This is a genomic window from Vibrio sp. AIC-3, from assembly GCF_013114515.1.
GTDB classification, from domain to species: Bacteria; Pseudomonadota; Gammaproteobacteria; order Enterobacterales; family Vibrionaceae; genus Vibrio; species Vibrio crassostreae_C.
Genome location: NZ_VTXG01000026.1, coordinates 1 through 57,671 on the forward strand (window position 1 = coordinate 1; position 57,671 = coordinate 57,671).

Genomic DNA, 57,671 nt, shown 5'->3' on the forward strand with positions numbered 1-57,671 from the left:
CATTATCGAGCTATTTCAAGTAGATATGACAAGCTAGAAAGGAATTATGCCAGCATGTTATCGCTGGCATTCATGTTAATGTGGCTACCGATGTATTGTTGAACGCGAAATGCACAGCAAAGATCAACACGCCCTAGTGATAATTAATTAACTGTTAATGGTTTGTTGTTTGCTAGTATTAACTAAAGAGAGTGTGCTGATTTCTCCGGCTTTTTATTGAGTAAATTGATGTTCTCAAGGTCAGCGTTTTTGTAAGGAAGAGGTTTAGGATGGATCCTATTTTATATATCGAAGTTGGTGGTGTTGTGTGGCAAGTATTCCCTGATGGGACTTGGCTTCAATTACCTGCTACGCAGCCAAAAGTTGAAGGCGTGCAAGTCGTCAGCATTGAACCTCAGAATTTACAAGAGGCTCAGCCCCTAACCGAACCACAAATCGCCGCAGTTGAACAACAGTTGGAAAAGGTGGTCACCGAACTCGTCAACAACATTGAAAGCGCACCTCAACAGCCTAACTCAGTAAATGATCAACCTAGTTCCAGCGCCTCTTTTATTGCTTATGTTCGTTCCACCTTAGATGAAACGCTCGCTGAGGCGGGTTTTGATACGCGTCCTGCAGAATATGCCGACGAAGATACAACCTCGAATGAGGGTAACCTTGATATTCTGTTACCTAGTGCACTATTAACCGTTGATATTTTGGATGGTGGAGACGGTTACGAAAATCAGTTTGAAGTACCAAGTGTCACGATTACGGGCACGGCAGTGGATGTTCGAGACGGGCGTACCGTTGTTCTGACCATCACTGATGTTAACGGAAACACAGTAACCACCACAGCCATCACAAGCGATGAAACGTATGTCGTCAATGGCGTCGACCTCTCTTCATTGGAGGAGGGGGATCTTCAAGTCGATGCTGTCATTGCTGATGATTTTGGCAATAGCATTGCAGCTAACGATTCCACAATCAAAGACACATTAGCCAACATTGAGGTTGACTTCGATGGCTTTGGTGATGAGTTTTACAATCAATTTGAAATATCGAATGGGGTGCTAGTTGGTACGATTGCCAATGTAGAAGATGGGCAAACCATCAACATTTCAATTACCGATAGCCAAGGAACGATACAAGAATACACAACGGAAGTATCCGGCGGAACTTGGACTCTGACTCTTCAAGACTACTCAAGCTTTGCAGAAGGTGAGCTAACCGTTGTTGCCAATACTATCGATATTGCTGGAAACCCTACAACAGCGACCGACACGATCGTGAAAGATACGCTAGCGGACATCACCGCAGCGGTTGATGATGGTGGCGACGGTGTCCTCAATAGCTTCGAAATTCAGTCGGCTAAATTCTTTGGTACGGTACAGAACGTAGAAGATGGCCAAACGGTCAATATTCGTATTTCTGACAGCACAACGAATGTCATTGTTCTGACGGCAACTGTGATTGATGGTGCTTGGTCAGTTGAAGGCGTGGATCTAACCAGCTTTTCCGATGGTGGCATTCAAATTGAGGCTGACACTGTTGACGTTGCCGGTAACCCTGCTTCTGCAATAAATAGCGCAGGGCAAATTGTTATTGATACTGTTTCGCCTGTTATAGACATTGATACGCTAGACGGTTTTAGTATTTTGGCATTTCGTGGCGGCCAACTTACAACCATGCAAGGCACAACCAATGTTGCCGAAGGTCTTCCTGTTTATATTGAAGTTAATGATGGCTCTCAGACTCTTGTGTTTGAGGGTGTTGTTGATGCATCAGGTAATTGGGTTGTTGAAAATATAGATGTCTCGTCCCTAAACTTGGCGTCAGAATGGACAGTTGATGCCAAAGTTTTCAATACGGTAGGCAATCAAGCTATCGATGATATGCCAAGCATTATACTGCCCGAGTCGGTTGTGTTCTCAGAAACTGTTGTCGGGATTTTTGGAAATCAAACTCAGACCTCTGATATTCGCATCGATTATGCGGACTTCTCTTTTAGCGATGATCAAAGCATCGCAGAGTCACTAACTTCTCAAACCCTATCGATAACCGTTGCTGTATCGGCTGATAAACAAAGCCTAATTGGCACACGAAGCGATGGGCAAAAAGTATTCGATGCGTCAATTTCCGGCAGCAACGTAAATATCAATTTTTATAAGGCGATTGATCAGGAAGCTGGGTTAGATTCAATTCTGACGGCTCTGCTCATCGAAGGTTTGCAAACCGATGCTGATGGTACAACGGAGTTAGTGATAGGACGTTTACCTATTGTCATCAAAGATTCTGAACCTCTGGTTTTTGATGAGTCTTATCAAATGATCGAGGGTGAGATTGCGTCAGGGAACGTGTTGAATAACGACATCGATTTGGATACTCAACTTACGATAAAAAGTGTTGAAGTTGATGGTACGACCAAGACGATTGTTGGTGGCTCTCCGGTTTCATTTGCTACTAGCGAAGGCACCTTGACCGTATTTGCGAATGGCCACTGGACGTTCGTCGCCAACAGGAATTTGGACCACACAGTTGATCAGAACATCACCTTCAACTATGTTGCTGGCGACATCAGTAATGATTTCGGAAACGGCACTGCGGTCATTGATATTTTTGATGGTGATGCAGGGCTAGTTGTTGATGGGACAACGACCAGCTCTGAAGGTGATGTGTCTGATGGAATTCAAACTGTAGTCGGCCAGTTTACCGTTTCCGCTGGATCAGATAATCCAGATCCCGCTTCTATTGTATTTAATGCTAATACTCTGGTGCAGTTAGACGCCTTGGGCTTGACGACCGGAGATGAGAACTTTCCTCTAACCTACACGTTAGCGAATGATGGTAAAACGATTACCGCACAAGCAAATGGTGAAACGATATTCACGCTAACGTTGAGTGCAGTCGCTAGTGGTATCGATGTTCTAGCAGATGTCACATTAGTGTTAGAACAGTCTATTAACCACCTGTTCAGCAACGACTCCATCACCCTGCCACTTATTATTGATGGAACGGATTTAGATGGCACTTCTTTAAAACAAGGGCAATTCGACTGGATCATCCAGGATGGAGCCGACCCAATATTAACTTCAACTAGCAATGCTGCTGTGGACGAATCAGATCTTATTCACGGCAGTGTTTCAGATACTGGCACTTTCAATCTCAACGTCGGAAGTGACTTTGTTGAGTCTGTATTTTTTGATGTTGGAGATCAGCCGCAGTTGTTTAGTGGGGGTGTACAGATCATCTATGTGGTCTCTGCAGACGGAAATGAACTTACTGGTTATGTTGGCTCTGAAAGTGCTGAAAATAAAGCGTTCACCTTGAGCTTTACCTCTCTGTCAGGTGAGACCGATACTGATGTCACTTACACCTTTGAACTATTCAAGGGCCTCGACCAAACGAATGGAACCGACCAAATTCCTTTTGTCATCACAGCAAAAGATGATGACAACGATGAAACTCAATTAACCTTGAACGTCTCGATTACGGATGGTGGGGAGCCTACGATTGGCTCTGGCATGGTCGAGTTGAGTGAAAACCCTGTTGCTGATACAACCCCGTCTGGTGTTGGAACAACCGCGAGTGCAAGCTTAGCCGTGAGTGCGGGCAACGATCCACTCGTGTTCTTGGGGTTAGATGTGATAACTGGCCAAGCCGTTCTTGATAGTGACGGTGAGGCGGTGACACGTAATGGTGAAGCATTGTCTTGGCGAGATAATGGGGATGGAACGTTTGATGCGGTATTGTCGAATGGCGATGCTGTTTTCCAAGTGAGACTTCCTGAAGATTTTAGCTTAGAAGCCAATGGTTCCACGAATGTCACGGTTGAGATTGATTTGTACCAGTCAATAGACCACGGAACCGGTGTGAAGGACACAGAGCTGTCGATTCCAGCCTCAATCGTCACCATCGATTCAGACGGTTCACGAGATACACAAGAATCTGATATTAAGATTTACGATGGTGCAAACCCTAAAATTACTGTTATCGGAAGCATTTCTGTTGATGAAGACGGTCTGCTTGGAGACAGCGAACAGGTTGGTGTTGAAGATTCTAGCCCTTCGTTAGGAATAATCGAAGGTTCCGATGATGTTGTCTCTGTGACGGTCGACACCGCTGCGTTTGATGCACTTTCATATTCGAGTGCAGGGAAAGACATTTCACTGCAAGCTGTCGATTCTGATGGTTGGTATTACGGTCAAGATTCTGATGGAAACAATATATTTAGGATTCGTTTTAATACTGATGGGACAACAGAGTTCGACCTTTATGCACCTCTCGATCACGCCAATGCTGATGGAGAGAATAATCTAGCCCTCAATTTTGAACTGGTGGTCAACGATGCGGACGGCGATAGCTCTGATCCGGCAATTTATTCTGTCAACGTAACAGATGCTGTCCCAGTTGCGCGTTCAGGGGCAATTGAAATGGTTGAGGGTGATGACCTTAATGGACAATTTCTAACAGAAAAATTCGCAGGTGCCGATGGCGCAACCATTGTAAGTTTTGACTATCGCGGTACTACCTATACCTTTGATAACGCAGGAACTCCTATCACGATTAATCTAATTAATGATTATGATGGTGGGTCTACTTACGGTCAGTTTACGCTTTCTTCAGATGGTAGCTACCAGCTGACTACAAATCCCAATGTATCAACAAACCCTGCAGATCCTAAGATCGTCGATGACATCGATTATCTGGTGCGAGATGCGGACGGTGATAAAGTTACCAGTACTGCTGAGCTTATTCTGGATGATAACGAAGGTTTTATTCGTTATGAAGATTCTGAAACCACAGAAGACAATGACGCGATTATCGTTGTAAGTGTGGCAACCGGCGATGTCGACCAAAGCGAAACCGTTACTGCTATCGAGTTCTCAGAAGCATCGCTAAACGGTGGTAGCTTGTACCTTGATGGGGTGTTGCTTCAAGTTGTAGACGGCAAGGTCACCTTGTCTGGAAGTCAATTGGCAGCGATTGATAGTCAGTTCACTGGGCCTAATGGACAGTTGACTTATCGTCCCGCGCTTCATGAATCCAATACCACCTCAACGGTTATCCTAGCGATCAACGCAAGCATTAGCACTGATACGGATCCTAAAGAACTGACGGCTGATGTTGCAGTGTCTGTTTTACCGGTGGCTGATGCACCGGATTGGTCGGCTTCCGTATTCTCCTATCATTCAGTAGAAGATGACTCAGACCCAGTCAGTTTGGACATAACAGCTCAGCTGGTGGATCAAGATACGTCAGAAACATTGAGCTACCAGATTAGTGGGATTCCTGACGGCTTGAATTTGACGTTAAATGGCAACGCAGTCAAAGAAGGGAAATCTTACACACAGGCTCAGATTGATAAAATGGAAATCAGGGCTGACGACAACCTAGCGGGTCGCTTTGAGTTTGAGATTACTGCGGTTGCAACAGAGTCTGGCAATTCATTCGCTGACCCAGATGATAAAACGGCAAGTATTGTACATACCGTTACTGTCGATATTTCACCTGATGCTGATACTCCTCATGTGTCTGTTAAAGACTACAAGGGACTAGAGGATGAAGCTATTTACCTCAAAGACGTTATTGAAGGCGCTTTGGCGGACACCGATGGTTCTGAATCGTTAAGTTATATTATCCAAGTTCAAGATGGCTGGTCTGTTGAAGGTGATGGTACCGCAAAGATAGGCAATAATTCCTATTCAGTCACTGCCGAAGCTATCGCCAATGGTGTTGCTTATATTCAGCCTAAAGAAGACATCAGTTCCTTTACTGAAGATCTGTCAATAGACGTAACAGCAATAGCGACTGAGTCGACGATCGATTCACTTATTCCTATCAATGGGCAAGCGTCAAGTGATACAAAAACCATCAATATCTTTTTGAAAGGTGTTGTGGATGAACCTATCGCGGTAGACGGTGGTAATGGTCATTGGCAATACGACAGTGACAGTAAAGTCATCAGCAACCAATCGGTCTTGAATGAAGATGGGTTAATACAGCTCGACTTCCTCATACAAACGACGGATGACGATGTTTCAGAAGAGATCAACATACTGCTTACTAACATTCCTGAAGGCACTTTGCTGGTGGATGCGTTGGGTGAACCAGTATCGCTGACGATTGCGTATGTTGATGATGTGACAGGGCCCGTATTCCAAGTCTCTAACGCTCAACTGGATGATCTGTATCTCAAGCCAGTTCTTGATTTTAGTGGTGAATTAGAACTCACCGTTATTGCTATCTCAACTGAGCCCGATGGTGATTCGGGCGAGTTTCCTATGACACTTAAAGTAGAGCTAGCGCCGGTCGTTGATCAAGAAGACGGTCAAGTGGTCAGTACTCAAGGCATCGAAGACAGTCAAATCGGCCTGAACCTTGAACCTTCAGTGAATCAGGATATTGATGGCAGCGAATCCTTGACGGGATATGTCATTGATAGCCTACCTGCAGATCTCACTCTTTATTTTGATGGGAGTGTTATTCAGGTCCCAGCTTCAGGCTTAGATTTGGATACTCTACTGGACTCAACAACGCCAACGCTTTCGGATCTTCTAAGCAGCGGCAGGCTTTCTGTTACAGCGACAGAAGATTTAAGCGGAACATTCTCAATTCCTATCACCTATGAAGTCACGGATACCTCTCCAACTGGTGCAACGGATATTAAAGATATTACCGGATCCATTAACGTGACTGTCGATGCTCGTGTCGAGCTAGATACTCGATTAGAAGGCTCTACAGAGCTGTTACAGAGTACAGATGGCTCGCCTGTTGATATCTCTAACGCCGTGACGTTCGTCGACGCGGATATCGATGGGTCAGAGTACCTAGATTATATTTTGATCGAGATTCCCGACGGCTATTCGTTGATTGTTGAGCACCCTAATGGTGCTGCGCAAGATAGCTCTGGGAATTGGATCATATCGGCGGATGGGCTAACGAGTGACTCTTTCCAAGAGCTCGCAGCGTACATTTTAGATAATGCGACGATTTCCAGCCCAAGTAATACTCCGGTACTGGATATTGTGGTTCGTGCTCGTGTGATTGATGGTGAAGATGCGAGATATATTGATGCGACTTTCCCGCTGCAAATTACTGGTCATGACGGCGGTGGCGGTTCTTGTGACCCTGTTGGCCCACCAAGTCCCATTCAACCGGGTGGTGATATTAAGACTAATGAAGGTGAAGATATCGATTTAACGGGCTTGCTCAATACTAATGTAGCGAATGACCCAGACAATACGATCTCTTTCTATATTCCTGCCGATTCTCTTCCTGAAGGCGTCGAGATTTCGGGTGATGGTGTTATTGCGGAATATGACGCGGCTGGCGAAGTAGTTGGTTACTCGATCACTGCAGATGGACTCTCGAAACTAACGTTAACGGGCTTGGATGAAGATTTTGCAGGGTGTATTGATTTCACCATAGAGACTATTGAAACCTCACCATGTAGCGGTGATACGGTGACGACGGCCCAAACCATTAGTATCCAAGTTCTGCCTGTGGTCGATGACATTACGGTTGAAGCCGACTCCACAACCATTCAAGAAGACATCGCGACAGACCTTAACCTTGAACTGGTTCTTGGTGATAGCGTTGAAGATGGACAATTAATCACTGGTGAAGGCAATAGCGCTACCGGTAAAGAAACCGTTAACTCTCTAACGGTGAGCATTTCGAATGGAGCGACCTTGTCTGAAACTCCAACTGACACCGGGTTGTTAGTTGATAATGGCAATGGTACTTGGACGGTAACGGATCCTAGCCGCTTGAGTGATGTGTTAGTTACGCCACCTGAGCATTACAGTGGTGAAATTACCCTCACTGTGACAGCAAATATTACCGATGAAGCGGATTGCGTGACAGAAACGGATACGCAAGATAAAACGACGGTCGTGACTATTACTGTTGAGCCAGTCGCTGATGCGGCGAACTTGATAACAGAGGATATTATCGGAGATGAAGATAATTACATTTCGTTGTCATCACTTAGCGCAGAGCTGATTGACCAAGATGGTTCTGAAAACATGTCGCTTTCGTTGAAGGGAGTTCCTGAAGGCGCAGTTGTCGCGATTAAAATCGGAGACAACTATGAGTTGGTTCCAAACAATGGTGCTGATGGCGGTACCTTCGATGGAAACCCTACCTATGAGTGGCAGTTAGATCCAAGTCAGTTATCTAATCTAGTCATTCTGCCACCAAGAGACTTTAGTGGTGACATTAATCTGTCTCTAGAGGCGATTACTCAAGAAATTGGTACGACGGATATCCGTTATACACAATCTGAATTTACTGTAGGTGTTAACCCTATAGGTGACAAAGTTGAGTTCTTCGATTTACCTGAACAGCTCACTGGAAGTGAAGATGATGGCATCGTGATTCCTCTTGATGCCAATAGCTTTGAAACTAACAGTGATGAGTTTTTAGCAATTACGGTAACAGTGAATGGAACTTCGGACCCATCAGGGTTAGTTGGGTTAGACCGAATTCGAATTGGATCAGAAACCAGTTCTTTCACCAGTGTTGGTGGCATCATACAGGCGACGATCCTCGTTAAAGCAAGTTCTGTTGATGAGCTCGAATTCTTTGCAGGCGATGCGTTTGGTAACCTCGATATTACGATTACCGGCCGAACGGTTGATCAAAATACGGTACTCGGTGAGTTAGTGGTCGACACGGGTGACCCGAGCTCGCAAGACATGGCGCTTATTATCACACCAGAGCCTGATGCACCGTTATTGAGCGTTGAATATTCTTCGATCGTGGCAGAAGCAAGTGGCACGATTCCTCTTGGTTTAGACCTTTCTCTTGTAAACCCTGCTGATTCAGAAGTGGGCTTCATTACAATTCATGATATTCCCGCAGGTTTGACGTTCTCACACGGCTCTATGGTCGATGGTCAATATGTGGTGGACTTGGCAGATGTGCCTAACCTAGCGATTACCGGGGGCTACAACAGTGGTGATCAATTTGACCTAACGATAGAGCCGTCTGCAGAGATAGGCAATAACCAAGCGGTCGGGTTACCCCAAACCGTATCGATTGAGTTTGTCGCTGAAGGGGATTCTACGATTACCGCGACAGATGATAACGACCTGCTGATTGGCGGGACGGGCTCAGATAATTTTGTGTTCGCCTCTTCAGGCTTAGGGAGTGCAGAAGCACCAAGCTACGATGTGATTCAAGATTTTGATGCGTCTCCAGATACTGATGCAATTGACCTCTCGGGTATTTTGGGAAGCCTAGGGCTTAATACAGGGCTAGGGGCAAGACAATATCTAGATTTAGAAGAATCTGGTGAAGGCGTGACCATTTCTATTAAACCTAATGGCGACGAAGACGTTCAACAAAACATCTTAATAGCCGATGTCACGTACGACGATCTGTATCAAGGTGACAGTAGCAGTGCATTAGAAGCACAAATTTTACAAAAAATGATAGAAGACAATAATTTAACGCTGTAAGTTGGATGTACAGTCTATAAAAGGAAGTTTAGATTGGTAGAACAAAAAGACAGCTGGCTAGGTTGTGTTGAATGGTTATGTGAGCATTTTAATGTTCGCAGCCATCCTTCCAAAATAGTGTCTGGCCTACCTTTAAATGAAGGAAGGCTCAATGAATCCCTTTTCCCAAGAGCCATTGAGAAATCGGGGTTAACGCTGAGCCACGTTAAAAAAGAATTACTGACTCAATGTCAGTTCCCTGTTGTTGCTGTTGAGTCCGCGACAGGGTCTCCTCTTGTCGTAACCCAAAGCTCCGTTGGCGACTTTCAAGTATTGAATTGTGAATCCAACTTAAGCCAACAAATTCTCCTTAAAGACTTAGTCATTAAAGTGGATGCATTTGTTTGGCAAGTGGGTGCTCAAGCGCTTGATGACGCCCGTGTTCAGGCACATGAGCGCAATGACAGTAAATCCAACACCCGTTGGTTGTGGCGGGTGGTCAAAGAAGTGAAGCCTTGGTATCGCGATCTGTTTATCGCTTCGTTCTTGATCAACGTGCTTGCGCTAGTGGTTCCGTTATTTACCATGAATGTGTACGACCGTGTTGTGCCAAACCAAGCGTTTAACACGCTTTGGGTATTAGCAGCAGGCGTTGGTATCGTTGTTATTTTTGATTGGGTATTGAGAAGCTCACGAAGCTCTGTGACTGATATGGCTGGGCGCTATATTGATAACAAGTTGTCTTCTCAGCTGTTCTCGAAAGTCCTTGGTATGAAGCTCGAAAATCGACCTCAATCGGTAGGCGCATTTGCCAGACAGCTTCAAGACTTCGATAGCGTGAAAGATTTCTTCACTTCTATCTCGTTAGTCACTTTAGTCGATCTGCCATTCACTTTGTTATTCCTACTGCTTATCGGCTGGCTCGGTGGCGCAATGATGTTCATACCTGTCGCGATCATGCTTGTTTTGATTGTGCTGAGCATCGCGATGAAAGGCAAGGTCGAGAAAACATTCGATGAAACCGCACGTCTCTCGACACAAAGACAAGCCCAGCTGTTTGATTGCTTAACAACCCTTCCGGATATCAAGCAAAACAATGCTGAGGGTATTACCCAGAAGCGTTGGGAACAGACGATTTCGTCGCTCTCTCAATGGCAGACTCAATCTCGTCATTACTCCAATATCGTGACGCACTCTATTCAGTCCAGTCAGCAGATCGTTACCATCACTCTGATCATCTTCGGCGTGTATCAGATCTCTGAAGGCTTGCTGAGTATGGGTGGTTTGATAGCCGTTGTGATGTTGAGTGGGCGCGCTGCAAGTTCGGTGAACCAGCTTTCTCTTCTATTGCTGAGGTTCCAGCAAACACGTTCGGCCGTTGAAGGGCTGAATCAGATTATGGAGCTACCTCAGGAAGAGTCCAAACACCAAGTTATCGACAAAGGAGACTTTGATGGTGGGGTTAGGTTAGATGAAGTGACGTTTACTTATCCAGAGACTCAAAGCCCTGCATTAAAGGAGATTTCCCTAGAGATCAAACCGGGTGAGCGAGTTGGTCTTGTCGGTGCGGCAGGCGCGGGTAAAACAACTCTACTATCGATTGTTGCGCGCCAGTATTTGCCAACAACAGGACAAGCTTTCTATCAAGAAATCGATGGGCAATTATGGCCAACCAGCGTTCTGCGTAGTGGCATGGGTTGGGTAGGGCAAACCACTAATCTTATTTTTGGCAGTGTTTACGACAACGTTACGCTTGGTGCGACCAACGTTGATGAAGAAAAGCTAAGACAAGCTCTTCAACAGTCGGGTTTGAATGGTTACATGGGGCGCCTAAGCAATGGCCTTGAAACACCTGTCGGTGAGGGTGGTCGGTTACTTTCTGGTGGTCAGCGCCAAGCCGTTGCCATTGCGAGAGCTCTGTATCGTTGTCCAAAGTTATTGATCATGGATGAGCCCACCAGCGCGCTAGATAATCAGGCCGAGATTCAGTTCTTTAATGCACTTCAAAGTATGCCGAGAGAAACCTCAATGCTAATCAGCTCCCATAAGTCTTCATTCTTGATGATGTGTGATCGAGTGATTGTATTGGATAAAGGTCAAATCGTGGCAGAAGGTGAACCTAAAGAAATTCTCTCTTTACAGAAGAAAAGTGTACCTAAAGGTACGAGCCGGTTTAAGACGGTATCTGTGGTGAAGGGAGGTCGTCATGATTAATGATATTCAATGGACCAACAACCACTTAGCATTCCGCTCTCGAAAGCTGATTTGGTTGAGTGCTCTACTCATTGTATCAATTATCGGTTGGGCTACGTGGGCAACATTAGAAGAAGTCGTGATCGGTGAAGGTAAAGTCGTTCCAAGTCTTTCGGTGCAAACCATTCAGAGCTTAGAAGGTGGACTGGTTCAAGAGATCATGGTGCGACAAGGCCAATCTGTAGTGAAGGGGCAACCTCTAGCTAAGTTAGAAGACACACGTTTTAAGGCGGCGTTTTTAGAGTCGGCTCAACAAGCGGATACCTTGCTTGCTCAGCAATTAAGATTAAAGGCTGAGCTGTCGACGGTCGTTTTAAATAACGATGCGAAAGAGTGGTATGAGCGAGTGGTCTTGGTGCCTCAAGATATTGCGGTTGATGTATCAAGCCACCCTGCGTTAATGAATGCCAAGGCGAACTACCGAGAACGTTTAGGACAGTTGAAGTCTGAACTGGAAGAGGCGGCACTTCGTATCGAGCAACAAGACCAAGCTCGTGTCGATACGTTTAATAATATCCAGACTCTTGAAAGCAGCCTCGAGATTGTGATTCGTGAGCGCAACATGCTGAAAGACGTGGTAGCGAGCGGTGCTGTTGCGGAAGTTGAGCTACTTAAACTCAACCGTGATGTAGTCAAACTCAAAGGTGATATTGCTAGCTCAAAAGTAGCAGCGCAGAAGCAGATAGCTGCCTACTCAGAGTCGATAGCGGATCATCGAAGTATCGCTTTAGATTTTCGTACCAAAGTGCAAGGCCAGTTGAATGAAGTGGCGAGCAAGATAGCGCAGCTGAACGAAAGCCAGCAGGCGATTGCCGACCAACTCAAGCGTACTGAAATTGTCGCGCCCGTTGATGGCACAGTCAAAGAGATCTTTGTGCGTACCATTGGTGGTGTAGTTCGTCCCGGCGAGCCGATCATTGAGATCATTCCATCAAACAGTGACCTGATTGTTGAAGCGAGAATCTCTCCGCAAGATATTGCGTTTGTTCATAACGGGTTAGGTGCAACAGTGAAATTCACGGCCTACGATTTCGTCATTTATGGCGGACTTAAAGGCGAGGTGATTTACGTGAGTGCCGACGCCTTACAAACGGAAGACGGAAACGCCTATTATCGTGCCCATATTCAGTTAAACGAAGACCAGCAACAAAACTCTGCCTTTAGCATTATCCCGGGGATGCAAGTCGCGGTCGATATATTAACCGGAGAGAAAACAGTATTGAGTTATTGGTTAAAACCTATTTTACGAGCTAAGGAAAACTCACTTCGTGAACGATGAAGTGGGTTAAAGCATAAATATAAAAGGAAGTGTAATGCATTCAAAATTCTTACTCTCTTCTTGCTTGCTAATGAGTGGGCTGTCTCAAGCAGCTTCATTAGAAGAGTCCGTGGCCTTTGCCATCGACTATAGCCCAGAGATATTGGCGCAATACTCCCGATACCAATCGGTGGTCAGAGACGGAGACGCGGCGAGTGGTTTGTATATGCCGCAAGTGAACTTGTACGCGGCAGCAGGTTATGAAGAAACGCGCTACAACAGTGGTAGCAAACTTGATACCGATGATCGAGGCCTAACGAGAACGGAAATTGGCGTTAAAGTATCCCAGTTACTATTTGATGGTTTTAAAACCACATCGAATGTCGATCGACTGACGTTCGAAGCAGAAGCTGAGCGTCTAACTCTGATTTCGCGAGCTGAAAACGTATCGTTAGATGTGGTGAGAAATTACCTCGATATCCTAAAAGCAGAGACGCTACTTGAATTGTCTAAGCGTAATGTAAAAGAGCACCAAGAGATCTATCAAGATATCCAAGATAAAAAGAGCAAAGGCTTGAGTAGCAACTCGGATCTGGCTCAAATCTCCGCCCGTGTCGCGACCGCGCAGTCTTCACTTATCGCCGCTCAGAACAACCTGTTTGATTTGCAAACTCAGTATCTACGCTTGGTTGGCAAACCTGCGGTGAACTTGGTTTACCCCCGGTTTGATTACGCTCTATTACCAAGCTCAGCACAGGTCGCACTTGAACAAGCTGTCGAGAATCACCCTGAAATCAAAGCCTCTTTGCTTGATATCGACGCGGCTCGTAAAGAGATGCGCCGCGAGAAAGGGGATTACTACCCAGAACTAAAACTTGAGCTTCATGCCAATAAGAATGACAACGTATCTAACCCGCCAGGCGGTGTCGATGAAGATGCACGTATCATGTTGACGATGGATTATGACCTGTTTAATGGCTTCTCTACCGACTCCAGGGTTGAATCGTCAGCTTGGCGAGTGGAAGAGGCAAGGGCGATCCGATTACGAACAGAGCGTGAGGTTCGAGAAGGTACACAACTGGCTTGGAACGCTTACAAAATGCTTGAGCAGCAAAAATCCTTACTTCAACAGAATGTTGATGCAGCGAAAATTGCAGAGCTTGGCTATATCCAGCAATTCAATGTTGGCAGACGAAGCCTTCTTGATGTACTGGATGCAAAAGTAGAAGTGTTTTTGGCTCGAAGAAACTTCATCAGCACTGAATATGATCAAATGTTAGCGGCTTATCGAGTGTTAAATGCGATGGGTATGTTGACGTATGCGTTGAGGATTGAACATCCAGAAGAGTGGCAAGGGGAGAATAAGTAATGAGATATTTTAAACTAGCGCTATTTAGCTCTATATTGCTAATGGGATGTGCAGAAACGCCTGATACGACAATGACACGCCACCAAATTGATGACTTAGCGGATAATGACCGAGATGGTGTGATTAACCAGCGAGATCTATGTGCCGATACGCCAGAAGGTGTAACGGTAGACATTAAAGGGTGTGCTAATTGGAAAATTGTCGAAGATGTTGAAGTATTAAGTGTGGCATTTGATTTTGATAAGTATGACCTTAAACCTGATCATACCGCTGTATTAAATGAGTTGGTGCGTTTACTAGGAGAGCAGCCTGATGCTTCGGTTACCTTGGTCGGAGATACCAGTGCTGAAGGTACAAACGTTTATAACAAAGCATTGGCCAAGAAAAGAACTGGCGTGATTCGAGACGCATTGATTGATAGAGGCATCAATGGTGAGCGTATCTTCGAACAAGAGTTTACTCAGATAACCAGCTTAACTCAGCACCTTCACAAGCGTAAGCGCAGAACTATTGCGGTGATTAAGACAGAAAGCATGGAAGTGAATCCATCTTGGAACATCTTCACTTCAGAAATGCAGCTCGATAGTAATAGCGATGTTGAGTCTAAAACGTCGATTGATCCAGTAGGAGGCCAGTAATGAAACGTCTATCGAATAAATCGGGCTTACTGCTTGCTGCTGTACCTATGTTGTTCTCTGCATCGACGTTCGCGAATGATGCCAGTGACATTGGTTTGGTCGCGATTGAGCCGAATATGCAGGGGCTTGTAGAAGATCTGCTTAAGAGCCAAGAGATCGACTTAGAAATCTTGTTGAGTGACAGCGTCCCAGAACAGATGATCATGCAGCGCTCGCGTGTTGGTATCACTTCCAAAAAGTGGACTGACAAAGAGATGGCTAGGTTTGATATGCGTTACGGTTATAGGCCAACAGAGCTGATGTTGACCGCTGACGTGATTGCGATTCTAGCCAATGAAAATAACCCTGCGACATCAATCACCGTCGCTGAATTAATTGATGTGTTTGGTTGTTCTAACGATCCTAAACATCCAAAATGGTCAGCAAGTAGTGATATTCGTAACGGTGAAAGCCTAGATACTCATATGTTGCCCTTTGCCATTGATCACAACCTGAAAGGCCATACTACCTTTTCAAGTTGGGTCGAATGTGGAACAGAAGGAGAATATGCCCATACTCAGTTCTTAGCGGATTTACCTGATCTGATTAATAAGATTGAAGACGAAGATGCCGCCATTGGTTACACCGTTTACTCAGATCAGATCTCTGATGTGAAATGGTTGAGCGTGGTTGATAACCTAGGTGTGAACTACGACCTAAACAAAGAAACGATCCTCTCTGGTCGTTACCCGTTAGCAACGGTTTATTACATGTACTTGAATATTCCAGCGCATCGCAAAGGCTTTACGGAACAAGAGGAGTTCTTTGTTGGGCTTACCTTGTCACAAGATCATCAAGTCGTTTTGAACCAATACGGCTTCATCAGCTTGCCGCCAGAAGCTATTCAACGTAACAAAGTCAGATTGTCGCTTGAAGAGCCTGCTATTGAAGGTGGCTATAAGTAATTGGTACGGCGTGTTGCAACTGTTGTGGGAGAGTGATATTCTCTCTTTCGTAATGGTTCTCAACGTGACGGATTACGTTATTCGGTGATGAAATTATCTAGCGGGCATGTATGCCCGTTTTTTTTCGCCTAAAATTTGCGACTCGAGCAGTTGTTTGTCGTTTGGTCACGTATAATGGACACTTCATATAGCGCTAAATAAGCCCAGTCGATGAAAATCTTTCAAGTTCTAATCTTGCCTCTAATGCTGTCCCTCAATGCTATTTCATTTTCAGCGCAAGCAACCGAAAGCTGGTGGCTAAGAACAGTATTTAACAGCAGCCCAAGTCTGCCGAATTCTCAAAACTATATTAATGATATCGAGTTGATGGATTGTGGTGAGATCGAAGGTACTTTGTTGTGCAGTGACTTAACCCAATATTACGACCTGGATGTGTATGTTGAACTGGAGTTGGGGGACTCAAGTGTCGAAACGGTTCGCTTAAACCTGCCATATTCGGACCTAAGTTACACAAAGCTTCAGGCATACCTTCGCCAAGATGGCTTTGCTCTCAGTTCAATTCGTATTGGTGAAGATGAATTCGATGTTACAGCTCAACTCGAACAAGCTCGAAATGAAGGTGTTGGTTTCGATAAGGTGGATAAACAGCTGGTCGAATTTATCAACGCGCCTCACGGTTCAGCAGAGCAACTGAGTGTGTGGAATGTGCCTAGCTTATCTTCTTCTAGCTCTACTTCTCCTTGGATTCAGTTACAGAGTGATGGTGACAACTTAACGGTTGAACTTAATCGTTTTTAATTGCTCAAATTTATAGATAGTTTCGTTATTTATTAGGCTAAAAAAGCCTTTCAGGAGAACGGCTCGCGGGCAGACAGCAAGTTATAATTCATTTAAGTGTTCGTTTTTCTGCGGCTCTCACATTTTTAATAAGCGTTTAGCTTTGCCATTTGTTATACGTTGAGCCTTCGGTAAAACGAGCTTAGGATACGTTCAGTATTGATAAAGGAGACAACCCATGGTTGCAAGAGTAACGATAGCGCCACAAGGCCCAGAACTTTCTGAGCTGGTGCAAGGATACTGGCGTACAGCAGAGTGGGGCATGACCCCGCAACAACGCCTGACTTTCCTGAAGCAACATATTGATTTTGGCATCACAACTGTTGATCACGCGGATATTTACGGTAACTACCAATGTGAAAAGTTGTTTGGTGAGGCGTTAGCGCTTGAACCAAGCCTTCGTGATGATATTCAAATCGTCACCAAGTGCGATATCAACCTATGTGGTGACCACACTCCAGATCGTAAGATCAATCACTATGACACCAGCGCGCAGCATATTTACCAATCAGTAAATAACTCATTAGAGCGCTTAGGTGTTAACGATATCGATGTATTGTTGATTCACCGCCCTGACGTGTTAATGGATGCCGATGAAGTAGCAGAAGCGTTCGCAGAGCTACACAAAGTAGGTAAAGTTAAGCACTTCGGTGTTTCTAACTTTTCACCGCGTCAGTTCGAACTGCTTCAATCTCGACTCGGTAAGCCGTTAGTGACCAACCAAGTTGAAATCAACCCATTGAACTTCGAAGTGGCTCATGATGGCACGCTAGATCAACTGCAGATGAACCGCATTCGCCCGATGGCGTGGTCTTGTCTCGGTGGTGGTAGCATCTTCAGTGGTGATTCAGCGCAAGCGGTTCGCGTTCGTGATGAGCTAGAGGCGATTCGTCAAGAAGTCGGTGCAGACAGCATTGATCAAGTGATTTACGCTTGGGTTCGTCGTTTACCATCTAGTCCAATTGCAATTATTGGTTCTGGTAAGATTGAGCGTATGAAGACGGCCGTTGATGCACTGAAAATCGAGCTGACGCGCGAACAGTGGTATCGCGTATGGGTGGCATCTAAAGGTCACGGTGTGCCATAGAAAGCAATTCGTATAGAAGTCAAAGCCAGCTAAGTAAGCTGGCTTTTTTGTGTTCGCCTAACATGTTTCTCCAAAACTGTGATTAAGGTGGAATAATTTTCAAAAACACTCATAATGCACTCTGTTTTTCACCAGTTGGATATTTCCATTGAGCACTTCAAAATTCTCTTCAATCGCCCTTAAACCAGAGCTTCTAAATACGTTAGATTCTCTTGGTTATACTGAAATGACGCCGATCCAAGCGTTAAGTCTTCCTACTATCCTAAATGGCAAGGACGTTATCGGTCAGGGTAAAACGGGTTCAGGTAAAACAGCTGCTTTCGGTTTAGGCGTGCTGCAGAACCTACGCGTTAAGCGTTTCCGTGTTCAGTCTTTAGTGTTATGTCCGACTCGTGAGCTTGCAGACCAAGTAGCAAAAGAGATTCGTACTCTTGCTCGTGGTATTCACAACATTAAAGTGCTGACACTATGTGGCGGTATGCCAATGGGCCCACAGATTGGTTCACTAGAGCATGGCGCACACATTCTTGTGGGCACACCTGGTCGTATTCTTGATCACCTAGAGAAAGGCCGCATTGACCTGTCTGAGCTGAACACACTTGTGTTAGATGAAGCGGATCGCATGCTAGAGATGGGTTTCCAAGACGCTTTGGATGCTGTGATTGAAGCGGCGCCAAAAGAACGCCAAACTCTGCTATTCAGTGCGACTTTCCCTAAACAGATCAAATCTGTTGCAGACCGCATTATGCGCAATCCAGAAATGGTGAAGGTTGAATCAACACACGATCACTCAAGCATCCAACAACACTTCTACAAGTTAGAAGGTTCTGAAGCTCGTGATGACGCTCTAGAGTTGCTGTTACTTCATCACCAACCGGAGTCTGCGGTTGTGTTCTGTAACACTAAGAAAGAAGTGCAGAACGTAAACGATGAGCTAAGCCACCGCGGTTTCAGTGTTATCGAACTTCATGGTGACATGGAACAGCGTGAACGTGACCAAGCTTTGGTTCAGTTCTCAAACAAAACCATCTCGATTCTAGTGGCGACAGACGTTGCGGCTCGCGGTCTTGATGTTGATAACCTAGATGCTGTGTTCAACTTTGAATTGTCTCGCGACCCTGAAGTTCACGTACACCGTATTGGTCGTACTGGCCGTGCAGGAAGCAAAGGCGTAGCGATCAGCTTTTTTAGTGAAAAAGAGATGTACCGTGTTGCTCAAATTGATGAGTACATGGACATGCCAATCGAGCCATCTGAACTGCCAGCAAAACCAATTGCTAAGCCGTACTACTCAAACATGGTTACCATCCAAATTGATGGCGGTAAGAAAGCTAAGCTTCGTGCTGGTGATATTCTTGGCGCACTGACGGGCCAAGGCGGCATTGATGGTAAATCAGTAGGTAAGATCAATCTGTTTGCAATGCGTGCTTACGTAGCGGTAGAAAGATCTGTGGCTAAAAAAGCACTGAACAAAATCGAATCAGGTAAAATGAAGGGTCGTCAATTCCGCGCCCGAATCCTGAAGTAATTCGAGACTGAATCCCTTTGCTGCGATATGTCTAATTAACGACATTGCTAATTAATGGCATTGCAGTAAAGGGTGTTCCACAAAATGCCACTTAAGTTTCTTATCTTAGGTTTATCGACCTAGTCCTCTATACCAAAGCATTATTCATCGGGTCTTATCGAATAAAGATCGTTGATATGTTTTCCTTCGCTAAGATACCAAGTCATCGCTTCCTGTCGATTGTGAGCGAATATCGTGATTGTGGTTATTGAACCATCATCAAAATAACAAAGCTCATATTCTAAATCGCTTGGATGATCAGGAATAGCGGCCATAGCTTCCCTCCCAAATATCAATCATTTTAAATACGTCAACCCAACTCATTTATAGGGCTCGTATCACGTCAAATGAGTAATAAAATCAAGTTACATCACTGCCATTAATTATTTTTAGTTTAATCATTTGCCTAAATAGCTAGATTAGCAAGTTTGGGTCTCAATTTATCTCAAAGTTTTTACGACCACTGTTTATTAAGACTACTTTTATAAGAGCTAGAATTAGCGTTATAAAAACTGGGCTAACCTTAAAGGGATGAGTTAATCGGTTTGTGGCTTTGTTGAATGTCGTGAGAGGGTAGAATGAGAAAGTGCCGGTGGTTAGTTTTAGTGATCTGTTTTCTATTTACTGGGTGCGGGACCAAGTTCGCCTATAACAATATAGGTTGGTTTGTCGTTAGCTATATAGAAGATTTTGTTTCCCTCTCAAATAGCCAAGAATCAGAGCTTGAAGAGCGATTAGATATATTACAGAGGTGGCATAAAGAAACTCAGCTACCTCTGTATATTTCGCAATTAGAAGCGATTCAAAACGTAGAACGGTCGGATATGAATCCCGCTTTTATTGTGGGCCAAAGTGAACAAACGAAAGAGCATATTCGCACAATCGTCAATAAGTTCGCTCCAGATATTTACGCCTTGAGTATGCAGCTTAGCCCTAAGCAAGACAGGGAGTTTTTAAAGAACTTTCGTGAAAAGCAGCAAGACTATTATGAAGAAAGGTTGTCGTTGAACGATGCCGATTCGAGAGAGCGATACCGAAGCAGAATAGAAGAGCGTGCAGAACGGTGGTTGGGTTCAGTATCGAAAGAACAAAAACAGATTATTTTGGCTTGGTCTCAAGAGTGGGTAAATACCAATAGCAGTTGGCGACAATATCAAAACAACACCTATCAAGAGCTAACGACGCTGATGGCAAAGAAGAGCGATCTGCATATTTCTCAGCCGATTATCATGAAGTTGCTTTTAAACAATGAAGCTTATTATCCTGATGAACTTGAGTCACAACTCAACCAAAATATGGAAACATCAGCCAAGTTTTTAGTAGATATCGCCGCGACCAGCAGTAACAAGCAGTGGGCGTATTTTATGAATGAATTAGAAAGCCTCAAAGGAACGTTGAAGTCATTGCAAGAGTAGAGCGTCCCTTTTAAAGGCTAGCGGTTATTGTCGAGCTAGCCTTTCATCCCACTTTAAGGTGAATTTCGGAACCTAACCCCTGTTGCTCATCAGTAGTTTTGGAATCGAACCTTTGGCTGTCTTCGATATTTTCTGCATCAATTGGAAGCTCGGCTGTTGAATACCGTGGTCACTCTGCAGCTCATCGATCATTAATAACCACAACCTTGCTGTCATTTCTGAATCGGCTAACGCTCTGTGGAAAGTACCGTCGTTGTCGATATTTTTGAAACGCACAAGGTCGCCTAGCTTATGAGTTGGTGCGTCTTGGATTAGACGACGAGCTATCAACATTGAGCAAGCGAACTGTCCATTGTAATCGCGACCAATATTATCTAATTCCGCATCAAGAAAGCGCTTATCAAATGAGGCATTGTGAGCGACAAGTTGGCTGTCTTGAATGAAGTCTGCAAACTCATCCATCACTTCACTACAACTGGCCGCTGTGCTTAACATACGGTTACTGATTCCGGTATAACCTTCAATGAATCCACTCACACGAAATCCCGGGTTCATGAGCTGCTGGAAGGTGTCGACGACTTCGCCGTTAACGAGTTTAACCGCACCGATCTCAATCGCTCGGTCGCCCATATTTGGTGATAAGCCTGTGGTCTCGAAATCGAGAACGATAACGGAATCTGCGGAGTTTGGAGCCATCGTGTTTCCTAATTGCTGTTTGGTAGTATCGCTTTGTATGGGGCGTTTGGTGTTGCTATGGGTAAATCAGTTATTTGCTATTGCTGATAGTAAGTTCAGTGTAACCCGTCGAATCGTCATGCTCTCTGTTGAAGGTCAAGGTATCGTAGCGGTGAACAATCAATTCAGCCGTGGTCGCGATAATCGTCCCTTCAAGCAAATGCCCACCAATTACATTGCCATTCTCATCAGCAACGGAGATATGAATATGCTGGTGGTTTGGGGTTAGCGTTGCCATCACCGAGACTATTTCGAACGGAGCTTGAACTAGCTTGGTGTTGTTGGCATTAGCTAAGCGAATATTGAGTTGAGAAACACATCCGACACAAGACGCAATAGAGCCCGCGGAGATATTGTGCGCTGTCACTAGCCTCTGGATCTCTAGCTTTAGGTCTTGGCCGCGGGTTAATCTCGTTGCGATAGGAGTGATCATCTTATTGCCTCAACGTTATATGTATTTCAAAGAACAAAACGAAGCCACATAGGACTTCGTTTTATTTTCATTTTGGCTAACGCGACTTTTGCATTGTCTAAACCTGAAATTACTCAGGTTGCTGCAGGTCTCTTTTCTTTTTAGGCACGAAGTTCAATACAGAGATTGGCACTTCTTTGCGTGGTTCGAAACCTTCAACAACGCGACGTTCAATCAAGTGACCCAGACGCTTTTCAATAATGCACAGGTTTTTGAAGTTATCTTTTGATAGGAAAGAGATCGCTTCGCCAGATGCATCAGCACGGCCTGTACGACCAATACGGTGAACATAATCATCTGCTGGGAATGGCATGTCGTAGTTCACTACGCGGCTTAGGTTGTCGATATCGATACCACGAGCAGCAACACCCGTCGCGACTAAGTATTTTAGGCGACCTTTCTTAAAGTCAGCCAAGATTTTTTCACGAATCGCTTGGCTACGTCCACTGTGGAAAGCTTCCGCTTGAATACCACGTTTCTCAAGTTGAGCAACCAACTTAGCCGCGCCGTGCTTGGTTTCGATAAAGATAAGCGCTTGGTCCCAGTTACCTTCGGTAATCATGTGGCTCAATAGTGCTGACTTACGGTCTTTATCTACCGTTACCAACCATTGCTCAATGTTCGCTTTAGACGCATCAGTCTTGGCAATCGAAATCTCTTCCGCTTCACTGATAGCACTTTTCGCTAGCGCGCGCACTGGCGTTGAAAGCGTTGCTGAGAACAGTAGATTTTGGATGTCTTGTGGTAGACGCGCGATGATCTTGTTGATGTCTTCAATGAAACCCATGTCTAGCATGCGGTCAGCTTCATCTAGAACCAGAACTTCAACTTCATCAAAGTGAACGGCACGTTGTCCGTACATGTCGATCAAACGACCTGGTGTTGCCACAAGAATGTCGACACCTTCAATCAGGCGATCTTTCTGGTGTTGGTAAGATACGCCACCGTACATCGCTAGTGATGTTAGGTTTAGGAACTTCGCGTACTTAGTAATGTTCTGTTCAACCTGAACTGCCAGCTCACGCGTTGGTGTCAGGATAACTGCGCGGATACGTTTTTTACGCTGCGTTTCACCTTTGCTTAGCATTTCTAAGATAGGGAGAACAAAGCTCGCAGTTTTACCTGTACCTGTTTGTGCTGCAGCAATAAGGTTCTTACCAGAAAGAACAATCGGAATTGCTTTTTCTTGAATAGAGGTTGGCTTTTCATAGCCTTGTTTTGCAACGGCTTTAACAATAGGTGAGCTTAATCCAAGCTTGGAAAATGGCATAAGTTTCTCGGTATGATTTGGCTAAATAGCGATGGAAAGGTTTAACAATCTTATACAAGGATAAGATTAATGGCGGCATTCTACCATGTTGCTTGTGTACCGCTAGTAACATAGACACTTTAGTTGGATAATACTGGCTCAATAGCACAACGATAAGGCAGGAATGTAGAGCAAATAGCAAATCCGGTGGAGGATTAATCTCCCACTTATTTTTGCCACTGAATATGCACGATCAGTGATTATTTGGTTTGCTAAAAGAGGTGTTTATCAATTAAGTTGGATCTTGATATTATTTATATCAACAGTTTCATACAGCATATTCCAACTTGAATGAGTAAATAGACCTCCCATTTGGGTTACAGCTATTCTCGTTCCTCTAGACGCTTAATTCGGATATCCATTGAACGACGCTAACTTACGTAGACTTCAGCAGCTTATTGCAAAGTATGAACTAGGTGAAGAGTATCACCTAACGATCGATGACCTAGAACACTCGCTATCGACTTCTCGTCGAAACACTTCGATCATTCTTAAATGCTTATCAGAATATCGCTGGATTTGTTGGATTCCGTCCAAAGGAAGAGGGAAGCTTAGCCAGTTTAGAATTTTGGTCAGCTTTCCCGAAGCATTAGAACAAGTGTTAGCGCTTCAGTTAGAACAAGGGTGCTTTAACGTTATTCCTCGTCTTCTAGAAAGCTATGGTGATGCTGCAATAAAGGCACTGACGCTAGCGACTGAAAAACATAGTCTGTTCAATCAACAACATGACCATTTGCTGATCACTCAATATCCGTGGGTCGATAACCTTGAGCCAGCAAAAACATACCGAACCGCAGAACATCACATCTTAAGAAGTCTATACAATACGTTACTCGTCCAAGACCATGAGGGAAATCCCCAAGCGAGCCTCGCGCACCATTGGAAGGTGGAAGGGCGATTTCTGCATTTTTGGTTGAGACCGAATGTGTTATTCCATGACGGTGAAACTTTAACGGCCAAAGATGTTGCTCAATGTTTGTTGCAGCTAAAAAATATCGAAGGGCCAGTACAGTCTTTATTTGATCAGGTCAGTGATGTTCAAGTGGTGGGTGATAAACAACTGACTATTGAGCTGACACACGCAAACCCAATGTTTCTCTATGCTTTGACTAGCCCACACGCGTCTATTTACCGCTGCAAGCGTACTTATTTTTCGAGCGGGCGCAGTGCCTATATCGGAACCGGACCTTTCTCATTAGACGATTGGAGCGAAGAGTGCTTGGTTCTTAAACGTCACCGAGGTTACTTTGCTCAAAATGCCTTGTTAGAACAGATAACGCTCACCGACATAGAAGGTTTGAATGATCACACCCTGAGTTTTAATCAATCTGGCGTAGCAGAAGAAACCACAATCAATGCACTTTCGTATCTTGCGGTTAATCGTAGAGAAAACTCGGGCATAACCCCTGAAGAACTCGACAGGTTGGTATCGTTTATCAAGTCCAGCAGTAAAGAGTTTGATGCTGATATGGTGACGGATGATCTGTCTTTCTCGCCGAGTAAATTAACATCCAGCAATCCCATTCCTATTTTGACGGGCACGGTTGTATTAACACGACCTAGAATGACGATTCCTTTACTTCAAGATATGGCGGACTGGCTGCAACAAACGATTGTAAAAACGGGTGTCGCTATTGAAGTTGTTGAGCTTACCAATATCAGTGACCCTAGCTCCATGAGTGAGTCGGCAGACTTGTTATTTATTGAAGAAGTTATCGAACAGCCAAAAGAGTATGGTCTTTACGATTGGCTACTTGCTTCATCTGGTCTCAGGTTCATTTTCAACAATTCTGAGATGAAGGCGCATTGCGAGAGAGTTAGAGCTGCTGTCAGTGGCGAGGACCCAATGCGCGAGTTGAAAGAGATTGAAGGTTCGCTTTATCAACAGAAGTTACTTTGTCCGTTATTTCACGGCAAAGAGAAGGTTTTTAATAGTGTTGAGGTTCATGGGGTAGAGATTAACCAAACCGGTTATAGTGATTTTTATAAGCTTTGGATAGCTTCGAACGAGAAGTAATTAGTCCATTTTTAACCCCATTTCCCTATCTTTTAGTTTCTGTTCAAAATGAAAACATGCACGAATCGGCTATCACCCTTTCGTGTTTCTTTCTAATGCCAATCGCTATTATGGCTGGCTATGACTATCACAGTCATTTCCGGTCATCCCCCCAATGACAATTCCATTTATAATGTATTTCATTAGGATCTAATCGAATGAAACTTAAGCTTATTTCTATCGCACTTATAGCTGTTGGCCTTACGGCTTGTGGCGGAGGAGGCGGTGGTAGCAACACAAGTGCTCCTGCTCCTCAAACGAGAACCTTACAAGGTGTCGCCATTGACGGGTATATTTCCGGGGCGACCGCGTTTCTAGATATCAATTATAATGGCGTATTAGATGAAGGTGAGCCTAGCAGTGTCACGGACGGTGAGGGCAGCTATGAGCTATCTTTGACGGGCTCTAACTCAGACTGTATGGACTACGCTCCAATCGTAGTGAACGTGCCAGTAGGCGCTATTGATGCAGACAGCCCAAACACACCGATTACTGAACCTTATCAGTTAATCTTTCCGCCAGTCATGACGGTGAGTTCTGAGCAAGAAATTAAGTCGACTACGCCACTGACAACTGTTTTATGGAATCAGATCCAAGCCGACTTGTATAAAGGTGGTTTAAACAGTTGCTCTGCTTTGAAGCAAGCCGTGAACACCCAAAATAGCATTATCCAAAATGTGAAAGAGCATGACTTCCGAATTGCGAACCGATACAACATCGCAGTAGAGGACTTGTATGGTGATTTCGTTAAAGATCAAAATACTGAGCTCTACGATTTAGCGCAGAAGATGATGCCTGCCATTAAAAAGTCGTATCAAGAGACCAAAGAGATTCAAAAAGAGAACCCGACAGCCCAGCAAGCTTATGTTGACTATTACTGGCAGCATTGGGATTACTCCAAGAAGAACGAAATTAATAAGTGGTATAAAGTTAAAACAGTGATGACTGCGGATAAGCTGATTGTCATTGAACATGAAGTTTCAGCCGACCTGCAGACAGAACTGGCGTTAAGTGAACATTTTGAGCGTAATGGTCAGAAGAAAGATGGCTTAGAGTATGACAGAGCAGCTTCGTTCTCATTGAATAGTGATGGAACGGAATATTCATGTTCAGTGCAAGAGACCATCAAGCAGCAGGTTCTGCCTAACTCATTGACTACTTTTGGTGTGATTAACCGTAGCGGGTCTCAACAACCTGATTGGGACAGCTGTTCTCGTCAAGACGTGGGTGCGGGCTTCATGCAAACCTTGTCGGTTGATGTTGTCGGTGACTACAAAGATCAGTTTACTCAGGTACAAGCGAAATTTAATTTTGAGAATAATGCACCACGTCCAGAGTGGGTGAATTTGGGTGATTCATTGGGTAGCGTTTCACGCAGCGACTTTGATGCACTCAGCTATCTCTCGGTAGACTTTGATGACAATAGTTCTTATGGCTCTGATAGTTGGAACAGACATAAGTATGCGTACATTGAGAATACACCGTTTGATTACACTCAAACGATAACGTCTAAATACTCTCAAGGTAACTGGACCAAAGGTTATTATTACCAGAATGGAACAAGTCGAATGGAATGTTCAGATGATGGTGTGAATTGGTCAAAAGATACTTGTAAGTAACGCTGACGAAGTCGTTACTCAATAACTATAAATAGCTTTACGCAATAAAAAAATCCAGTGCCATCAGACACTGGATTTTTAGCTTTAGATAATATTAAAACGCGTTGTTAAGCGAGCTCAATCTTCTCTGCTTGGTTCTGTTCTACCATTGACAGTGCAAGTGCTTCCGCAACCTTAATACCATCGATACCAGCAGACAGGATGCCGCCTGCGTAGCCTGCGCCTTCACCTGCAGGGAAGAAGCCCTTAAGGTTGATGCTTTGGTAGTCTTTACCACGCTTGATACATACAGGAGAAGACGTACGAGTCTCAACACCTGTTAGTAGGCCGTCTGGTGTAGAGAAACCTTTGATTTTCTTCTCGAACGCTGGGATTGCTTCACGAATCGCTTCGATAGCAAAATCAGGCAGCGCTTTTGAAATGTCTGTTAGATGGATACCCGGTGTGAAAGACGGTTGTACTTCACCGATTGCACTTGGATCGCGACCTTTCAGGAAGTCACCGATTTTCTGTGCAGGTGCATCGTAGTTTTCGCCGCCAAGAACATAAGCACCGCTTTCTAGTTCACGTTGTAAACGGATACCAGCCAGTGCGTCACCTGGGTAATCGCGTTCTGGGTCGATACCAACTACGATCGCGCTGTTTGCGTTACGCTCTGCACGAGAGTATTGGCTCATGCCGTTTGTTACTACGCGACCTTCTTCAGACGTTGCAGCAACCACAGTACCACCTGGGCACATACAGAAGCTGTATACAGTGCGGCCATTCTTACAGTGGTGAACCAGCTTGTAGTCCGCCGCACCTAGAATTGGGTTGCCTGCGTTTTTACCGAAGCGAGCTTCATCAATCATTGATTGCTTGTGTTCGATACGGAAACCAACAGAGAAAGGCTTCGCTTCCATGTAAACGCCACGGTCGTGTAGCATTTCGAATGTGTCACGAGCACTGTGGCCAACAGCCAATACCACGTGACGAGATTTGATCTCTTCACCGTTAGAAAGCGTTAGGCCAGTGATTTGACCATCTTCCATATGAACGTCGTCAACACGAGTGCTGAAACGGATTTCGCCACCAAGTTCAATGATAGAAGCGCGCATCTTTTCGATCATGGTAACCAGTTTAAAGGTACCGATGTGCGGCTTACTTACGTATAGAATTTCTTCTGGTGCACCCGCAGCAACGAACTCTTCAATTACTTTACGGCCGTAGTGCTTTGGATCTTTAACTTGGCTGTACAGCTTACCGTCAGAGAAAGTACCTGCGCCGCCTTCACCAAACTGTACGTTTGATTCTGTGTTCAGCGTACGCTTACGCCAGAAACCAAAGGTATCTTTCGTACGCTCACGAACTTCTTTACCACGCTCAACGATGATTGGGTTGAAACCCATTTGAGCAAGCACTAGGCCAGCGAATAGACCACATGGGCCAAAACCGATAACCACAGGGCGCTCAGTTTGGTTCTCAACCGCTTTAGCAACAAACTTGTACTCCATATCAGGAGTCACTTTTACGTGCGGGTCGCTAATGAATTGTTCTAACAACTCAGCTTCGTTTTCAACGAGAACGTCAAGCGTGTAGATAAGTAAGATCTTTGATTTCTTACGAGCATCGTAGCCACGTTTAAAGATATTAAAAGAGAGTACCTGATCAGAGTTAATACCAAGTTTCGCTTCAATAGCGTCTTGAATAGCAGACTCTTCATGGTCTAGTGGGAGTTTAATTTCGGTTAAACGTATCATTTCGATGTCTCGTTTTTATAGGTGTCTTAGCTAGATCGTTTCTTAATACAGAGTTTGATGGAAACGCTGATGTTCAAAGAAGCGATAAGCTCACAATGGCGCGCATTTTACGAGAAATTGATTTATCTGTCATACTAATTTGGAAACATGGAGCAAATAGACACGATATTAGAGCCGTATGATGTTGAATTTTGCTTTGGGATGAGTATTATCCCCATTCTTCAATTTTGACTAACTTATAGAGCAGAGCATCATGGCATTTGTCGTAGGCGATAATTGTATTCAATGTAAATACACAGACTGTGTGGCAGTGTGTCCCGCAGATGCGTTCCATGAAGGCCCAAACTTCATGGTAATTAACCCGATCGAATGTATCGATTGTGGTTTATGTGTACCTGAATGTGATGCTCAAGCGATCTTCCAAGAAGATGAACTGCCTGAAGATCAAAAGATTTTCATTGAAGTGAACGCAGAACTTGCTGAGATTTGGCCTGTGCAAACAGAAGTAAAACCAGCGATGGATGATGCGGAAAAGTGGAATGGTGTGCCTGATAAGTTGGCAATGCTAGAAAAGTAATTGTTGAAAAGAACTCAAATAAAAAGGCGTACTGATTTAATCAATACGCCTTTTTTAATATCTGAACACTGTCGATTGGCTAGTTAGCTTAGAGGTCTAGCTATGCTGACGACGCATGTTGTCGAGAATAATGCCTGTCGCCATTGCCACGTTCAAAGACTCTGCGCCGCCGAATGCTGGAATCGTAATCTTATCAGTCGCGTATTTAGCCGCGTGTTCACGGATGCCGTGAGACTCACTGCCCATCAATAAAATGCCGTTAGCAGTAAACTCAGTCTTATGAACACTTTCGCCTTCTAAGAAAGCACCGTAAACCGGTAGGTTCGCTTGCTCTAAGTAAGCTGGTAAGTCTGTTTGGCTTACGTGTACGCGGCCAAAGCTGCCCATAGTCGCGCTGATCGTTTTAGGGTTGTATGGGTCTGCGCAATCGCTGCTCGCAACGATATGCTTGATGCCGTACCAGTCTGCTACGCGAATAATCGTACCTAGGTTGCCAGGGTCTGAAACGCCATCAAGCGCAATCATCAGTCCTGTTGCTTCTGGTAGTTCAAACGTTGGGATCTCAACAACCGCAATCGCTGCGTTGTTACTGACCAAAGTGCTCGCTTTGGTTAGATCATCCAGCGAGGCTTCAACACAATCAAACTCAATCAGTGAAGCATGATTTTCAGATAAGAAATCAGCGGTAGCAAAGACATTCTTCACCACTAAGTCACTATTGAACAGCTCAAGAACGTTCTTTTCACCTTGAACTAGAAACAGGCCGTGGGCTTTACGTTGTTTCTTTTGACCCAAAGCACGAAGGAGTTTTAATTGGTTTTTTGAAATCATGTTTTTATCCTAGATATAAGCCCGCGCATTATAGAGCAAAGGTTAGCGAACCAAAAGCGTGATAGCTCAATGCGATCCATATAAAAAGCAAAAGCGATCCACTTAAAAAAGAAAAGCGCACTAAATAGCGCGCTCTTATGGGATTTACTTACTTAAGTTAAGCTGAACTGACAGCCTAATACGGAGCAGGGTAGCGCTTAAAGACTGTGTTGATATCAGTCAGGATCTCTTCTGATAACGGTTTACTGAAAGCGGCTACGTTCTCTTTTAGCTGCTCCATGGTCGTTGCACCAATGATAGTGGACGTCACCCCATCAACTTGATTACACCAAGCCAATGCCAGTTGGCTTGGAGTGAACCCGTGAGCATTCGCCACTTCAACATAGCCTTTAACCGCTTCATTGGCAGATTCAGTATCACGAAAAATGCCTTTACGTTGCATGTAAGTCCAACGGCTGCCTTCCGGTCTTGCGCCATCGATGTACTTTCCACTCAACATGCCTGCAGCTAAAGGTGACCATGGCAGGTAAGCGACATCTTCATGCACACAGTTCTCAATCAGATATGGCCAGTCTTTTGCGTGCAGTAGGCTAAATTCATTCTGAATCGAAACCATACGTGGCAAATCGTGTTTTTCACTCAGCTTGAGGTAAGTGTTAATGCCCCAAGTAGAATCATCTGAAAGCCCGACATGGCGAATTTTACCCGCCTTAATACAGCTTGCCAGTGCTTGTAGGATTTCCAACATCTCAGCTTCATGCTGCTTTCGGCCAATATCACTAAATCGAATGTGATTCGGGAAATGCTTACCAAAGTGAGGTGTAGTGCGATTTGGCCAGTGAAGTTGGTAAAGATCAATATAATCGGTTTGTAGGCGTTGTAATGACGCATCAACCGCGGCGATCACGGCTTCACCCGTTATCGGGCCACCATCTCGAACCCAAGGAAGCCCTGGCCCGGCAATTTTGCTCGCAATGATCAACTCTTGTCGACGCTGTGGGTTACGCGATAACCAGTTACCAATGATCGCTTCTGTTTTTCCGTAGGTATCTGGAGAAGGTGGAACCGCGTACATCTCTGCAGTATCGATAAAGTTAATACCTTGGCTTAATGCGTATTCGATCTGTTGGTCGGCTTGCTGCTGCGTATTTTGTAGCCCCCAAGTCATGCTGCCAAGACAGATACGGGAAACGGGAATTTGACTACTTCCTAGCTTTGAATATTCCATTGAATTCGGGGTTCCTGTGGTTAGGTTCTCTGGTACTCGCATTATAGTTTTGAAAAGAGGGCGAGTGAGGAATGAAAACGAATATGAATTATTAGCACAAAATGACACGACAAGGTATGGCATCGGGGAGTTTAGTGAGTCATTTCTCAGCGCTGCAAGCTAGTGTGTGCAATGCGTGAAAATACATTCGCGAGAAACTATGAGCCAATTGGTGATCGAGAAGTGAAGAACAACAAGCAATGAGCGAAGGTTTAATGTTCAGCTTGTTTGGGAGTGGGGGAGAGGAGAACAGATCAAAAATAAAAAAAGCTCTACCGGATAGAGCGTAGAGCTTTTTTATAGGGGTCTTAATAGTGCTAGGTATTCATTGAGTTACGAGGTCGCGTTTGTGTCTAATCCACCCTGGATCTGCGCCTGTCTTAGAGCTTCCTGCCTTTGAACTTCTTTCTCAGTTAATACTGGTCGAAGCGTTTCCTCAGAGGCTTGAGGAGAGAAAATGAAATATTTATTAATCGTCATAACTGTGTCTCCGTGTAACGTATGACAGATTCTGCATCAAGGATAAATTGTGATCATCATCCACTTTGTACTTTTGTTAGGCTGAGAGCGGAGGGCGTAGAATGCGTACAAAGCGATCTCTTATCATCCGTATGCAATGTTGAACTGACGAAACCCTCTGTTTTCAAGTATAGGAAGCGCATCTAATTTCGCACAATAATGATTTAGAGCAATTACATACATGGTCAGGGGCGTAAGATGAAAACCCTCGCTACTGACTCTGTGCTCGTATTTATTTAACGATGTATCACTTATCGACATAATAATTAAGTCAGTAAATCAATTACTTAATCCATGGTGAGATGAATTATGGAAAAGCTTGTAGAACGTTTTCTGAATTACGTTACTTTTGATACCAAATCCGATCCTTCTAATCAGCAATGCCCAAGTTCACCGGGTCAAATTACCTTTGCTGAAGCCTTAAAGTTAGAATTGGTGGCATTAGACTTAGTTGATGTGTCTTTAGATGACAATGGATACTTGATGGCGAAACTGCCGTCGAATGTCGATTACGATGTGCCTGCGATTGGCTTTGTGGCGCACATGGATACCGCTCCTGACGCATCAGGCGCCAACGTGAAACCACAAGTGATTAAAGATTACCGAGGTGGAACGATTGAATTAGGGAAAAGTGGCGAGAGTTTGAACCCAAGCCAGTATCCAGATCTTGATTCTTTACATGGTCACGACCTGATTACGACTGACGGCACAACTCTGCTTGGTGCCGACAACAAAGCGGGCATCGCTGAAATCATCAGTGCAATTGCTTACCTGAAAGCGAATCCAGACATCAAACACGGCGACATCTGCATTGGTTTCACGCCGGATGAAGAGATTGGTCGCGGTGCGAACCTGTTTGACGTTGAAAAATTTGGCGCCGATTGGGCGTACACCATCGATGGTGGCCCAGTAGGGGAGTTGGAATTTGAGAACTTCAATGCCACGAGCGCCGATGTTATCTGTCATGGCGTGAACGTTCACCCGGGCACCGCAAAAGATAAAATGGTGAACTCGATGAACATTGCAGCGCAATTCCAATTGATGATGCCTGCGCAAGAAACACCAGAGTGCACAGAAGGTTATGAAGGCTTCTACCACCTGAAATCGGCGGAAATGGGTGTGGCTCGCTCTGAACTGGGATACATCATCCGTGATTTTGAACGTGAGGGTGTAGAAGCGCGTAAAGCATTCATGCAGCAGAAAGTCGATGAGCTGAATGAGCGCCTTGAGAAAGGCCGTGTTGAGCTGGTGCTAACCGATAGCTACTTCAACATGAAAGAGATGGTTGAACCGCATCAACATATTATTGAATTGGCCAAGCAGGCGATGATTGAGTGCAATGTCGAGCCAATGGTTAAACCAATCCGAGGTGGTACAGACGGTGCTCGTTTATCTTTCATGGGGCTACCATGTCCGAATATCTTTACTGGTGGCTACAACTTCCACGGTATTCATGAGTTCATTACCATTCAAGGCATGGAGCAAGCGGTAAAAGTAATTGTCGAATTGTCTCAACGTACGGCAACTCATTACCAAAAATAGAACATTAGAGCGTTATATCTCTTTGTATTTTTGAGAGTATTCAATAATACTCTCTTTAAGTATAAGGGAGTACGCGATGAAAAAGTTAGTTTTACTTTGCACCCACTTAGCCGTGGGTGCTGTTGGTATTGGGCTTGGTGTTTATGCGCTACCTATTTTGATTGAGCCTGATTCTCCTTCCTCAAGTTCCGTCGAAGCGATCAGTCAGCAGGCTATCTACACAGGTGAGTTTACCAAAGACCGAGAAGACAGTGATTTCCTTGCATTGGGGAGAAGGCATCGTCTCTGTATCTGAAAGTGCGATTGCTTTTGAGGGCGAACTGGCGCCGGGACCAGACTACAAGATCTACCTCTCGCCTAAGTTTATTGAAACCGAACAAGCTTTTAATGACAGTAAGAACGAGTTACTCAGAGTTGGAGATGTGAAAACATTCGACCGTTTTATGGTTGAGCTGCCTGAAGATATTGATCTTAATCGATTTAATACCGTTGTGATTTGGTGTGAAACTTTTGGCCAATTTATTACTTCTGCCCAGATAAAATGATAGCCTTAGCTAGGCTGGTACCAGAATGAACACGAGCGCTCCGGAGTTGAGCGCTTTTTCATAGCTCTGATATTAGCGGCTTTCTTGTAAAGCTAATCGTTGTAAAGCTAACTGTTGTAATGCTAAGGATTAAGTAATGGAAAAAGTGTGGCAAGTAATAGATTTCCTACTCGCTCATAAGTTTATTTTTAGTGCGTTGATTATCACTATTATTTTGATCATTCGCCGAATCACCTTATCTCAAATAAGAGGTGATGTTGCTTTCCTTAGTGAAGACCAACGTAACTGGATGTCACGAACCAAAAACGGCACATTCGCGATTATTCTTGTGACGTTATTTGTGCTGTGGAAATCCGAAATCAGCGAGTTTGCGCTATCTGTCACGGCCATTGCTGTTGCGATAGTAGTGGCTTCAAAAGAGATCATTTTGTGTTTCACCGGTTCTATTCAGCGTGCGAGTTCTCGTTCATTTAGAATCGGCGACTGGATCGAAGTGGGTAAAATCAGCGGTGAAGTGATTGAGCACAATCTGATGGCGACCGTGATTCAAGAAATCGATTTGTATCATGGGCAATATCACTTCACTGGCAAGACAGCCACGCTGCCTAATAGCATGTTCTTCACTTATCCGGTTAAGAACCTCAACTTCATGAAGCGTTATGTTTATCATAACTTTTTTGTGACGGTGAAAGACTTTGTAAACCTATACCCTATGCTGTCGGGTCTTATTGTGAAAATTGAAGAGCATTGCGAAGAGTTTATCGATGTTGCTCGCCGTTACAACGGTGTGATCGAAAAGCACGCTGGTGTTGACCTTCCGGGTTCTGAGCCTCACATCCATATCACAAGCAGTTCGACAGGTGAGCAAGAAGTCCATTTTATGATTTTCTGTCCAACCGAGAAGGCGGTTCATCTAGAGCAAGAGATTCGTAAAGATTTCATGGAAGCATACGCGGAAGCATTCCCAACGAGCGCTTAGTTTGCTCATCAGTTTACAGTGACCAAGCTATAGTCTCTAAACTATAGCGTCCAAACTATAAGTCCAAACATAAGAAAGCCGAGAGCGATACTATCGACTCTCGGCTTTTTTGTTCTTGCTATTTGTTAGCTTAATCTAGGTCAGCGAGTGGTAACCAATCCACTTGTACACCAGCTTGCTCAAACATATCTTGGCTAACTTTAATCTTGTCACCCCAGCGAGAAAGGAAATCTTCACTTTGCTCTGGGCAATGTACTGCTGAAATACCTGTTTGGATGATTTTTGCTGCACAGTTTGGACAAGGGAAATGCGTCACCCAGATTTCACAGCTGTCCAAATCACGCTTGGCGAATAAGATCGCATTTTCTTCAGCGTGAAGTGTCTTGAGGTACTTCATCTCTCTGTCATCAGTATCCGCACTATCAGACACGCCATGTGGGTAGCCATTAAAACCAACAGAAACAATGCGGTTGTGCTTAGTGATTACGGCGCCGACTTGAGTTGAAGGATCTTTACTCCAAGAACCGACCAATTCCGCCATTTGATAGAAACGTTTAGCCCATTTTGAAATCATGAGAATTCCTTAACAATTAAATGTGAATGCTTATCTGTCTGACAATACATTATGTTAGACAATATCCATAGAGAACAAAAGCTGAGAGATTGATTTACTTAGGAATTGTAGCGTGTTTGTAATCACTTTATAAGCACTTGGTTTCAATTAACATATTGATACACTTTGGCCAGTTATAATTGATATTCCTCGGACATTTGAAGCAATTGTGTTACGTAACTTTTATGCTGTTCAATTTCTCATAAGTGACGGTATAACCATGCGTAAAAAGTTAATCCTTACGGCTCTTGCAAGCTCTCTTATTCTTGCTGGGTGTGGGCAAGATGCTCAAAATGCCAAGCAAGCACCTTTACCTCTCGTAGCTGTACAGGATGTTAGCGTTGTTTCTCACCAGCAAAGTAAGTCGTACATCGGTCGTATTGAAGCCGTTGAAGACACGGCAATTACTGCACAAGTTTCTGGCTACCTGCAAAGCCGCCATTTCAAAGAAGGCCAAATGGTCGAGAAGGGGCAATTGCTTTACTCAATTGAGCCTTCATCATTTGAAGCAGAAGTAGCAAGCGCGAAAGCGGCTGTTGCTCAAGCGAATGCCAACCTTAAAAAAGCCGAACTTGATTTCAATCGTGGTAAGAACCTACTTCCTAAGGGCAGTATTTCTCAATCTGAATTTGATGCATTAACGGCAAACCTATTAGGTTCTCAAGCACAGTTAGAAGCAAGCCAAGCTCAGTTAAACGCCGCGAATGTCCAACTTTCTCACACCAAAATTATCGCGCCTTTCTCTGGAAGAATCAGTGACACTAAAGTAAGTAAAGGTGACCTAGTTTCACCGTCTTCAGGTGTTCTGACAACTTTGGTTAGCCTAGACCCAATCCATGCATCGTTCAGCATCAGTGAGCGTGAGCGTATTGAGCTGGGTATGGACCGCATCGAAGGCGATGGCAGCAGCGACTCTGCAGGTGTTGAAGTTCAGATCATGCTTGAGAACGGTGAAGCGTTCGAACATCTAGGTCAGCTTGACTTCTTGGGCAACCGTATCAACCTTAATACTGGTACGATCGCGATGCGTGCGATTGCTGATAACCCGAATCAGCAACTACTTCCAGGCCAACACGTTCGCGTTGATCTACGTGAAAAACAACCTATTGATGTTGTGACTATTCCTCGTCGTGCAGTGCAAACCGACCTCGAAGGCGACTTCGTGATGGTATTAGTTGAAGGAGAAGCCGAACCCGTTGCTGAGCGCAGAAACATCGAGATGGGTCGTCAGGTTGAAGGTGGTGTGATTGTTCATTCCGGTCTGGAGAAGAATGACACAGTGATCACTCAAGGCTTACAGCGTGTGCGTAATGGTATGTCCGTTCGCATTCAACCTGCTGCTGAAAAAGCTGAGTAAGGGGCTTATTTATGTTGAGTCGTTTCTTTATTCAAAGGCCCAAGTTTGCCCTTGTCATATCCATAATCTTAACGCTGGCGGGTGCGATTTCTCTCGCTATCTTGCCAGTGGCGGAATATCCAAAAATCAGCCCGCCTTCTGTAAATGTTACCGCATTCTACACAGGTGCAAGTGCTGAAGTAGTAGAACAGGCGATAGCCGACCCCATAGAAACGTCGGTTAACGGCGTAGAAGATATGATCTACATGTCTTCTAAAAGTGCTAACGATGGTTCATACAACCTTAACGTGACCTTTGATGTTGGTACTGATCCAGATATGGCTCAGGTCAACGTTCAGAACCGAGTTGCTCAGATCGAATCGAAGCTTCCACAAGAAGTAAGAATGGTGGGTGTAACGGTTAAGAAGCGTTCTCCTGACCTGTTGATGGTATTGAACTTCTACTCGCCAAACGGTGAGTACAACGACCAATTCCTGATCAACTACGTGAACTTGAACATTAAAGATCAGCTGGCTCGTGTGAAGGGCATCAGTGAAGTTAACGTGTTGGGTGGTGGTGAATACGCGATGCGTGTTTGGTTAGATCCTGAGAAAATGGCTAACCTCAATATCACCACTTCAGACGTGAATCGCGCGTTGGCAGAGCAGAACGTTCAAGTTGCTGCAGGCCGTATTGGTGCTGCACCTTATAACAACGCACAAGAAGTACAATTCAACTTGGTAACAAAAGGCCGATTAGAAACAGCTGATGAGTTTGAAAATGTTGTTCTTCGTGCAACTCAAGACGGTTCAACGGTTTACTTAAAAGACATTGCACGTGTTGAGCTTGGTAAAAAGTTCTACGACGGTAATGGTAAATACCGTGGTCAAGATGCGTCGATCGTAACGCTGTCACTTCAGTCAGACGCTAATGCTCTGGAAAGTGGCAAAGCTGTGATGGCGATGCTGGACAATCTAAGCAAGAACTTCCCAGAAGGCGTGGCGTATGAAGCAAGTTACGACACTACACTGTTTGTTGCTGAGTCGATCAAAGGGGTAGTAAAGACCTTAATCGAAGCCATCTTGCTGGTTATTGCGGTAACGTACCTGTTCTTGGGTAGTGCGCGTGCAACCTTGATTCCTGTAGTTGCGATTCCGGTATCTTTGATTGGTACGTTTGCCATCATGCAGATGACGGGTTTCACCATCAACACGGTAACCCTGTTTGGTTTGATACTAGCGATTGGTATCGTAGTAGATGATGCGATCTTGGTTATCGAGAACGTTGATACCACAATGGCTAAAGACCCAACCATTTCACCGCGTAAAGCCACGCTTATTGCGATGAAAGAAGTAACGGGGCCGATCATTACGTCGACCTTGGTTCTACTTGCGGTATTCATCCCTGTTGCAATGCTTCCTGGTATTACTGGCATCATGTACCGTCAGTTCGCTCTGACTATCTGTATCGCGGTTGTTATCTCTTCAATTAACGCATTAACGCTATCACCTGCATTGTGTTCACTGGTTCTTAAGCAGGGTGGTGGTAACACGGCGCGTTGGTACCAAGCATTTAACCGTGGTCTAGAGTCTGTTACTAACAAATACGGTCAAGTGGCTGGCTTCTTAGTTAAGAAAGGCGTTCTGCTGTTCACTTTCTTCTTTGTGGCTTTGGCGGCTGTGACTTATTTTGCGAAGACAACGTCTACGGCGTTTGTACCTCAAGAAGATAAAGGCATTTTGCTGGTTAACGTTCAGCTTCCTGACGCGGCATCCTTGTCTCGAACCGAAGAAGTGACTAAGCAGCTGCTTGAAATGGTTGAACAAGAGCCGGGTGTTGATGGCGTAACACTGGTTAACGGCTACGCATTTATGACGGGCGCTTCTGCGTCGAATGGTGCGTCAATGTTCATCAAGCTTCACGATTGGGACATGCGTAATGCACTGGATGGTCAACACTCTGCTCAGGCTATCTCACAGCGTATTAATGGTCGTGCTGCGACTGAACTTCCTCAAGCTGTCGTGTTTGCGATGGGGCCTCCAGCAGTACCGGGTATGGGTGCAGCGTCTGGTTTTGAATTCGTTCTTGAAGATACATTAGGTCGTAGCCGAACTGATCTAGCGATGGTGATGAATGACGTGATAGCTGAGGCGAGCAAACAGCCTGAGATTTCACACACATTCAGTACTTTCCGTGCGAACGTACCTCACTACTATGTCGATATTGACCGTGAGAAAGCGCAGCAATTAGGTATTCCGTTGTCGGAAATTTTCCAAACACTACAAGGTAACCTTGGTTCGTTGTACGTGAACGACTTCACCATGTTTGGTAAGAACTTCCGCGTAACCATGCAAGCTGACAGTGAACACCGTAGCAGCATGGACGACCTACAACGATTCCACGTTCGTTCGTCTAATGGCGAGATGATCCCGTTAAGCACATTGGTGACTTACGACCAGATCTTTGAACCAGATGTAGCATGGCGTTACAACATGTACCGCAGTGCCGTGATTCAAGGTCAACCTGCAGAAGGTTACTCAAGTGGTGATGCGATTGCGGCAATGGAACGCGTAGCTGCAGAAGTATTGCCTCAGGGGTATCAGTACGAATGGACAGGCATGGCTTACCAAGAAGTACTAGCAGGTAACCAAGCGATCTTTGCTTTCGCACTGGCTCTGATCTTCATCTACCTGTTTATGGTGGCTCAATACGAGAGTTGGACAATTCCGATTGCGATTATCCTCGTGGTACCTGTCGCAACCTTAGGCTCCTTCTTGGCATTGAATCTAACGGGCACTCCGCTGAACCTTTATGCACAAATAGGTTTGGTTCTCTTGATAGCCTTGGCCGCGAAGAACGCAATCTTGATTGTGGAATTCGCAAAGGTAGAGCGTGAAGAGAAAGACGCACCGATTGAAGATGCGGCGGTGAAGGGCGGTACTTTACGTTTCCGTGCTGTGAACATGACGTCTTGGTCGTTCATCTTAGGTATCTTCCCGCTTATCTTTGCTGCGGGCGCAGGTCACGTGAGTCAGAACTCTTTGGGTATTTCACTGATCGGCGGCCTGTTATGTGTGTTACTGGCGGGTACGTTCCTAATCCCTGGCTTCTACGCATTCGTGCAACGTAAGCGTGAGAAAGTACACGGTGGTAATACCAAGCTGGTTCCGCTTGATGACGAATAGGGGATTGAGTGTCTTGTAAGATTCGTCTCTTACAAGACCAACCCTCGGAAAACTAATTCCTTGTAAAAACTAAGGTTTAGCATTGCGCTAAGCCTTTTTTTATTCCACTTATGAATAAAAACGCCTTTTATATAAACAAATGTTTGTCATGTGATAGAGCTAACACTCTAATTTGGGTTTTGTAATAAAATGATGTTTTATTGGTAAGTATATGTTTAATATGATTTTAACAAGGCTCAGCTAACGGTTGTATGCTCGAAAACATTTGCACAATAGTGTGAAGTGTTTCAAAATCACGAAGTTATATTGAAATTTTTTGTGCATTGAGGTTCTTATGAAAGTCATTGATTTATTTAAACACCGAGGCGATAGCATGTCTTCGCAACACTCAGAGTTTATGCAATGGATGTCTCCAGCTCTTAGAGATTACTGGGGCGACTTTCTTAATCGTACGCAAAATAGCCATTTCTTTGCGTGGGTTCGTGATCACCACAAACCTGCTGTCAATGAAGATGCACCAGAGATGCCGGTGGAACAGCCGATCGTACTTAAGCCAGAAGCACAACTTGTGTTTGATGAGCTTAATCAACAGATCGGTGAAGTCATCCATACTGGCGACTGGATCAATGTAAGTCAAGACCGTATTAACCAGTTCGGCCTTGTTACTGAAGATATGCAGTGGATTCACACTGAGCCTGAAAAAGCGGAAACAGACTCTCCGTTCAAAACAACCATCGCACATGGTTTTTTAACTTTATCTCTGCTTCCTCGATTGACTGACAGTGTTGACCCTGACAAGTCTCAATTCCCAACAGCGAAGATGGTCGTAAACATTGGTCTTAACCAAGTACGTTTCCCATACCCTGTTAAATCGGGCAGTAATGTTCGTGCTAAAAGTACGCTAACAAAAGTAACGCCAATTAAGAAAGGCCTAGAGATTGAACGCGAAATTCGCGTCGAAATCGAAGGTATTCGTCGTCCTGGCGCTGTGATCGTTTCAGTGATTCAACTTCACTTCTAAACGAACCATATAGATTCCAAAAAAAAGAGAGAGCTTAATGCTCTCTCTTTTTTTCATAAGATAAAACTCACTCACTTATTTAATGCGAGTGTAGCCGTACTCTTCGATAAGGTCTTGCCCTTGCTTTGACTTCACGAACTTGATGAAGTCTTTGCTCTCGTCAGAAACTGAGTCTGTCTTGTGCAGCAACAAGAATGGGCGAGCCAATTCATAGCTGTGGTTAGCAATGTTCTTAGATGTTGGCTCTACGTCTTCAAATGTAATTGCTTTAATCGAACGGTCGATTGAACCAACAGAGATAAAACCAATCGCGTGTGGGTTATGGTTAACAATCGTTTTAACCATGCTGTTGCTGTTTACAACCAAGTTATTTGGGTTGATGTCAGACACTAGACGGTCATTAATGATCTTCGTTAAACCAAGCAAGCTTTCGAAGCTATAGCGTGAGCCAGAAGACGCTTCGCGAGTGACAACTGCGATAGGCTGATCTGCGCCACCCACAGCTTTCCAGTTCGTGATTTTGCCTTTGTAGATATCGAACAGCTGCTCACGTGTAACGTTGCTTACAGCGTTTGAGCGGTTAGTTACTACAGCTAGGCCGTCAAAGGCAATTGGAAATACCTTCAACTTCTCGTCTTGTTCGCGGTCGGTTAAATAACGCGAGCTCATACCGATGTCAGAGACACCTTTATTAACCATGGTAATACCTGCTGTAGAACCAATGCCCTGAACCGCAATATAGTTATCAGGGTGAGTCTTGTTGTACTCCTCAGCTAATACATCCATCACTCGTGATACTGAAGTGGAGCCCGAAATAGTGGTTTCTTGTGCTAAAGCAGCATGAGAAGACAGGGCTAAGGATAAAAGAGAGGCAAGCGCGACTCGTAACATAAACAACTCCTAGTTAATAACATTTGTCGCATATGATAGGTCGGTTATATGACACTTTTGTGAAATTCCATACTCTCGATGTATAGCTGTTCGCTTGATGAGTCGTAGCTTTCTGGGTTTCCGAAAGCAAGATTCGTTTCTGGGAGCAGGGCAGGTATTTTGATTACGCTTGTTCGCTAAAATGTTTGTTGAGTCCTAAGCTAAGTAGAGGAATTCACTACTTAGAAGTTTCTATGAAGTTTCTATGAAGTTACAAGGGGTGTTATGTCCGTCATTCATATCGATCTGAATCGTCTTTTAATTGGGGCCGAGAGGCTCTGTACATCTCGAAATCGAAGTTTACCTGTCGAGCTAGGCAAATCCCTATATGAAGAGTGTGAGGGTGGTGTGCTGTTTTCTCAGGCGCATTATCTACTCGACTCATCTCACAGTGATTATACAAACGAGATCGTCTGCGTGACTTTTGATGAGTCGCTGTCTTGTTGGTTAGTGATGGTGCCGCTTGAAGGGGATATCGAAACCGACTCTGTGAATTGGGGGCCGTATCCGTACCTTCCTAAATCGAAGGATCTTGATGCTATTTTGGCGGAAATAGAAAAAGACCCTAAATCGTACTTCTGGTCATAGTCACTCTGTTTTCACGTTTGCTGGTGGCCTGCTCGCAAAGCTGAATCAATGAGTATCAAAACTCAACCACTGAATCCCAAAGCCAAATCATCTCATCCCACACCCAAGTGGCTTAATATTGAAGCCACTTGGTTTACACCAGTTCCCAACTAAGACATCCACATCAATCTATCGCTTTGTTTCTTTAAACTTGCGGCTTTACGCTCTGCAGTTGTGCTTGTGCCACTAGCGATCGGAAGTCTTTTGGTGTTTTTCCGTGATACGTTTTAAAGGCCGTGCTGAAGTGAGCGGCACTTTTAAAGCCTGACTCATACGCGATTTGAGTGATCGACTTATCCGATGTTCTTAGCTGAGTGGCTGCATGAGCAATACGTTTTATCTTTAATAAGTTTGAGAACGACAGATCTTCAGCCGATAAGCGACGTTTAAGCGTAGCCGGTGACATTCCCATGTAACTGGCGAGCGTATCCAAAGAGATATTGTTTTCAATGTTTTGCTCGATGTAATGAATGACTCTTTGGGTCACGGTTAACCTTGAAGCTCGAGCAATAATAGCCAATAGAGCTGGGTACTGTTCCACCATCAAAGACAGCAAACTTAAGCCTAATTGAGTGAGTGCGTAGTCATTCTGAGAAGAAGAGTTGGCCAGTGACATGATGAGATCTTTCAACTGACAGAGCTCAGTATCCGTTTGATTGAACTTAATGTACTTGTCTGGGATTCGAGCGGACTCTAAATCGCTGAACTGATTAATGAACTTTTGAAAGATAGCCAAATCAAAATCTAAGCAGGTTGCGCTGAATTCGCCATTTTCAGTGTTAACCGTGATGTCTTTAATCTGACCAGAATTGTAAAGGGTGAAATCTCCCGCTTGCAACGAGGCTTGAGTACCATTGGGCAACACAAAAGAAATGCTGCCTTTCGACACTATAAAGATACCGTTTTTAGAGGCAGGATAACGTTCTCGTCTCCTGGGAATGAAGTTTCTGAACTGAGTAACTGTGATTGATGACATAGTGAGCTTCTTTGACGTTGTAAATTGATTGCTTATTGATTGTTTTTTTTAAGTATTGTTTAAGCATGAGACATTTACAAAAAAGGCGCTAATAATTAGCGCCTTTAGAAGTGAACCTTTGAAGCTTTTGACCTTGATAGCTTTGACCTTGAAAGCTGTAGCTGTTAAAGCCTTTAAGCTTCGGTTTCGTTTGTCGTTTCAGGCTCGCTAGGCAAGTCCGCAAATACTTGAGTAGGTTTTGCTACTAAGTTACGGTTTTCCTGATTAACTTCAGAGAGAACTACTTCTAAAACGTCTCCCAGTTTGTATACCATTTCTTTATCGATAGATACAGTACCCATATCACCGTTGCACTCTATTCTTTCTTTATTATTAAGAATGAGAGATCCAGGGATAAATGCAGCAGCACCATTTTCAAGTAAACGTACACGCATACCTGCACGGTTAATATCGAAAATCTCAGCTTGGAAACGAGTTTCTTCTGCTGGAGCATTGGCTAGAGTGCGAGCATACAACCAATCGCCAACATTACGCTCAGCCATGCCGTGGTGACGGCGGTGCAGGGCAAGTTCATCACCGATAGTTTCATCTGGTGTTTGAATTGGCGCTTTACCTAAGATGTGTGCTTTAAGCATACGGTGGTTAATCATGTCGCCATATTTACGAATTGGAGAAGTCCAAGTTGCGTAAATATCTAATCCCATCGCGTAGTGCGGTGCAGGCTCATTGCTGATCTCGCTATACGCTTGGAATTTACGAATACGGTTGTCGTAGTAGCTGTTATCTAAAGAACCTAACCAACGACGTAGAGTAGCAAAACCTTCTAGAGAAATGATTTGCTCTTCAGTGAACGGCGTTTCCGCTTGCGGGTTTACCAGTTCAAGAACGTCGGAGATTTTCTCAGCCTTGAAACCAGAATGGCAGTTAAACACACCTTGGTTGAAGCTCTCTTTTAGTACTCGGCCCGCACAGATGTTCGCGCTGATCATTGATTCTTCAACCAGCTTGTTTGCGCTACGACGCATGTCAGCGTGGATAGCGACAACATCGTTATCTTCGCTCAGTTCAAAGCGGTAGTCAGGGCGATCTGGGAACACAACAGCGTTTGCTGAGCGCCATGCTGAACGTGCTTGAGCAAATTGGTGAAGATCAGAAACAATTGCAGCAATCTCTTCTGATGGTTGCCATTTCTCTGATGCACCTGTTTCTAGCCAGTCTGATACGTTGTCGTAAGCAAGACGAGCATGAGATTTGATGTTTGCAGCGAAGAAGTTAATGTCATCACCGATAACGCCATCTTTAGATACCGTTACTGTGCAGCAAAGTGCAGGACGAACTTCGTTCTCGATCAGTGAACATAGGTTGTCAGCAAGATCACGAGGCAACATTGGGATGTTGCGACCAGGAAGGTAGATAGTGAAACCGCGCTCGCGTGCCACTTTATCCATCGCATCATCTGGAGAGATGTAAGCCGTTGGATCAGCAATTGCGATAGTCAGTTCAAAATCACCGTTCTCTTTCTTCTTCGCGTAAAGCGCGTCATCCATATCTTTTGTGCTTTCGCCATCGATAGTCACAAAAGGGACGTGCGTCATGTCTACACGTTCAAGATCGGCGTCATCGTTGATTAGCCAGTTGTCGATGCCTTCAGGCTCGCTGTTTGGTAGATCGTTTTGTGCCAGCGTTACCCACCAAGGTGCAATCTTGTCGTCAGCGTCTGTGATTTTCTCAGAGATCTGAGCCAAGAAACCATTGTCACCTTTTAATGGGTGTTGAACGATATGAGCAACAACCCAGTCACCTTCTTTAAGCGTTTCAGGGTTTAGACCCTTCATTGCTTTCGCTTTAAGTTGCAGTTTTTTGAGCTGCGGGTGATCAGGAACAACGTTCAATCGGCCTTTGAAAAGCTTAACTCGTGCAATAAAGCGAGTAAGACCTTGTTCAACCAATTCCTCAGGCTCTGCTACTTCGCGCTCTTTCTCTGTGCGAATGATGGCAATCACCTTGTCACCGTGCACACATTTCTTCATGTACGGAGGCGGGATAAAGAAGCTTGTTTTGCTATCAACTTCGAGAAAACCAAAACCTTTTTCAGTGGCTTTGATGGTACCTTCCTTTTTAGGGAGGGTTTCTTGGATTTGCTGCTTGAGCTGAGCGAGTAGAGGATTATCTTGAAACATTTTGACTTTTATCTATCGAGGACAATTGAGCACACTATAATCATTGCGAGGCTTGATTACTACTTAAAGGCGAAGTGAGCGTTAATTAATTGCCCTCTTATTTAACTAGGTCAATTTGCTAGGAGATGGGTGCTGTGACGAGATATTCATCAAGTTTTGACGATATGATAACCAGTATTGATGTAAAAGCGAAAAATATGTGATGTATTTCAATTTTTTCTGGATTTTTTTATGCATTTAGGGAATAATCCGCCTCCCTTAGACGTCCCTAATGGCTTGAAGTGTTTTATTACTGCTTCGTAACTCTGAATGGAATCAGTATCTGATTGGATCAGTATTGGAATTGATAGAGCTCCCGGGACCTTTTGTTTACTTATATATAGTGGGATCCCAATGTCCGAATCTGTAATTCAATTTAATGAATTAGCCCTAAACGATAACATTCTTTCAGCTCTTGATAGCATGGGTTTCGTTTCTCCGACTCCAATCCAAGCAGCAGCTATTCCTCTTCTTCTTGAAGGCCGTGACGCACTAGGTAAAGCACAGACTGGTACTGGTAAAACAGCAGCATTCTCTCTGCCTTTACTTAACAAAATCAACCTGAACCAACACAAACCACAAGCAATAATCATGGCTCCTACTCGTGAGCTAGCGATTCAAGTTGCTGCGGAAATCAAAAACCTTGGCCGTGATATCAAAGGTCTTAAAGTTATTGAAATCTACGGTGGTGCTTCAATTGTTGACCAAATGCGTGCTCTAAGCCGCGGTGCTCACATTGTTGTTGGTACTCCAGGTCGTGTTAAAGACTTACTAACTCGTGACCGTCTACACCTAGATGAAGCACACACATTTGTTCTTGATGAAGCAGATGAAATGCTGAAAATGGGCTTCGTAGATGACGTTACTTGGATCCTAGAGCAAGCTCCAGAATCTGCACAACGTGTACTTTTCTCTGCAACTATGCCTCCAATGGTTAAGACTATTGTTGACCGTTACCTACGTAACCCGGCTAAAGTTGACGTTGCTGGTACTAACCACACAGTTGATAAAGTAGCGCAGAACTTCTGGGTTGTTAAAGGCGTAGAAAAAGACGAAGCAATGTCTCGTCTTCTAGAAACTGAAGAAACTGACGCGTCAATCGTATTCGTACGTACTCGTCAAGACACTGAGCGTCTAGCTGATTGGCTATCTGCACGTGGCTTCAAAGCTGCTGCACTGCACGGTGATATTCCTCAGTCTCTACGTGAGCGTACTGTTGATCACATCAAACAAGGTGTTATCGACATCCTAGTTGCAACTGACGTTGTAGCTCGTGGTCTTGATGTTCCACGTATCACTCACGTATTCAACTACGACATCCCATTCGATGTTGAATCTTACATCCACCGTATTGGTCGTACTGGCCGTGCTGGACGTAAAGGTAAAGCGATCCTACTAGTTCGCACTAACCAAATTCGCATGCTTCGCACAATCGAGCGTGTAACTAAGTCTCAAATGGAAGAAATCCAACTTCCTCTACGTGACCAAGTTGCTGCTGCACGTGTTGCTAAGCTTGGCGCTGAACTTGAAACTGAGAAAGAAAGCAAAGCACTAGAAAACTTTGCAGGTCTTATCTCTACTCTTCAAGAGTCTCTAGAAGTTGATGCTGCTACTCTAGCTGCAATGCTTCTTAAGCGTCAGCAAGGTAAGAGCCCACTATTCTACGTTGGCGAAGACCCAATGATCGCTGCTATTGAGCGTGATAAGAACCGTCGCAAAGAGCGTCGTGAAGATCGTGACAACGGCCGTGACGGTGGTGGTCGCAACTTCAATACTCAAGATTGGGATACTTACCAACTACAAGTTGGCCGTGAACAAGGCGTTCAGGTTAAAGACATCGTTGGCGCACTAGCAAACGAACTTGGCCTAACTAAAGGTTCTATCGGTGCTATCAAGCTAGACCAAGGTTCTACTTACGTTCAACTGCCAAAAGCAATGAACTCTGAAACTGCTGGTAAGCTAAGCAAACTTCGCATTCGTCAAAAAGAAGCTGGCGCTGTAGTTGTTGATTTCAATGACTTCCGTGAGCCTCGTCGTGGCGGCGGCGGTCGTGGTGGCAACCGTGGCGGTCGTGATGGTGGCGGCTACCGTGGTAACCGTGAAGGCGGCAACCGCGAAGGTGGTAACCGTGAAGGCGGTCGTGGTGGATACCGTGGCAACCGTGATGGTGCTCGCGATGGTAACTCTGCTGGCGGACGTGATGGCGAACGTCGTTTCGACCGTAATCGTGGTGGCGATCACCGTGGTAACTTCCGTGGCGAACGTGGCCATGGTAACGGCAATGGCGGTGGTAACCGTGGTCGTCGTCCAGAGCGCAACGAAGGTTAATCAACCTGTCGCTTAGACGCTTTAGGTCTAGACACTGAATTTAAAAGCCGAGCGTAATGCTCGGCTTTTTTGTGCCTGCTATTTGAACTTAAGCTTTGGTTGGCTCGATATTCGTAGCTAACTTACTTTAATCAAGCTTCGTTCCTGTAACTATGCTTCGTCCATGAAACTAAGCATCGCGCCTAGAACGAATGTTAGTGCCAAAACTTAGCTGTATCGCGTTCTAAGCCTATACCAAAAGAACGTGCTACAAGATGCTGAAACAAAGAGTGAAGGCTATCTAAGCGTCGTTACAGTGCATCTATTCGTAGAGTTGTGCTCGAAGGCAATCAAAATAAGATCAGATCACTATTCTCAACTTCAGTGAGCTTTTTGATGCAAACACTGAGCAATTGAGAAATCGAGCAAAAAGTTATCGGTAATGATAAGCAGACGAAAGGGAAGGGTGGTTGTTTTTTAAGCGGATTACCTGCATTTGTTCGAGTCGCTTTAATTAACTGAATCAAGTTAAAAATAACGTGAGCACTCGTTTGCGTCACCTGTTCATTAATTTTCTTATTCAACTATTTTTTAATTTCGCTCTCGAAATAAATAATTTAATGACCAAGATCAACTTAATTGTGTTCATTTAGTGATTTTTTCAAAACAAAAGTTGAAAGATTCAAAAATTATTGAATAATGGACTTAACTAAAATTGAAGTAAACACTTCATCCAATTCGTACTGAAACAGGATCCATATCCAATGTCTAATTCGTTTGTTCTGGTTATTAACTCGGGTAGTTCATCCCTAAAATTTGCTGTAATCGATTCTGTTTCTGGTGAAGCAGTATTAAGTGGCCTAGGGGAGTGTTTTGGTCTTGAAGATGCTCGTATGAGCTGGAAATATCAAGGCGAGAAAACTGAAATTGCCATTCAAGGCGAAGATAACCACCACAAAATTGCCATTGGCAAATTGGTTGGCCTGATGGAAGATCTAGGCTTCACTGCTGATATCGTGGCTATCGGTCACCGTATCGTTCACGGTGGTGAGAAGTTCACTCAAACCGTTCGTATTACTGAAGAAGTAACGAACGAAATTGAAAGCCTATCTGACCTAGCTCCACTTCATAACCCTGCAGGTGCTGTCGGCATTCGTGCTGCGATTGAAGCTTTCCCTTCTCTACCTCAATTTGCTGTATTTGATACGGCTTTCCACCAAACAATGCCACAACGTGCATTCACTGGTGCAATCGCAAAAGAGCTATACACAGACTTCGGCGTACGTCGTTACGGTTTCCACGGCACTAGCCACTACTTCGTTAGCCGTGAAGCTGCGAAGATGCTCAACAAGCCAGTGGAAGAGTCTAATTTCATCTCTGTTCACTTGGGTAATGGCGCATCGGTATGTGCGATTAAAGACGGTAACAGTGTTGATACTTCAATGGGCTTCACACCACTTTCAGGCCTAATGATGGGCACACGTTGTGGTGACCTAGACCCAGGCATCATCGAATACCTACTTAAGAAAGGCTGGTCACAAGAGCAAGTATTTAACTCTCTAAACAAGGAGTCTGGCTTCCTTGGCGTGTCTGGTCTTACGAGCGATGCTCGTGGCATCTTAGAAGCAATGGAAGAGGGCCACGAAGGCGCTAAGCTTGCGTTTGAGGTGTTTACTTACCGCGTAGCGAAATACGTTGCTTCTTACCTAGCAACGCTAGATTCTTTAGACGGTATCATCTTCACTGGTGGTATCGGTGAGAACTCTCTACCAATTCGTCGTGAGATCTTAAACAACCTTAAGATTCTAGGTTTCGTTGAAGATGTAGCAGGTAACGAATCTGCTCGCTTTGGTGCTGAAGGGATCATCGCTAAGTCTGAAATGTTAGACGCAGTAGCAATGGTTATCCCAACCAACGAAGAATTCGTGATTGCTCAACAGTCGGTAGAACTTCTGTAATCTGAACTGAAGTCTAAGCAAGAAAAAGACAATCAAAAGCGAGCCCAAGTGGCTCGCTTTTTGTGTCTAGTAAAGATGCGTCTGAATGTTTTAACAAGGCGATCGTGAAACAGTTTTAGAACAGAGCTTAAATTGCGACTCATCGGGTGCTCTGGAAGCGCTAAGGTTATTTAGTCCCTGAGCGGTAGTTTGGATCTGTCCAGCATCGAGGTAACTCTTCCCCTGACATAAACATCAGTTCGGACTTTTTAAACATCTCAGGGTCTTGCTGTTCTTCGCCTGCTTGAAACCGACCTTCGATACTGTCTTGAAATAAGTTGGTTAATTTGGTCATTTCAGTTACATCAACGAGGTCACCGGTTTTTTCTCTTTTAGAAACATTTTACCACACGGCTAAACGGATTGGTGTCGAAAATGAGAGTTATTGGTGGGCAGATCAGTTTGAAAATCTCAGTAATTATCGAGCGCACTATTTAAATACTGGACCTGAGATCTGGCAGCAAACACAGGGGAATATTGATGCTCTAGTTTCAGTGGTGGGGACGGGTGGAACCATTGCCGGAAACTCACACCATCTATCTGAGCAGCAACCCAATCTCGAAACTTGGTTAGTTGACCCAAATGGGTCCGGCATTTATTCGTTTCTACGTAATGGACACTATCAATCAACGGGAAGTTCGTTCACGGAAGGCATAGGGATCATGCGAACGGTTGAAAATTTCAGGCAGGCAAAAATCAATCGTGCCATCACGCTTCCCGATCAGGATTTGGTGACGATATCCCGCCTTGTTGCGGAACATGACGGTATTCTTCTAGGAAGCAGTTCGTCGTTGAACGTAGCAGGTGCGCTATACGCTGCGGCTAGAATGGGGAAAGGGAAAACCATCGTTACATTTAGCTGTGACCTTGCTGAGCGCTCGTATTCGAAGCTGCACAACGAAACGTTTCTGAAAGAAAAAGAGATACAGCTTAATAAAGAAAACCTCTCTCAACTATGGGCTCGTTATCAAGCCGAAGATGGCAGCATGGTCGTCAACGTATAGTCGCTTTAAGTTAGTAACAGCCAGTGGTCTGCCAGCTCTTTCGTTAGCGCTGAACATCCGGTTAGAGCTAAACATCCGTTAGCACCAAATCCGGCACTATTGCTTGTTATTAGGGTAGTGAATCACATTATGAAATACGGCGTTTCCTTCACCGATATTTTTGTAGGCATGGGTCTGGTTGGCATTGAAGCGAACGGCTTGTCCTGCGCGTAACGTATGCCACTCATCATCAAACATCACGGCCATCTCTCCTGAAATGCATAAGATGTGCTCAGTGACGCCTGCGTTATGTGGGGCGGATTCATGCTGGTAATCGGGTGCTAGGGTGAGTTCGAATATTTCAAATCCTAGTGCTTCCTCAAAAGGAAACAACAAACTGACGAAAAAGCCAATGTTGTATTCCTCATGTCTTAGTTCGTTTGCATCTCTGAATAAACTCGTCAGTTCACTGTTTGGGCTAGCCGCGATAAAGCTCGAAAGTGACACCTCGAATCCAGAAGCTATCTGCCAGAGCTTAGCGACTGTCGGGCTGGATTCTCCACGTTCAATTTGTCCTAACATTGCTTTACTCACGCCTGTTGCTTTCGCTGTTTTGTCTAAGCTCCAGCCTTTTTCTTGGCGAAGGCGTTTCAAGTTAACGCCAACTTTAATTTCTGTTTGCATATTTTCTCTACAAGTTTTTACAAATAAGTTGTGCGTTATAGCGCACAGTGCTAGGTTTGGTCTATGGACGTTATAACGCACGCAGGAAGAGATTAACATGACTAAGCTAAAATTTTCTCACGTCAGTACCGGCTTTATCGCTGTTTTCATTGGTTATGCGAGCGCCGCGGCGATTATTTTCCAAGCGGCAATGAGTGCTGGAGCAACTGAAGAGCAAGTGGCGTCATGGTTTTGGGCGTTGGGAATTGGCATGGGCGTAACCACAATACTGCTTTCGTTTCATTACAAGAAGCCTGTGGTTACAGCGTGGTCGACGCCTGGAGCGGCGTTGTTAATCACATCTCTTGAAGGGCTGACAATGAATCAGGCTGTGGCCGTGTTTTTGTTCAGTTCGATGTTGATCACGTTAGTTGGATTGGCGGGGATATTTGAGAAAGTCCTAAAACAGATCCCAACATCGATTGCCTCTGCTATGCTCGCGGGGATTCTATTGCAATTCGGTTTGGGTTTGTTCACGTCGTTAATGGAAGAGGCACAAGTCGTAACGGTCATGCTCGCTGTATTTATTCTGGCGAAAGCGCGGTTAGGAAATTTACTGATCCCAAGCATTTTTATTATCGCACTGGTCATGTGTGTGGGTTTTGGCAAACTCGATGTCAGTCAGGTGACTATGGGATTAACGACCCCGGTGTTCATTACGCCCGATTTTGAGTTCTTTTCGTTGTTCAGTGTCGGAATCCCATTGTTTATAGTGACGATGGCTTCACAGAACTTACCGGGATTTGCGGTTCTAAAAGCGAACGGATACCAAGTCGATTCATCGAAGATCATTACCACCACAGGGGTGACAGGTTTGATTTTCGCGTCGTTTGGTGGCTTTGCGTATAACCTTGCTGCGATTACGGGCGCTATTTGCATGGGCCCGAATGCGGATAGTAATCCAAAGACACGTTATATCGCGGGGATTTGTATGGGCGGGTTTTACTTGTTAGCTGGCGTGATGGGGATGTCATTTGTGTCGCTGTTTAGCGCCGTGCCCTCCGCGATTGTCATTGCGGTTGCTGGCTTAGCGGTGATGCCGACCTTGATGAATTGTTTAGCTGTGTCGATGGAAGACAACCACTATCGAGAGCCTGCGCTGCTTACTTTCTTATTCACTGCTTCTGGTACTAATTTACTGGGAATCGGCAGTGCATTTTGGGGTTTGTGCATCGGGTTGTTTTGTTGCTGGTTACACAATTACAAAGCTAGGTCACGTGGATCAAGCGAGGCTTCGCAAACTTTGCCGTAATCAAACGACTCAAGATTATGATCAGGTTCGCTGTGAATTAGAAACACCAGCAAGTTGTTTGAGTAGTAAGCCCAGTCATACTTGTGACTGGGCTTGCTTACAAAGGAATAAAGCTACTTAACTTCGTATCTCAGTAGCACTTCATTATCGAGAATGACATTTGTCGACCAGATAAAGCTTGCGCCAGCACCACTGAATTTTTCGATAAAGTTCATGTACGCTTTTTTATTGTTCACGCCAATATCGTCTTCTGAATATACCGATGCTTGAGGCCAAGATGTTGAATCGAACTCTTGGTTCATCCAGTTGGTTGGTGTTTCCCAATGAGCGGCGTAGGCATCTTGACCGTGGTCAGTTCCTTCCGTGGTGCAACTTTCAGAAAGACGCTTCCCGTCCACTTCACTCAAACAAGTCAGGTCATAAATCGGTGACGTATAAAAGGTTTGTGCTTGCCATTCTGGTCCTGTCACGGTTCCGTCACTAAAGCTCGCGATAAAGCCACCATCACCAGCGTGGTATGCCTTTCCGCGGTTATCTTCGCTGCCAAGACCTAGGTTTTCTTCCCAATCAATCACTTTCACCGCAATCGTGTAAGGCTTCTTCACCTTAAATTTGACGATGTTTGAGTTAAACGGTGTGAAAGGAACGGTGTCTACCGCGATTAACTTGCCGTTGATATAAAGTTCGAAATAGTTATCGGCAAAAATATAACCTGTTATTTCCTCACCGTCTTGATCAACTATCGCTACAGGTACAGAGCTTTGATCGACTTCGGCTAGGCTGCTTGGTGTGGTGTTTGAGCACTCTTCATAAAGATCAAAGGCTTTTGGCCCTGTTGAAAAGTTGTTTTTGGCTGGAACCGTCCAAACCTTTCCTTCTGAGTCCGTAATTTCCCCGACGCCCGCTACTCTGCTACGTCCGTTTGCACACTCAAAGAGATTCGATTCAACAGTGGTCGCCACACCTTGAGTAATACTCGCTGAGCCTTGGTAATCACTGATGTTGCTGACCGAAGGCGTATCTGATGATGGTGAGCAGCCTGTTGCGAGCAAAGCAACCGATGAAAGGGCAAGGGCTTGATATTTTGTGATGATCATTGATTGGGTATCCGAAACGGGTGATTTAAATAAGCGTGGTTCAAAATAAGCCAAGTGCAAGTAAGTTAATTGAAAACAAAGCTATTTCAAACAAATCCGAGCTAAGTAGCTAAGTAAGCCGTGAACTCATAGCTAATAGCTAATAGCTAATAGCTAATAGCTGAAGCGACGAAACTAAGCAAGAGCCAAAATATTTGTGAGGTGCCACGCTTGTTATCTGATAAGGCATATATTACCCGTACAAATGTAAACAATCGTAAAGCTGAGTAAGCATGGGTAAAACAGAGCTTTTATCGGATGATCACATCAGCTTGCGCGGCGCTGGTAAAAATACTCAGCACGAAGCGGTTTCAGGTTGTGATTGAGATAGTATTTTGCTACAAAACGCGCATAATCTCGCTATACAACATTTAAAGAAGAATTAACCTATGACTACCTTTCAATACTACTTTCACCAACTGCCTTGCTTCGACTGTAAAAAAACGACAGTAAGTACTGATCTTGGTTGGTTAACGCCTGCGATGAAAGACGATGCTATCGCACAAGTGACAGCGACACTTGCACAAGGCGAGGTTACTCCTGATCTTTCAGCAGACGTGGTTTGTACTAAAGATGAAGCGCGTGAGTATTTACTGCTTAACTTCTTTGGTTATTCAGAAGAAGAATTAGAAAGCGGAATCGAAGCGGATGATGAAAAAGAAGTGGCAGACGAAATCGCAGAGCTACTTGAAGAAGGTAAAGACACCATCACCTTCGAACATGAGATTGCTCTTCAGTGCTGCGCAGACTGCGATGTTGAAGACGAGTCAAACTAAGCTTTTGTATTAAGAGTATTAAACTAAGTACTCTTATTAAGGTTCATCATGCAGCTATGATGTTCTAATGATGAAAGGCGTTAGCGAATTGAAGTTCGCTAACGCCTTTTTTGTCTCTCTGCTTCTTATCTTTAATCGGCATTCACTCTTAAGATGTTGTGCTTCCTATAATGCCTTGTTTGCTCAGTTGCGAAAGGATCTCCGCAGTTTTATCGCGGAATAGATCTCTCAGTAGTCGCACAGTAGGGGTGATGGATTGACGACTTGGACACACTAACCAGAGCTCGGTAGGGGTCGGCTTAAATTCAGGCATAACTTTAACCACTTCGCCTGAAAGCAGGTGAGGAGACATGTCTAGACAAGATTTTATTGCCACCCCTTTACCTGCGATACACCAACGTCTTACAAGGTCTGCGTCGTTCGAAGCGCGATTTCCTTTTAGTTTCACTTTATGATCTTGAGTACCATCGTTAAACACCCACTCGTCTTGCAACATGTCATGGAGTTGGTAAAGCAAACCATTGTGCTGAGCTAAGTCACTCGGGTGTTTTGGTGTGCCCATTTCAGCCAAGTATTCAGGAGCCGCACACAATATCCTCGGCACATCGCATATCTTGAAACCATACATGTTCGCATCGGTCGGAGAGCCGTAACGCAGCGCCATATCGACGGAATCTCGGTAGAAGTCGATATTGCTATCGCTGATGCTAGTGCGAAGCGTCGCCTTTGGGTATTCAAGCAAGAACTCATCTAACCAAGGTGTGATTAGGTTGCGTCCTAGATCTGATGAAAGCGCTATGCGAATTTCACCGTCAAGAATACCAAGCTCTTCGCGCATGTTGAGCTTCGCTTGCTCCAACATCTTTAAGGCTTGTTCGCATTCCGGTAAATAACGCTCGCCAGCTGAAGAGAGCCTTAGGTGGCGCGTGGTTCTTACAAATAACTCCGCACCTAGTGCCGCTTCAACACGTTTTACCGCTGCACTTGCTGTGGCAGTGCGCATATCAAGGTTGGTGGCTGCAGCGGTGATACTGCGAAACTCCGCCACTTTCAAAATGACCTGTAAATCTTCAAGAAGCATGTTATCTACCTGTATTGAATTATGTTCTAAACATGGCGTTGGGATATTTCCCCATCACAATCTGCAAATGGGTTATCTCTACTTATCGCTTCTAAGTTAGCTTCAAATACTTAATTGTCAAAACTAATTTGATAATAATTCAAATATGAGGCTGTTTTTCATTAGTAATTTTCTCACTATCATTTCCCCATATCGACAACGTAGCGCAGTACACATCGTATGGACGAAACCTACGATCTAGGGGGATAAGATGACTAAGAAAATCACAATGGGTGTAACGGATTTGTCGTTCCACCGTACGACCGCATCATTGGTTGCCAATGTATTGAAATCCATGGGTTTTGAGGTAGAGCGTATTTTCTCTCCACATCAGGAGAACTTTGAAAAGCTGAAAGCAGGCCAAGTGGATATGCTTTCTTCTGCGTGGTTGCCATCAAGTCACGGTATCTACAAAGCGGGCGTTGAAGAAGTTGAGCCACTTATCGAGCTTGGGCTTCATTATGAACCTTATGCTTTATGGGGCGTACCAGACTATGTGCCTGAAGCGGCGGTTTCTGAAGTCTCTGATTTATTAAAAGCTGAAGTGATCGAGAAAATGAACTCGACCATCCAAGGTATCAACCCCGGCGCTGGCATCACACGCTTCTCTATCCAGATGATGAAAGACTATGGCCTGAGCGATGCCGGCTACGAGTTCTTTCCTGGCAGTGAAGACGATTGTTTCAGTGCATTTGAAAGTGCGGTCGCAAACAAAGAGTGGATGGTAGTGCCACTGTGGAAACCTCAGTTTTTGCACTATCGTTACGATATTCGTGAGCTCAAAGAGCCAAAAGGCTTACTCGGAATTGTTGATAGAGCGGTACTTCTTTTAAGAGATGACAAGAAGCATCTGTTCAGCGAGCAACAGATTCAGAAGTTGGATTCCCTACGTTTCTCGAACGACATCATCGCAGAGCTGGATTACAAAGTTTGCCGTGAAGGTAAACCACAAGATCAAGTAACACATGATTGGTTGATTGAGAAAGGCCTTATTTAACCTCTAAGCCGTTGGCAATGCAGTTAGATGTCTGCATTACCCAGATAGCGGTAACACCATTATCAAAAAATATTTGAGAATCATTCAAATATTAGGCGGTTTATCTAGAGTGAGAATTGACTAAGATTAACTCGTCTAATTCAAGGAGAAAGCACAATGTCAGTACCATCAAAAATGAAAGCTATCGGATTTACTCAATCACTTGCGATTACAGAGCAACACAGTTTATTTGAGTTTGAAACGAGTCTGCCAGAACTAAAAAATAATGACTTGCTGGTAAAAGTGAGCGCGACTTCTATTAACCCTGCTGACGCAAAAATTCGTATTCGTAATGCCAAAGACAAAACTCTTGAGCAGCCAAAAGTGCTGGGCTATGACGCAGTCGGCGAAGTTGTTGGCAAAGGTGCTGACGTTGAAGGCTTCGAAGTCGGTGACCGTGTGTACTATGCGGGTGACGTAACACGTATGGGTGCTAACGCAGAATTCCAAG

The 57,671-nt window shown here is 44.6% G+C and carries 41 protein-coding genes and 3 pseudogenes (1 of these 44 running past the window's edge); 28 read left to right on the forward strand and 16 right to left on the reverse strand.

Going from position 1 to position 57,671, the window contains the following annotated elements; translation table 11 throughout:
- The 10 genes and pseudogenes from F0229_RS16460 to dbpA form a co-directional block, all read left to right on the forward strand.
- Positions 1-102, forward strand: a pseudogene (locus F0229_RS16460) (IS5/IS1182 family transposase); the annotation flags it as partial.
- 167 nt (positions 103-269) lie between these two features.
- Positions 270-9,446, forward strand: a complete 9,177-nt coding sequence (locus F0229_RS16465) for an RTX toxin (protein ID WP_171733266.1) — start codon at positions 270-272, stop codon at positions 9,444-9,446.
- Positions 9,447-9,479: 33 nt separating this feature from the next.
- On the forward strand, positions 9,480-11,639 hold the full coding sequence (locus F0229_RS16470) for a type I secretion system permease/ATPase (protein WP_171733267.1): 2,160 nt from the start codon (positions 9,480-9,482) through the stop codon (positions 11,637-11,639).
- Entirely contained in the window at positions 11,632-12,957 is a 1,326-nt protein-coding gene (locus tag F0229_RS16475) for an HlyD family type I secretion periplasmic adaptor subunit (protein ID WP_171733268.1), read from the forward strand. The genes F0229_RS16470 and F0229_RS16475 overlap by 8 nt, the downstream gene beginning before the upstream one ends.
- Positions 12,958-12,991: 34 nt before the next feature.
- The gene (locus tag F0229_RS16480) at positions 12,992-14,305 is read left to right on the forward strand and encodes a TolC family outer membrane protein (RefSeq protein WP_171733269.1); all 1,314 of its coding nucleotides are present in this window, start codon (positions 12,992-12,994) and stop codon (positions 14,303-14,305) included.
- Positions 14,305-14,943, forward strand: coding sequence for an OmpA family protein (locus F0229_RS16485; RefSeq protein ID WP_171733270.1), 639 nt, complete (start codon positions 14,305-14,307; stop codon positions 14,941-14,943). Before F0229_RS16480 ends, F0229_RS16485 begins: the two co-directional genes overlap by 1 nt.
- Positions 14,943-15,887 (forward strand): PstS family phosphate ABC transporter substrate-binding protein, encoded by a 945-nt coding sequence (locus F0229_RS16490; protein WP_171733271.1) that lies wholly within the window; start codon positions 14,943-14,945, stop codon positions 15,885-15,887. Before F0229_RS16485 ends, F0229_RS16490 begins: the two co-directional genes overlap by 1 nt.
- Before the next feature lie 210 nt (positions 15,888-16,097).
- The gene (locus tag F0229_RS16495) at positions 16,098-16,685 is read left to right on the forward strand and encodes a hypothetical protein (RefSeq protein WP_017071598.1); all 588 of its coding nucleotides are present in this window, start codon (positions 16,098-16,100) and stop codon (positions 16,683-16,685) included.
- A gap of 217 nt (positions 16,686-16,902) precedes the next feature.
- Complete coding sequence (locus F0229_RS16500; RefSeq protein WP_171733272.1) at positions 16,903-17,811, forward strand: aldo/keto reductase family oxidoreductase; 909 nt, start codon at positions 16,903-16,905, stop codon at positions 17,809-17,811.
- 148 nt (positions 17,812-17,959) lie between these two features.
- Positions 17,960-19,339, forward strand: a complete 1,380-nt coding sequence (gene dbpA / locus F0229_RS16505; protein WP_017064348.1) for an ATP-dependent RNA helicase DbpA — start codon at positions 17,960-17,962, stop codon at positions 19,337-19,339.
- Between the two features lie 140 nt (positions 19,340-19,479).
- On the opposite strand, the gene F0229_RS16510 is transcribed toward dbpA, so the two are convergent.
- Positions 19,480-19,653, reverse strand: coding sequence for an RNA helicase (locus tag F0229_RS16510; protein WP_171733273.1), 174 nt, complete (start codon positions 19,651-19,653; stop codon positions 19,480-19,482).
- A 303-nt stretch (positions 19,654-19,956) separates the two neighbouring features.
- Here F0229_RS16510 and F0229_RS16515 point away from each other — a divergent pair, with 303 nt between their 5' ends.
- Positions 19,957-20,793, forward strand: coding sequence for a DUF6279 family lipoprotein (locus F0229_RS16515; protein WP_171733274.1), 837 nt, complete (start codon positions 19,957-19,959; stop codon positions 20,791-20,793).
- A 72-nt stretch (positions 20,794-20,865) separates the two neighbouring features.
- Here F0229_RS16515 and F0229_RS16520 read toward each other — a convergent pair whose 3' ends face one another.
- The 3 genes from F0229_RS16520 to F0229_RS16530 all read right to left on the reverse strand — a co-directional run bounded on the left by F0229_RS16520 (position 20,866) and on the right by F0229_RS16530 (position 23,270).
- A complete protein-coding gene (locus tag F0229_RS16520; RefSeq protein ID WP_017059480.1) occupies positions 20,866-21,489 on the reverse strand; it encodes a PolC-type DNA polymerase III in 624 nt (207 codons plus the stop codon).
- 70 nt (positions 21,490-21,559) lie between these two features.
- Positions 21,560-21,961, reverse strand: coding sequence for a PPC domain-containing DNA-binding protein (locus tag F0229_RS16525; protein WP_017059481.1), 402 nt, complete (start codon positions 21,959-21,961; stop codon positions 21,560-21,562).
- A gap of 109 nt (positions 21,962-22,070) precedes the next feature.
- Positions 22,071-23,270, reverse strand: a complete 1,200-nt coding sequence (locus tag F0229_RS16530; protein ID WP_171733275.1) for a DEAD/DEAH box helicase — start codon at positions 23,268-23,270, stop codon at positions 22,071-22,073.
- A gap of 400 nt (positions 23,271-23,670) precedes the next feature.
- Between F0229_RS16530 and F0229_RS16535 the strand changes: the two genes are divergently transcribed.
- Together F0229_RS16535 and F0229_RS16540 are read left to right on the forward strand one after the other, a co-directional pair.
- A complete protein-coding gene (locus tag F0229_RS16535) occupies positions 23,671-25,326 on the forward strand; it encodes an ABC transporter substrate-binding protein (protein ID WP_136973989.1) in 1,656 nt (551 codons plus the stop codon).
- Between the two features lie 197 nt (positions 25,327-25,523).
- Positions 25,524-26,984 (forward strand): hypothetical protein, encoded by a 1,461-nt coding sequence (locus tag F0229_RS16540; protein WP_171733276.1) that lies wholly within the window; start codon positions 25,524-25,526, stop codon positions 26,982-26,984.
- Positions 26,985-27,091: 107 nt separating this feature from the next.
- Here F0229_RS16540 and F0229_RS16545 read toward each other — a convergent pair whose 3' ends face one another.
- Positions 27,092-28,723, reverse strand: coding sequence for an NAD(P)/FAD-dependent oxidoreductase (locus F0229_RS16545; RefSeq protein ID WP_171733277.1), 1,632 nt, complete (start codon positions 28,721-28,723; stop codon positions 27,092-27,094).
- Positions 28,724-28,976: 253 nt separating this feature from the next.
- Here F0229_RS16545 and fdxA point away from each other — a divergent pair, with 253 nt between their 5' ends.
- Positions 28,977-29,300, forward strand: a complete 324-nt coding sequence (gene fdxA / locus F0229_RS16550) for a ferredoxin FdxA (RefSeq protein ID WP_004737806.1) — start codon at positions 28,977-28,979, stop codon at positions 29,298-29,300.
- 96 nt (positions 29,301-29,396) lie between these two features.
- Here fdxA and F0229_RS16555 read toward each other — a convergent pair whose 3' ends face one another.
- From F0229_RS16555 to F0229_RS16565, 3 genes are all read right to left on the reverse strand, one after another.
- Positions 29,397-30,131, reverse strand: a complete 735-nt coding sequence (locus tag F0229_RS16555) for an RNA methyltransferase (protein ID WP_017059484.1) — start codon at positions 30,129-30,131, stop codon at positions 29,397-29,399.
- Between the two features lie 175 nt (positions 30,132-30,306).
- On the reverse strand, positions 30,307-31,359 hold the full coding sequence (locus tag F0229_RS16560; RefSeq protein WP_171733278.1) for an aldo/keto reductase: 1,053 nt from the start codon (positions 31,357-31,359) through the stop codon (positions 30,307-30,309).
- 372 nt (positions 31,360-31,731) lie between these two features.
- A complete protein-coding gene (locus F0229_RS16565; RefSeq protein ID WP_017059486.1) occupies positions 31,732-31,878 on the reverse strand; it encodes a hypothetical protein in 147 nt (48 codons plus the stop codon).
- 348 nt (positions 31,879-32,226) lie between these two features.
- Here F0229_RS16565 and pepT point away from each other — a divergent pair, with 348 nt between their 5' ends.
- From pepT to F0229_RS16580, 3 genes and pseudogenes are all read left to right on the forward strand, one after another.
- Positions 32,227-33,459, forward strand: coding sequence for a peptidase T (pepT, locus tag F0229_RS16570; protein ID WP_171733279.1), 1,233 nt, complete (start codon positions 32,227-32,229; stop codon positions 33,457-33,459).
- A gap of 76 nt (positions 33,460-33,535) precedes the next feature.
- Positions 33,536-34,004: pseudogene (locus F0229_RS16575) on the forward strand (DM13 domain-containing protein).
- 136 nt (positions 34,005-34,140) lie between these two features.
- Positions 34,141-34,983, forward strand: coding sequence for a mechanosensitive ion channel family protein (locus F0229_RS16580; protein ID WP_171733280.1), 843 nt, complete (start codon positions 34,141-34,143; stop codon positions 34,981-34,983).
- A 130-nt stretch (positions 34,984-35,113) separates the two neighbouring features.
- Here F0229_RS16580 and F0229_RS16585 read toward each other — a convergent pair whose 3' ends face one another.
- Entirely contained in the window at positions 35,114-35,557 is a 444-nt protein-coding gene (locus F0229_RS16585; protein ID WP_004737813.1) for a dCMP deaminase family protein, read from the reverse strand.
- Between the two features lie 259 nt (positions 35,558-35,816).
- Between F0229_RS16585 and F0229_RS16590 the strand changes: the two genes are divergently transcribed.
- The 3 genes from F0229_RS16590 (at position 35,817) to F0229_RS16600 (ending at position 41,138) form a co-directional block, all read left to right on the forward strand.
- A complete protein-coding gene (locus tag F0229_RS16590; RefSeq protein ID WP_102428000.1) occupies positions 35,817-36,953 on the forward strand; it encodes an efflux RND transporter periplasmic adaptor subunit in 1,137 nt (378 codons plus the stop codon).
- A gap of 11 nt (positions 36,954-36,964) precedes the next feature.
- Complete coding sequence (locus F0229_RS16595) at positions 36,965-40,117, forward strand: efflux RND transporter permease subunit (RefSeq protein ID WP_171733281.1); 3,153 nt, start codon at positions 36,965-36,967, stop codon at positions 40,115-40,117.
- 334 nt (positions 40,118-40,451) lie between these two features.
- Complete coding sequence (locus tag F0229_RS16600; protein WP_017059493.1) at positions 40,452-41,138, forward strand: MaoC family dehydratase; 687 nt, start codon at positions 40,452-40,454, stop codon at positions 41,136-41,138.
- Between the two features lie 75 nt (positions 41,139-41,213).
- Here F0229_RS16600 and F0229_RS16605 read toward each other — a convergent pair whose 3' ends face one another.
- The gene (locus tag F0229_RS16605) at positions 41,214-42,029 is read right to left on the reverse strand and encodes a phosphate ABC transporter substrate-binding protein (RefSeq protein ID WP_171733282.1); all 816 of its coding nucleotides are present in this window, start codon (positions 42,027-42,029) and stop codon (positions 41,214-41,216) included.
- Between the two features lie 264 nt (positions 42,030-42,293).
- Between F0229_RS16605 and F0229_RS16610 the strand changes: the two genes are divergently transcribed.
- Positions 42,294-42,656, forward strand: a complete 363-nt coding sequence (locus F0229_RS16610) for a DUF3024 domain-containing protein (protein WP_171733283.1) — start codon at positions 42,294-42,296, stop codon at positions 42,654-42,656.
- A gap of 184 nt (positions 42,657-42,840) precedes the next feature.
- Here F0229_RS16610 and F0229_RS16615 read toward each other — a convergent pair whose 3' ends face one another.
- The gene (locus F0229_RS16615) at positions 42,841-43,671 is read right to left on the reverse strand and encodes an AraC family transcriptional regulator (protein WP_017064362.1); all 831 of its coding nucleotides are present in this window, start codon (positions 43,669-43,671) and stop codon (positions 42,841-42,843) included.
- A gap of 173 nt (positions 43,672-43,844) precedes the next feature.
- A complete protein-coding gene (gene rnb / locus F0229_RS16620) occupies positions 43,845-45,851 on the reverse strand; it encodes an exoribonuclease II (protein WP_017059497.1) in 2,007 nt (668 codons plus the stop codon).
- Positions 45,852-46,160: 309 nt separating this feature from the next.
- Here rnb and F0229_RS16625 point away from each other — a divergent pair, with 309 nt between their 5' ends.
- Complete coding sequence (locus F0229_RS16625; protein ID WP_171733284.1) at positions 46,161-48,218, forward strand: DEAD/DEAH box helicase; 2,058 nt, start codon at positions 46,161-46,163, stop codon at positions 48,216-48,218.
- Positions 48,219-48,961: 743 nt separating this feature from the next.
- Positions 48,962-50,155, forward strand: coding sequence for an acetate/propionate family kinase (locus F0229_RS16630; protein ID WP_171733285.1), 1,194 nt, complete (start codon positions 48,962-48,964; stop codon positions 50,153-50,155).
- 166 nt (positions 50,156-50,321) lie between these two features.
- Here F0229_RS16630 and F0229_RS16635 read toward each other — a convergent pair whose 3' ends face one another.
- Positions 50,322-50,489, reverse strand: coding sequence for a hypothetical protein (locus F0229_RS16635; RefSeq protein ID WP_017062447.1), 168 nt, complete (start codon positions 50,487-50,489; stop codon positions 50,322-50,324).
- A 46-nt stretch (positions 50,490-50,535) separates the two neighbouring features.
- Between F0229_RS16635 and F0229_RS16640 the strand changes: the two are divergent.
- A pseudogene (locus F0229_RS16640) lies at positions 50,536-51,198 on the forward strand (pyridoxal-phosphate dependent enzyme); the annotation flags it as partial.
- A gap of 96 nt (positions 51,199-51,294) precedes the next feature.
- On the opposite strand, the gene F0229_RS16645 reads toward F0229_RS16640, so the two are convergent.
- On the reverse strand, positions 51,295-51,861 hold the full coding sequence (locus tag F0229_RS16645) for a helix-turn-helix domain-containing protein (protein ID WP_017070515.1): 567 nt from the start codon (positions 51,859-51,861) through the stop codon (positions 51,295-51,297).
- 97 nt (positions 51,862-51,958) lie between these two features.
- On the opposite strand from F0229_RS16645, the gene F0229_RS16650 reads away from it, so the two are divergent.
- Complete coding sequence (locus tag F0229_RS16650) at positions 51,959-53,152, forward strand: benzoate/H(+) symporter BenE family transporter (protein ID WP_171733286.1); 1,194 nt, start codon at positions 51,959-51,961, stop codon at positions 53,150-53,152.
- 113 nt (positions 53,153-53,265) lie between these two features.
- On the opposite strand, the gene F0229_RS16655 is transcribed toward F0229_RS16650, so the two are convergent.
- Positions 53,266-54,249 (reverse strand): hypothetical protein, encoded by a 984-nt coding sequence (locus F0229_RS16655; RefSeq protein ID WP_171733287.1) that lies wholly within the window; start codon positions 54,247-54,249, stop codon positions 53,266-53,268.
- 428 nt (positions 54,250-54,677) lie between these two features.
- Between F0229_RS16655 and F0229_RS16660 the strand changes: the two genes are divergently transcribed.
- Complete coding sequence (locus F0229_RS16660; protein WP_017064374.1) at positions 54,678-55,064, forward strand: hypothetical protein; 387 nt, start codon at positions 54,678-54,680, stop codon at positions 55,062-55,064.
- Positions 55,065-55,212: 148 nt separating this feature from the next.
- On the opposite strand, the gene F0229_RS16665 is transcribed toward F0229_RS16660, so the two are convergent.
- Positions 55,213-56,145, reverse strand: a complete 933-nt coding sequence (locus tag F0229_RS16665; protein ID WP_171733288.1) for a LysR family transcriptional regulator — start codon at positions 56,143-56,145, stop codon at positions 55,213-55,215.
- 268 nt (positions 56,146-56,413) lie between these two features.
- Between F0229_RS16665 and F0229_RS16670 the strand changes: the two genes are divergently transcribed.
- Both F0229_RS16670 and F0229_RS16675 read left to right on the forward strand, forming a co-directional pair.
- Complete coding sequence (locus tag F0229_RS16670) at positions 56,414-57,181, forward strand: glycine betaine ABC transporter substrate-binding protein (RefSeq protein ID WP_171733296.1); 768 nt, start codon at positions 56,414-56,416, stop codon at positions 57,179-57,181.
- Between the two features lie 156 nt (positions 57,182-57,337).
- Positions 57,338-57,671, forward strand: partial view of a zinc-binding alcohol dehydrogenase family protein gene (locus F0229_RS16675; RefSeq protein WP_171733289.1) — the 5' portion only. 692 nt of this gene lie beyond the right edge of the window; only the first 334 of its 1,026 coding nucleotides appear in the window; its start codon is at positions 57,338-57,340; the stop codon falls past the right edge of the window.

What these genes read in the sequence shown, in the direction of transcription:
- F0229_RS16645 (WP_017070515.1), bottom strand. Translation starts at nt 51,861, where the DNA reads ATGCAAACAGAAATTAAAGTTGGCGTTAACTTGAAACGCCTTCGCCAA.
- F0229_RS16665 (WP_171733288.1), bottom strand. Translation starts at nt 56,145, where the DNA reads ATGCTTCTTGAAGATTTACAGGTCATTTTGAAAGTGGCGGAGTTTCGC.
- F0229_RS16510 (WP_171733273.1), bottom strand. Translation starts at nt 19,653, where the DNA reads ATGGCCGCTATTCCTGATCATCCAAGCGATTTAGAATATGAGCTTTGT.
- F0229_RS16660 (WP_017064374.1), top strand. Translation starts at nt 54,678, where the DNA reads ATGACTACCTTTCAATACTACTTTCACCAACTGCCTTGCTTCGACTGT.
- F0229_RS16475 (WP_171733268.1), top strand. Translation starts at nt 11,632, where the DNA reads ATGATTAATGATATTCAATGGACCAACAACCACTTAGCATTCCGCTCT.
- F0229_RS16635 (WP_017062447.1), bottom strand. Translation starts at nt 50,489, where the DNA reads ATGACCAAATTAACCAACTTATTTCAAGACAGTATCGAAGGTCGGTTT.
- F0229_RS16485 (WP_171733270.1), top strand. Translation starts at nt 14,305, where the DNA reads ATGAGATATTTTAAACTAGCGCTATTTAGCTCTATATTGCTAATGGGA.
- rnb (WP_017059497.1), bottom strand. Translation starts at nt 45,851, where the DNA reads ATGTTTCAAGATAATCCTCTACTCGCTCAGCTCAAGCAGCAAATCCAA.
- F0229_RS16615 (WP_017064362.1), bottom strand. Translation starts at nt 43,671, where the DNA reads ATGTCATCAATCACAGTTACTCAGTTCAGAAACTTCATTCCCAGGAGA.
- F0229_RS16670 (WP_171733296.1), top strand. Translation starts at nt 56,414, where the DNA reads ATGGGTGTAACGGATTTGTCGTTCCACCGTACGACCGCATCATTGGTT.
- F0229_RS16630 (WP_171733285.1), top strand. Translation starts at nt 48,962, where the DNA reads ATGTCTAATTCGTTTGTTCTGGTTATTAACTCGGGTAGTTCATCCCTA.
- F0229_RS16590 (WP_102428000.1), top strand. Translation starts at nt 35,817, where the DNA reads ATGCGTAAAAAGTTAATCCTTACGGCTCTTGCAAGCTCTCTTATTCTT.
- F0229_RS16605 (WP_171733282.1), bottom strand. Translation starts at nt 42,029, where the DNA reads ATGTTACGAGTCGCGCTTGCCTCTCTTTTATCCTTAGCCCTGTCTTCT.
- F0229_RS16490 (WP_171733271.1), top strand. Translation starts at nt 14,943, where the DNA reads ATGAAACGTCTATCGAATAAATCGGGCTTACTGCTTGCTGCTGTACCT.
- F0229_RS16655 (WP_171733287.1), bottom strand. Translation starts at nt 54,249, where the DNA reads ATGATCATCACAAAATATCAAGCCCTTGCCCTTTCATCGGTTGCTTTG.
- F0229_RS16545 (WP_171733277.1), bottom strand. Translation starts at nt 28,723, where the DNA reads ATGATACGTTTAACCGAAATTAAACTCCCACTAGACCATGAAGAGTCT.
- F0229_RS16595 (WP_171733281.1), top strand. Translation starts at nt 36,965, where the DNA reads ATGTTGAGTCGTTTCTTTATTCAAAGGCCCAAGTTTGCCCTTGTCATA.
- F0229_RS16600 (WP_017059493.1), top strand. Translation starts at nt 40,452, where the DNA reads ATGAAAGTCATTGATTTATTTAAACACCGAGGCGATAGCATGTCTTCG.
- F0229_RS16530 (WP_171733275.1), bottom strand. Translation starts at nt 23,270, where the DNA reads ATGCCATTTTCCAAGCTTGGATTAAGCTCACCTATTGTTAAAGCCGTT.
- F0229_RS16555 (WP_017059484.1), bottom strand. Translation starts at nt 30,131, where the DNA reads ATGATTTCAAAAAACCAATTAAAACTCCTTCGTGCTTTGGGTCAAAAG.
- F0229_RS16580 (WP_171733280.1), top strand. Translation starts at nt 34,141, where the DNA reads ATGGAAAAAGTGTGGCAAGTAATAGATTTCCTACTCGCTCATAAGTTT.
- F0229_RS16625 (WP_171733284.1), top strand. Translation starts at nt 46,161, where the DNA reads ATGGAATCAGTATCTGATTGGATCAGTATTGGAATTGATAGAGCTCCC.
- F0229_RS16500 (WP_171733272.1), top strand. Translation starts at nt 16,903, where the DNA reads ATGGTTGCAAGAGTAACGATAGCGCCACAAGGCCCAGAACTTTCTGAG.
- F0229_RS16560 (WP_171733278.1), bottom strand. Translation starts at nt 31,359, where the DNA reads ATGGAATATTCAAAGCTAGGAAGTAGTCAAATTCCCGTTTCCCGTATC.
- F0229_RS16515 (WP_171733274.1), top strand. Translation starts at nt 19,957, where the DNA reads ATGAGAAAGTGCCGGTGGTTAGTTTTAGTGATCTGTTTTCTATTTACT.
- F0229_RS16495 (WP_017071598.1), top strand. Translation starts at nt 16,098, where the DNA reads ATGAAAATCTTTCAAGTTCTAATCTTGCCTCTAATGCTGTCCCTCAAT.
- F0229_RS16520 (WP_017059480.1), bottom strand. Translation starts at nt 21,489, where the DNA reads ATGGCTCCAAACTCCGCAGATTCCGTTATCGTTCTCGATTTCGAGACC.
- F0229_RS16465 (WP_171733266.1), top strand. Translation starts at nt 270, where the DNA reads ATGGATCCTATTTTATATATCGAAGTTGGTGGTGTTGTGTGGCAAGTA.
- F0229_RS16480 (WP_171733269.1), top strand. Translation starts at nt 12,992, where the DNA reads ATGCATTCAAAATTCTTACTCTCTTCTTGCTTGCTAATGAGTGGGCTG.
- F0229_RS16650 (WP_171733286.1), top strand. Translation starts at nt 51,959, where the DNA reads ATGACTAAGCTAAAATTTTCTCACGTCAGTACCGGCTTTATCGCTGTT.
- F0229_RS16540 (WP_171733276.1), top strand. Translation starts at nt 25,524, where the DNA reads ATGAAACTTAAGCTTATTTCTATCGCACTTATAGCTGTTGGCCTTACG.
- pepT (WP_171733279.1), top strand. Translation starts at nt 32,227, where the DNA reads ATGGAAAAGCTTGTAGAACGTTTTCTGAATTACGTTACTTTTGATACC.
- F0229_RS16585 (WP_004737813.1), bottom strand. Translation starts at nt 35,557, where the DNA reads ATGATTTCAAAATGGGCTAAACGTTTCTATCAAATGGCGGAATTGGTC.
- F0229_RS16565 (WP_017059486.1), bottom strand. Translation starts at nt 31,878, where the DNA reads ATGACGATTAATAAATATTTCATTTTCTCTCCTCAAGCCTCTGAGGAA.
- F0229_RS16610 (WP_171733283.1), top strand. Translation starts at nt 42,294, where the DNA reads ATGTCCGTCATTCATATCGATCTGAATCGTCTTTTAATTGGGGCCGAG.
- F0229_RS16525 (WP_017059481.1), bottom strand. Translation starts at nt 21,961, where the DNA reads ATGATCACTCCTATCGCAACGAGATTAACCCGCGGCCAAGACCTAAAG.
- fdxA (WP_004737806.1), top strand. Translation starts at nt 28,977, where the DNA reads ATGGCATTTGTCGTAGGCGATAATTGTATTCAATGTAAATACACAGAC.